Source organism: Devosia sp. BK (assembly GCF_032907385.1).
Lineage (GTDB): Bacteria > Pseudomonadota > Alphaproteobacteria > Rhizobiales > Devosiaceae > Devosia.
Map to the genome: position 1 here is coordinate 1 of NZ_JAIMBX010000007.1, position 57,671 is coordinate 57,671.

At 58.6% G+C, this 57,671-nt stretch carries 47 protein-coding genes and 1 pseudogene (1 of these 48 running past the window's edge); 37 read left to right on the top strand and 11 right to left on the bottom strand.

Annotated elements, in window-relative coordinates:
- The 4 genes from DevBK_RS20080 to tnpC form a co-directional block, all read left to right on the top strand.
- The coding region (locus DevBK_RS20080; RefSeq protein WP_317186821.1) for a transposase domain-containing protein at positions 1-165 on the top strand (165 nt) is incomplete at its 5' end.
- Between the two features lie 447 nt (positions 166-612).
- Positions 613-984 (top strand): transposase, encoded by a 372-nt coding sequence (locus DevBK_RS20085; RefSeq protein ID WP_317186775.1) that lies wholly within the window; start codon positions 613-615, stop codon positions 982-984.
- A gap of 17 nt (positions 985-1,001) precedes the next feature.
- Positions 1,002-1,325, top strand: coding sequence for an IS66 family insertion sequence element accessory protein TnpB (gene tnpB / locus DevBK_RS20090; RefSeq protein WP_317186776.1), 324 nt, complete (start codon positions 1,002-1,004; stop codon positions 1,323-1,325).
- A 72-nt stretch (positions 1,326-1,397) separates the two neighbouring features.
- Positions 1,398-2,984, top strand: a complete 1,587-nt coding sequence (tnpC, locus tag DevBK_RS20095) for an IS66 family transposase (protein WP_317186777.1) — start codon at positions 1,398-1,400, stop codon at positions 2,982-2,984.
- Positions 2,985-3,452: 468 nt separating this feature from the next.
- On the opposite strand, the gene vapC is transcribed toward tnpC, so the two are convergent.
- Entirely contained in the window at positions 3,453-3,851 is a 399-nt protein-coding gene (gene vapC / locus DevBK_RS20100) for a type II toxin-antitoxin system tRNA(fMet)-specific endonuclease VapC (RefSeq protein WP_317186778.1), read from the bottom strand.
- Positions 3,851-4,081 (bottom strand): type II toxin-antitoxin system VapB family antitoxin, encoded by a 231-nt coding sequence (gene vapB / locus DevBK_RS20105; protein ID WP_317186779.1) that lies wholly within the window; start codon positions 4,079-4,081, stop codon positions 3,851-3,853. Before vapB ends, vapC begins: the two co-directional genes overlap by 1 nt.
- Before the next feature lie 581 nt (positions 4,082-4,662).
- Between vapB and DevBK_RS20110 the strand changes: the two genes are divergently transcribed.
- From DevBK_RS20110 to DevBK_RS20160, 11 genes are all read left to right on the top strand, one after another.
- Positions 4,663-5,898, top strand: a complete 1,236-nt coding sequence (locus tag DevBK_RS20110; protein WP_317186780.1) for an ABC transporter substrate-binding protein — start codon at positions 4,663-4,665, stop codon at positions 5,896-5,898.
- Between the two features lie 218 nt (positions 5,899-6,116).
- Positions 6,117-7,148: a sugar ABC transporter permease gene (locus DevBK_RS20115; RefSeq protein ID WP_317186781.1), complete on the top strand. Its 1,032-nt coding sequence runs from the start codon at positions 6,117-6,119 to the stop codon at positions 7,146-7,148.
- 1 nt (position 7,149) lies between these two features.
- Positions 7,150-8,040 (top strand): carbohydrate ABC transporter permease, encoded by an 891-nt coding sequence (locus tag DevBK_RS20120; protein WP_317186782.1) that lies wholly within the window; start codon positions 7,150-7,152, stop codon positions 8,038-8,040.
- Between the two features lie 5 nt (positions 8,041-8,045).
- The gene (locus tag DevBK_RS20125) at positions 8,046-9,095 is read left to right on the top strand and encodes a sn-glycerol-3-phosphate ABC transporter ATP-binding protein UgpC (protein ID WP_317186783.1); all 1,050 of its coding nucleotides are present in this window, start codon (positions 8,046-8,048) and stop codon (positions 9,093-9,095) included.
- A 1-nt stretch (position 9,096) separates the two neighbouring features.
- Positions 9,097-10,614, top strand: coding sequence for an amidase (locus DevBK_RS20130; RefSeq protein ID WP_317186784.1), 1,518 nt, complete (start codon positions 9,097-9,099; stop codon positions 10,612-10,614).
- A gap of 113 nt (positions 10,615-10,727) precedes the next feature.
- Positions 10,728-12,053 (top strand): histidinol dehydrogenase, encoded by a 1,326-nt coding sequence (gene hisD, locus DevBK_RS20135; protein ID WP_317186785.1) that lies wholly within the window; start codon positions 10,728-10,730, stop codon positions 12,051-12,053.
- 50 nt (positions 12,054-12,103) lie between these two features.
- Positions 12,104-12,817 (top strand): SDR family NAD(P)-dependent oxidoreductase, encoded by a 714-nt coding sequence (locus DevBK_RS20140; RefSeq protein ID WP_317186786.1) that lies wholly within the window; start codon positions 12,104-12,106, stop codon positions 12,815-12,817.
- Complete coding sequence (locus tag DevBK_RS20145) at positions 12,802-13,872, top strand: LacI family DNA-binding transcriptional regulator (RefSeq protein ID WP_317186787.1); 1,071 nt, start codon at positions 12,802-12,804, stop codon at positions 13,870-13,872. Before DevBK_RS20140 ends, DevBK_RS20145 begins: the two co-directional genes overlap by 16 nt.
- Positions 13,873-13,968: 96 nt before the next feature.
- A complete protein-coding gene (locus tag DevBK_RS20150; RefSeq protein WP_317186788.1) occupies positions 13,969-15,015 on the top strand; it encodes a cupin domain-containing protein in 1,047 nt (348 codons plus the stop codon).
- A gap of 4 nt (positions 15,016-15,019) precedes the next feature.
- Positions 15,020-16,150, top strand: coding sequence for a cobalamin-independent methionine synthase II family protein (locus tag DevBK_RS20155; RefSeq protein ID WP_317186789.1), 1,131 nt, complete (start codon positions 15,020-15,022; stop codon positions 16,148-16,150).
- Between the two features lie 10 nt (positions 16,151-16,160).
- Complete coding sequence (locus tag DevBK_RS20160) at positions 16,161-16,862, top strand: RraA family protein (protein WP_317186790.1); 702 nt, start codon at positions 16,161-16,163, stop codon at positions 16,860-16,862.
- On the opposite strand, the gene DevBK_RS20165 is transcribed toward DevBK_RS20160, so the two are convergent.
- Entirely contained in the window at positions 16,855-17,766 is a 912-nt protein-coding gene (locus DevBK_RS20165) for an SDR family oxidoreductase (protein ID WP_317186791.1), read from the bottom strand. The two genes, DevBK_RS20160 and DevBK_RS20165, sit on opposite strands and share 8 nt — an antisense overlap.
- Before the next feature lie 100 nt (positions 17,767-17,866).
- On the opposite strand from DevBK_RS20165, the gene DevBK_RS20170 reads away from it, so the two are divergent.
- Positions 17,867-18,679: a helix-turn-helix transcriptional regulator gene (locus DevBK_RS20170; RefSeq protein ID WP_317186822.1), complete on the top strand. Its 813-nt coding sequence runs from the start codon at positions 17,867-17,869 to the stop codon at positions 18,677-18,679.
- 32 nt (positions 18,680-18,711) lie between these two features.
- On the opposite strand, the gene hisD (DevBK_RS20175) is transcribed toward DevBK_RS20170, so the two are convergent.
- Complete coding sequence (gene hisD, locus DevBK_RS20175; RefSeq protein ID WP_317186792.1) at positions 18,712-20,001, bottom strand: histidinol dehydrogenase; 1,290 nt, start codon at positions 19,999-20,001, stop codon at positions 18,712-18,714.
- A 172-nt stretch (positions 20,002-20,173) separates the two neighbouring features.
- On the opposite strand from hisD (DevBK_RS20175), the gene DevBK_RS20180 reads away from it, so the two are divergent.
- Positions 20,174-22,108 carry an alpha/beta fold hydrolase gene (locus DevBK_RS20180; RefSeq protein ID WP_317186793.1) on the top strand — a complete coding sequence of 645 codons (1,935 nt, stop codon included), beginning with the start codon at positions 20,174-20,176 and terminating at the stop codon, positions 22,106-22,108.
- 167 nt (positions 22,109-22,275) lie between these two features.
- Here the strand turns inward: DevBK_RS20180 and DevBK_RS20185 are convergent, their stop codons facing one another.
- Entirely contained in the window at positions 22,276-23,403 is a 1,128-nt protein-coding gene (locus tag DevBK_RS20185; protein WP_317186794.1) for a PLP-dependent cysteine synthase family protein, read from the bottom strand.
- 303 nt (positions 23,404-23,706) lie between these two features.
- Between DevBK_RS20185 and DevBK_RS20190 the strand changes: the two genes are divergently transcribed.
- Complete coding sequence (locus DevBK_RS20190; protein ID WP_317186795.1) at positions 23,707-26,211, top strand: PIG-L family deacetylase; 2,505 nt, start codon at positions 23,707-23,709, stop codon at positions 26,209-26,211.
- Positions 26,212-26,332: 121 nt separating this feature from the next.
- Here DevBK_RS20190 and DevBK_RS20195 read toward each other — a convergent pair whose 3' ends face one another.
- The 3 genes from DevBK_RS20195 to DevBK_RS20205 form a co-directional block, all read right to left on the bottom strand.
- On the bottom strand, positions 26,333-27,187 hold the full coding sequence (locus tag DevBK_RS20195) for a DMT family transporter (protein WP_317186796.1): 855 nt from the start codon (positions 27,185-27,187) through the stop codon (positions 26,333-26,335).
- A gap of 1 nt (position 27,188) precedes the next feature.
- Positions 27,189-29,528 carry a PIG-L family deacetylase gene (locus DevBK_RS20200; RefSeq protein ID WP_317186797.1) on the bottom strand — a complete coding sequence of 780 codons (2,340 nt, stop codon included), beginning with the start codon at positions 29,526-29,528 and terminating at the stop codon, positions 27,189-27,191.
- A gap of 88 nt (positions 29,529-29,616) precedes the next feature.
- Positions 29,617-30,840 carry an ROK family protein gene (locus DevBK_RS20205; RefSeq protein WP_317186798.1) on the bottom strand — a complete coding sequence of 408 codons (1,224 nt, stop codon included), beginning with the start codon at positions 30,838-30,840 and terminating at the stop codon, positions 29,617-29,619.
- Positions 30,841-31,033: 193 nt separating this feature from the next.
- Between DevBK_RS20205 and DevBK_RS20210 the strand changes: the two genes are divergently transcribed.
- From DevBK_RS20210 to DevBK_RS20235, 6 genes are all read left to right on the top strand, one after another.
- Positions 31,034-32,269, top strand: a complete 1,236-nt coding sequence (locus DevBK_RS20210; protein ID WP_317186799.1) for an extracellular solute-binding protein — start codon at positions 31,034-31,036, stop codon at positions 32,267-32,269.
- Positions 32,270-32,396: 127 nt separating this feature from the next.
- Positions 32,397-33,329 (top strand): sugar ABC transporter permease, encoded by a 933-nt coding sequence (locus DevBK_RS20215; protein ID WP_317186800.1) that lies wholly within the window; start codon positions 32,397-32,399, stop codon positions 33,327-33,329.
- Positions 33,326-34,177, top strand: coding sequence for a carbohydrate ABC transporter permease (locus tag DevBK_RS20220; protein WP_046142685.1), 852 nt, complete (start codon positions 33,326-33,328; stop codon positions 34,175-34,177). Before DevBK_RS20215 ends, DevBK_RS20220 begins: the two co-directional genes overlap by 4 nt.
- 3 nt (positions 34,178-34,180) lie before the next feature.
- A complete protein-coding gene (gene argH / locus DevBK_RS20225) occupies positions 34,181-35,689 on the top strand; it encodes an argininosuccinate lyase (protein WP_317186801.1) in 1,509 nt (502 codons plus the stop codon).
- Positions 35,689-36,756 carry a sn-glycerol-3-phosphate ABC transporter ATP-binding protein UgpC gene (locus DevBK_RS20230; RefSeq protein WP_317186802.1) on the top strand — a complete coding sequence of 356 codons (1,068 nt, stop codon included), beginning with the start codon at positions 35,689-35,691 and terminating at the stop codon, positions 36,754-36,756. Before argH ends, DevBK_RS20230 begins: the two co-directional genes overlap by 1 nt.
- Positions 36,753-37,652 carry a carbohydrate kinase family protein gene (locus tag DevBK_RS20235; RefSeq protein WP_317186803.1) on the top strand — a complete coding sequence of 300 codons (900 nt, stop codon included), beginning with the start codon at positions 36,753-36,755 and terminating at the stop codon, positions 37,650-37,652. The genes DevBK_RS20230 and DevBK_RS20235 overlap by 4 nt, the downstream gene beginning before the upstream one ends.
- An 86-nt stretch (positions 37,653-37,738) precedes the next feature.
- Here DevBK_RS20235 and DevBK_RS21035 read toward each other — a convergent pair whose 3' ends face one another.
- Positions 37,739-38,128 carry a DUF6634 family protein gene (locus DevBK_RS21035; protein ID WP_410494117.1) on the bottom strand — a complete coding sequence of 130 codons (390 nt, stop codon included), beginning with the start codon at positions 38,126-38,128 and terminating at the stop codon, positions 37,739-37,741.
- The gene (locus DevBK_RS20240; protein ID WP_317186804.1) at positions 38,125-40,008 is read right to left on the bottom strand and encodes an AAA family ATPase; all 1,884 of its coding nucleotides are present in this window, start codon (positions 40,006-40,008) and stop codon (positions 38,125-38,127) included. The genes DevBK_RS21035 and DevBK_RS20240 overlap by 4 nt, the downstream gene beginning before the upstream one ends.
- A 1,249-nt stretch (positions 40,009-41,257) precedes the next feature.
- Between DevBK_RS20240 and DevBK_RS20245 the strand changes: the two genes are divergently transcribed.
- Entirely contained in the window at positions 41,258-42,268 is a 1,011-nt protein-coding gene (locus DevBK_RS20245; RefSeq protein WP_317186805.1) for a sensor domain-containing diguanylate cyclase, read from the top strand.
- 537 nt (positions 42,269-42,805) lie between these two features.
- Here DevBK_RS20245 and DevBK_RS20250 read toward each other — a convergent pair.
- Positions 42,806-43,681 (bottom strand): annotated as a pseudogene (locus DevBK_RS20250) (ATP-grasp fold amidoligase family protein).
- A 284-nt stretch (positions 43,682-43,965) separates the two neighbouring features.
- Here DevBK_RS20250 and DevBK_RS20255 point away from each other — a divergent pair.
- The 12 genes from DevBK_RS20255 to DevBK_RS20310 all read left to right on the top strand — a co-directional run.
- Entirely contained in the window at positions 43,966-45,522 is a 1,557-nt protein-coding gene (locus tag DevBK_RS20255; RefSeq protein WP_317186806.1) for an ISL3 family transposase, read from the top strand.
- A 71-nt stretch (positions 45,523-45,593) separates the two neighbouring features.
- A complete protein-coding gene (locus DevBK_RS20260) occupies positions 45,594-46,076 on the top strand; it encodes a hypothetical protein (protein ID WP_317186807.1) in 483 nt (160 codons plus the stop codon).
- Positions 46,077-46,562: 486 nt separating this feature from the next.
- Entirely contained in the window at positions 46,563-47,906 is a 1,344-nt protein-coding gene (locus DevBK_RS20265) for a UDP-glucose/GDP-mannose dehydrogenase family protein (protein ID WP_317186808.1), read from the top strand.
- Positions 47,903-48,922: an NAD-dependent epimerase/dehydratase family protein gene (locus tag DevBK_RS20270; RefSeq protein ID WP_317186809.1), complete on the top strand. Its 1,020-nt coding sequence runs from the start codon at positions 47,903-47,905 to the stop codon at positions 48,920-48,922. The genes DevBK_RS20265 and DevBK_RS20270 overlap by 4 nt, the downstream gene beginning before the upstream one ends.
- A gap of 62 nt (positions 48,923-48,984) precedes the next feature.
- The gene (galE, locus tag DevBK_RS20275; RefSeq protein WP_317186810.1) at positions 48,985-49,977 is read left to right on the top strand and encodes a UDP-glucose 4-epimerase GalE; all 993 of its coding nucleotides are present in this window, start codon (positions 48,985-48,987) and stop codon (positions 49,975-49,977) included.
- Between the two features lie 240 nt (positions 49,978-50,217).
- A complete protein-coding gene (locus DevBK_RS20280) occupies positions 50,218-51,390 on the top strand; it encodes a glycosyltransferase family 4 protein (RefSeq protein WP_317186811.1) in 1,173 nt (390 codons plus the stop codon).
- Between the two features lie 163 nt (positions 51,391-51,553).
- Positions 51,554-52,543 carry a glycosyltransferase family 4 protein gene (locus DevBK_RS20285; protein ID WP_410494118.1) on the top strand — a complete coding sequence of 330 codons (990 nt, stop codon included), beginning with the start codon at positions 51,554-51,556 and terminating at the stop codon, positions 52,541-52,543.
- Positions 52,540-53,697 (top strand): glycosyltransferase, encoded by a 1,158-nt coding sequence (locus DevBK_RS20290; protein WP_317186812.1) that lies wholly within the window; start codon positions 52,540-52,542, stop codon positions 53,695-53,697. Before DevBK_RS20285 ends, DevBK_RS20290 begins: the two co-directional genes overlap by 4 nt.
- Positions 53,694-54,782 (top strand): glycosyltransferase family 2 protein, encoded by a 1,089-nt coding sequence (locus DevBK_RS20295; RefSeq protein WP_317186813.1) that lies wholly within the window; start codon positions 53,694-53,696, stop codon positions 54,780-54,782. The genes DevBK_RS20290 and DevBK_RS20295 overlap by 4 nt, the downstream gene beginning before the upstream one ends.
- A 98-nt stretch (positions 54,783-54,880) precedes the next feature.
- On the top strand, positions 54,881-56,245 hold the full coding sequence (locus DevBK_RS20300; RefSeq protein WP_410494119.1) for a lipopolysaccharide biosynthesis protein: 1,365 nt from the start codon (positions 54,881-54,883) through the stop codon (positions 56,243-56,245).
- On the top strand, positions 56,242-56,757 hold the full coding sequence (locus DevBK_RS20305; RefSeq protein ID WP_317186815.1) for a serine O-acetyltransferase: 516 nt from the start codon (positions 56,242-56,244) through the stop codon (positions 56,755-56,757). The genes DevBK_RS20300 and DevBK_RS20305 overlap by 4 nt, the downstream gene beginning before the upstream one ends.
- Positions 56,754-57,671 carry the 5' portion of a glycosyltransferase gene (locus tag DevBK_RS20310; protein WP_317186816.1) on the top strand. Its footprint extends 258 nt past the window's final position, so the window shows 918 of its 1,176 coding nt (coding positions 1-918); the start codon lies at positions 56,754-56,756; the stop codon falls past the right edge of the window. The genes DevBK_RS20305 and DevBK_RS20310 overlap by 4 nt, the downstream gene beginning before the upstream one ends.

Here is a 57,671-nt window from a genome sequence, read left to right on the forward strand (position 1 = left end):
GGTGCCGAAAACTGGGCAGTCATCGCCTCGCTGATCGAAACCTGCAAGCTCAATGGCGTCGATCCCTACGCTTGGCTCGCCACGACCCTCCGCGCCATCGTGAGCGACCACAAGCAGAGCCGCGTCAACGATCTGCTCCCGTGGAACTATGCCGCCGACGTGTGATGGGCACACCGCTTACCTTCTGTCGGATTCAGAGGCATGTCGTGATGGAAACTCTGGGTAGCTCATCGGCGAAACCCAATAGCCGTATAATGCAACTGCCTGACTCGCATCATCGCCGCGACGGAGGCATCCAACCCAGCCTAAAATCACTGGCGGAAAGGCAGAGGTCATGTTTTTGGGCAGAATAGCGCACCAATAGAGACAAGATCGTCTTTCGTTATATAATAAAATCTGTTATATTTCAAATTTTTAGATAATATAATTAAGTGGTAAAATAGTGATTTTTGCCTCCGAAGACAGTCTTCTCTGATACGTTCTTTGATCGATGAGAGATAAAGATCATATCGACGTCAGTTGCTAAGTATTGTAAGCGCGAAGTGCGGGCCGTCTGCCGTTTTGGTTGGTTGTCTTATATGAATGCAGGGATTGGCGGAGGTGTCAGTTTCTGTGTCTAGGGTTGAGCGTTCGGACAAAAGTTTTCATTTGATCGAGGCCGTGCCGGACCGGTTCGAGGGTGCGCCTGTTGTGCCGCACCGGCGTTGGTCGGACAGCTTCAAGTTGGAGGCGGTAGCACGGAGTTTGGAGCCCGGCGTCAACGTTTCGGCGCTGGCGCGGGAGATCGGCATCAGGCCGCAGCAACTTTTTGGGTGGCGGCGGGCGGCCAGGGCGGTGTCGGAAAGCTCGAGCGCACAGGTGACGGAGACATCGGGCGGGGCGGGAACGCTGGAGATCGTTATCGGCCGCGTGACCATCCGCGTTGGCGTGGATGTGGGCGAAGATCAGCTTCGCCGGGTGATCCGGGCGGTCCAGTCGGCATGATCCCGTCTGGAGTGAAGGTGTTCCTGGCGAGCCGGCCGGTGGACTTCCGGAAGGGACCGGACGGGCTGGTTGGTCTGGTGCGCGATGCCGGGTCAGATCCGTTCAATGGCTCGATCTACGTGTTCCGTTCGAAACGGGCGGATCGGGTGAAGCTGGTGTGGTGGGACGGAAGCGGCCTGTGCCTTTACGCCAAGCGGCTGGAGAAGGCGAAGTTCTGCTGGCCGCAGCTTGGGGAAGCGCGGGTGAAGTTGAGCCATGCGCAGTTGCTGGCGCTGGTGGACGGCATGGATTGGACGAAGGTCAGGATGGTACGCTCGAGTCGTCCCCAATCGGCTGGGTAAAAGCCTGCGGCGGAGTGACTCAAGGGGCGGAAAGACCAGGAAATCCCGGCAGATCTGTGCTCTGCTCCGGACATGGAAACGCCTGCTGAACGTGATCTTCCGGACGAGGTCGAAGCGCTGAAGGCGCTGCTGCTGGCCAAGCAGGCCGAGACCGAGCAGTTGCATGCCGAGATCGCGGAACGCAAGGCGATCAAGGCTGCCGATGACCTTAAGATCGCCAACCTGACCTCGATCATCACCATGCTGCAGCGGGCGCAGTACGGGACGCGCTCGGAAAAGCTGCGGATCGACCCGCTCAACGACGACCAATACGCCTTCGTGTTCGACGAGCTGGAAACGGGGCTGTCGGAACTGTCGGCGGGCATCGAGAAGCGCGACGGCAACCCGGCTGCGCGCCCGCCACGGCCGCGCAAGGGCTTTGGTCCGCATTTGGAGCGTGTCGAGGTGGTGATCGAGCCGGAGGTTCCGGCCGGCTGTGAGGGGTTGGAAAAGACCAGGATCGGTGAGGACGTCTCGGAGCGCCTGGACGTGACGCCGGCGAAGTTCCGGGTGATCGTGATGCGCCGCCCGAAATACGCCTACCGTCTTGCCGATGGCGAAGACCTGATCGTGCAGGCGCCGGTGGCGCCGCGCCTGATCGAGGCGGGGATCCCGACCGAGGCGCTGCTGGCCCATGTGGCGGTCAGCAAGTATGCCGACGGCCTGCCGCTCTACCGGCAGCAAGAGATCTATGCCCGTGACAAGGTGGAGCTGGACCGTTCGCTGCTGGCCCAGTGGATGGGCAAGCTCGGCTTCGAACTGGCTCCGCTGGCCGAACGCGTGCTCCACCACATCAAGCAGGGAGAGCGCATCTTCGCCGACGAAACGAGGTTGCCCACTCTGGCGCCCGGGTCAGGCAAGGTGAAAACGGCCTGGCTCTGGGCCTATGCCCGGGACGACCGGCCGTTTGGCGGATCCGGACCACCGATGGTCGCCTACAGGTTCGATGACAGCCGGGCCGGCGCGGTCGCGGCCGAACACCTCAGCGACTACCGCGGTATCCTGCAGGTGGATGGCTATGCCGGCTATGGCAAGCTGGAGGCGCACCAGGGCGCCAATGATGGCGTGCTTCTGGCCGGCTGCTGGGCGCATGCGCGCAGGAAGTTCTTCGAGCTCAAGGACGACGCCCCCTTCGCCGGCCGGGTGGTTGAAACCATGGCGCAGCTCTGGGCGATCGAGGGAGAGATCCGGGGGCAGTCCGCCACCACCCGCGCCGATATCCGGCGCCGGCGTTCGGCGCCGATCGTGGCCAGCCTGTTCGACGTGCTGGAAAAGGAGCTGCCCAGGCTCTCGGGCAAGTCCAGGCTCGCCGAGGCCATCCGTTATGCCAGGCACCGGCGCACCGTGTTCGAGCGCTTCCTGGACGATGGCCGCATCGACATCGACTCCAACATCGTCGAGCGAATGATCCGGCCCCAGGCCATCCTGCGCAAGAATGCACTCTTCGCCGGCAGCGACGGCGGTGGCCGCACCTGGGCCACCATCGCCACCTTGCTGATGACGGCACGTCTCAATGCCGTCGATCCCTTCACTTGGCTCACCCAGACCCTCGAGCGCCTCGCAACAGGTTGGCCGGACAGTCGCATCGACGAGCTCATGCCCTGGAACTACAAGCCCTGAACGGCCAAGGCTCCCCGCTTACTAAGTATTACCGAGCATTTGCGGTGGTCGGTGGAGCTTGCATCTGCGTGGCTCCAGCGCAAGATGTTGCCGAGTCCTGGGGCTTAACGGTAGATCCAAGAAACCAGACCCCTTGTTGATTGCGGTAGGAAACGGCAAGGCAATCTGCCGCCTTTCAAACGAGGCAGGGGGTTGCAATTCGATCTCGGTCGGATGCTGCTGAACCGAAACACAAGTCGGCACGTGGCCGTAAAGAGCCCTCGACCCGGCGAATGTCCGATAACGCCACTTATCGATCGCGCAACGGCTTCTCAAGCCTTGGAATTTGCGAGAGGGCTGCAAGGCCCGAAGCGATCCGCTTGCCGAACGCTCTGATGTCTTGAAGTCGTGGGCAAGCTTGATTTTTTTCGAATGATCTCTTGTACGGGATTTTCACCCAAGGGGCGCGTGGACGCCGTGGCAGATTGCTCACGTCCAATCTTCGATCCGCAGACCGGGCACACGCACGAATGCGTTAAGATTGTTCGTCACGAGAATGAGGCCTTTCGACCGGGCATGCCCGGAGATCATCTGGTCGTATGGGCCAATAGGTGTTCCTGCCCTTGCCAATTCCGCGCGCAATTGGCCAGTATGGGCCGCTGCATCCTCGTCGTAGCTCAGGACTTCGAGGCGAGCTGAGAAGCCCTCGATGACGGCAAGATTCTTTGCTGGCAACGAGGATTTTTCCGCCCCACAGATCAACTCCATAAGCGTAACCGCGCTGATGGATAGTCGCCCATGCTGACGCTCAAACGTCTCTCTGACGGTTTGTGGTTTGTTCTTTATGGTGAAAATGCAGATGTTGGTGTCGAGCATGTATTTGAGCATCAAAAGCCCTCGCGCTCCTGATCGAGTGGTTGTTCCCTTTTGGCCATGAAGTCTGCGGTGACATCATCGCCTTCGAACCAACTGCTCCAGGACTCTCCGGCCGGCGTGAGAATCCTGGTCCTGCCGATCGCCACCACATCAACGCGCTTCACATCTTCAGGCAAGGCTACAGCCTTGGGCAGGCGGACAGCCTGACTGCGATTGCTTTGGAATACCGAACCTTGGTCCATGGCTGTCCTCTTGGGATATACTTGATGTATATCTCAAAATGGTCGTTCTGATGGATATGTCAATGGGATATGCCATGGTGCTGCGTGGGTGTCTCGGAATTGCCTTGCCGAGAAAGCCATCGAGGAGCCACCGAGGCTGGTCAGCGCGATCGGGACGGAGCGGACGTCATGAAGGGCTGTGTCAAGGGAACGGATTGATAGCGGCTCTTAGCGATCGCGGCCTTTCCACCTCACATGGTGTTTCTTGAGGGCAAACTATAGGAAGTCCTTCGCACGGTTCCTGCGCCAGGCAGAAGGGCAGGGCGTGTTCGCCGAGCGATGACGGCTCTCGCATTGCCCAACGCTTGTTGCTCGTCTTCTATCTCTGAAACCAGAGTGGGGTGTTCGTTCGTCCAGCAAATGGCCAGGCGGAATCGATTTGCGATCTTGCTGAAGCGGCGGAAATATGCAAATTTCGGTTTGCATACGAATGCAAAACGGGGTGCAGACGTGTGTGTTGGCGGGAACGCCGACAGGGAGCGCGACTTCCAGGGACGTCGCGATAACGCAGCGGCACGCATGTGCCGAGCCAGGAGAACACAATGAAGCCCTTCTTTATGCTCGCCGTTTCGACGGTCGCTTTGGCCCTTGGAGCAGGTGCTGCTTATGCTGAATGCGGCATCGAGGCCGGTTCGGTCCGTATTCTGAGCAATGACTTCGAGGCGCTGCGCCTCGTCAATACCACGGCCGAAGAATGCGCCAGCGATAGCGTGACGGTCACGGCAAATGCGACGGCCGAGCACAAGAACCTGCAGGTGCCGGCGCTCTCGATCAATCCGGCCGAATATACGGTGGCAGTGGTCGCCAACAACTCCATCGTTCCGCTGATGAACGACGACCTCATCCGTCCGCTCGATGATCTCGTGGCTGAATATGGCGCCTCGCTGCAGCCGAACCAGCTGATCAAAATCGACGGCAAGACCATGGCCGTTGCCTTCATGGGCAATGCCCAGCACCTCTTTTATCGCAAGGATATCCTCGATAAGGCCGGCATTGCCGAGCCGAAGTCCTATGAGGACATCCTGGCTGCCGCCGAAAAGATCAAGGCTGATGGCCTGATGGAATATCCGCTGGCCGCTTCCGACAAGCCCGGTTGGGACCTCGCTGCAGAATTCGTCAATGCCTATCTCGGTACTGGTGGCGAATTCTTCGCGCCCGGTTCAGCCGAACTCGCGATCGACAACGAAAACGGGATGAAGGTGCTCGAGACCATGAAGGCGCTGACCGCCTATATGGATCCGGACTACCTGACCTTCGACGCCAATGGCATCCAGGCTGAATATAAGGCCGGCAAGGTTGCCATGATGGTGCAGTGGGGCTCGCTTGCGGGCGACATGCTCAAGGGCGAAGGCGCTGCCGAAGGCGTCGTCGAAAACACCGTGATGGCAGGCGCGCCAACCATCGGTGGCGGTACGGTTCCAGCCGTTGCGCTCTGGTGGGATGGTTTCACCATCGCCAAGAACATTTCGGATGAAGACGCTGCCGCCTCGTTCCAGGCCATGGTGCACGGCATTAGCCCCGAAATGGTTGCCGCCAACCCCGCAGTCGCGACCTGGCTCGTTTCCGGCTATGAACCCGGCCCGAACGCCGTTGGCGTGATCGCGACCGCCAATGCCGGTGCCCGTGCCTACCCGATGCAGCCCTATATGGGTCTTCTCCATACCGCGCTGTCTTCGGAACTGGCTGAATATATGGCCGGCAGTGAAGATGCAGCCCAGGCGCTTGCGGACGTCAAGGCTGCCTATGACACCGCTGCCAAGGAAGGCGGCTACCTCTAAAACTCCAGTTCGTTCGGCGCGGATTAGTCGCTCCGTCCATCAAACTGTGCTTCTCCCTCAATGGGGGAGGCGGGGCGGGCGGTGCGCTGCGGCGATCGCGGCCCACCCGCTCCACCCAATTTCCTCCCCACACGGGGGAGGCTGTCGACTGAAGCGTCGCGCCCGATCCGGTCCACGCTCAGTGCGTACTCCCCGCCCAAGCTTCGAGGAGGCATTGCATGCCGCACAAGACATTCTTTGCTTTCATTCTGCCCTCGCTGATCGCCATGGCGTTGTTCATCGCGCTGCCGATCGTTTCGGTCGTGGTGCAGAGCTTTCATGTCGAGCACGGGCGTGTCCTCGTTGAAGTGGAAAGCTGCCAGCCGTTTGGGGGCTGCACCACCGAGACGCGGGTCGATACCGCCGCCATGGCGGAGCTGAAGGCCGAACAGCCGATGGGCCAATTTAATGGCTTCGGGACATATCTCAATCGCGGCCATCTTGCGGTCAATGAAATCGGCGCCATCCTTGCCAATAATAGCGGCTTCGGCGACATCGTTGCCCGGGTCTACAACCTGCCTTTCTATAAGGCCCTGAGCTTTACGCTGGTCTTTTGCTTTGTCGTGACCCCGCTCGCCATGGCGCTTGGCTTTGCCATTGCGCTGGCGGTCAACACACTGCCCAAGGTGACCAAGGGGCCGGTGATCTTCTTTTCGCTCCTGCCCATGATTATCACGCCCCTGATCGGCTCGCTGATCCTTTATTGGATGATCCAGCCTAACGGGATCATCGGCGCGAGCCTCAGACACCTCTTTAACGATCCGACCCTGTCGCTGCGGCAGTCGCCCCAGCTCACCTGGTTCTCGCTGCTCTTTTACGGCGTCTGGACTAATGCGCCGTTCAGCTTTGTGGTCTTCTATGCCGGACTGCAGACCGTGCCGGCGGACACGCTGGAGTCGGCCATGATCGATGGCGCCTCTCGCTGGGAGCGCATTCGCTATATCGTCATTCCCCATCTCGCGCCGCTCGCTACTTTCGTTGCGCTCGTGCAGCTGATGGACAATTTCCGCGTCTTTGAGCCCATTGTCGGCTTTTCGGCCGAGGCCAATGCGACCTCGCTAAGCTGGATGATTTTCAATGATCTTGCCGGTGATGCGCAGCTTTTCGGTTCGGCAGGGGCCACTTCGGTGCTGACCATTATCGGCGTCGTGATCCTCCTCACCCCGGTGCTGATCCGCACCTGGCGCGAATTCAACCACAAGGTGGTCTGACATGTCCCAAGCTTCGCTGTCTCACAAGCGCCCGCTGGGCCTGAATATTCTGATCATCGGCTTCATCGTTGTCTGGGTGATCCTCGCCGCCTTTCCCTTCTTCTGGACGGTCTGGGGATCGTTCAAGGTCGAGCCAGACTTCTTTTCCCGCGAAAGCTGGTGGAACGCGATTTTTGGCACCTATACCCAGGGCCAGAACGATGGCAGCGCTTTTACCGGCTCTGGCTATTATGGCGCCTGGGTGACGCGCGAATTCTGGCGTGCCGTGGGCAATACGGCGATCGTTACCGTCTCGGTCACCGTGATTTCGCTAACTCTTGGCACCCTTGGTGGTTATGCCCTGGCGCGCTCGGGCCAGCGCTATGCCTTCTGGATCCTGATCCTGGCGCTCGTATTCCGCGCCATGCCGCATATTACCCTCGTCTCAGGCTATCTGCTGCCGTTCTTCCAACTCAATATCTGGGGCGTGTTGCCGACTTCGATCATCGTGCTCGTTGCCATCAACCAGCCCTTCACGCTCTGGATGTTGCACTCGTTCTTTCTCTCGATCCCCAAGGATCTCGATGAAAGCGCCATGGTCGATGGCTGCTCGCGCTTCGAGGCTTTTCGCCGGGTCATCATCCCCGTGATGTGGCCGGGCGTGGTGACGACGGGGCTTTTTAGCTTTCTCCTCGCCTATAATGACTTCGCGGTGACCTCGATGCTGCTCAGCTCCGACAACCAGACCATGGTGCCGAAAATTTCGAGCTTCCTCGGCTCGGTCCAGGAACAGGGTAATGTCATGTTCGCCGTGGCCGCTGTGGTTTCGGCCACCGTGCCGCTCTTTATTCTCGTGCTCTTCTTCCAACGCCAGATCGTCAGCGGCCTGACCGCCGGCGCAGTGAAAGGCTGATCCCGATGGCCCAGATCCGTCTCAAGAACGTCTCCAAGCGCTGGAACAGTTTTGTCGGTGTCGACAATTTCAACCTCGATATTGCCGACCAGGAATTCCTCGTTCTGCTCGGGCCTTCGGGCTGCGGCAAGACGACGACCATGCGCATGATCGCCGGGCTCGAAGACATTACCGAGGGCGAGATCTGGATCGGGGATCGCCTGGTCAACAAGCTAGAGCCCAAGGACCGGGACATCTCCATGGTGTTCCAGAGCTATGGCCTTTACCCGAACATGACGGTCTACGAGAACATCCGCTTCCCGCTCAAGGTTCGGAAGGTGCCGCAGGATCAGCACCACGAGCGCGTCATGGCCGCGAGCAAGATGGTCGAGCTCGACGACTTCCTGCAGCGCCGGCCTGCGGCGCTTTCGGGTGGCCAGCGCCAGCGTGTGGCCTTGGCTCGGGCCATCGTGCGCGAACCCAATGCCTTTTTGATGGACGAGCCGCTTTCCAATCTCGATGCGAAACTGCGTGTCTCGACCCGAGCCCAGATCAAGAACCTCCATCACACGCTCAAGCGCACGACGATCTATGTGACGCATGACCAGATCGAGGCTATGACCCTGGCGGACCGCGTCGTCGTGATGAACAAGGGTCTGGTGCAACAGGTTGGTTCGCCGATGGAGATCTATGATCGCCCGGCCAATACTTTTGTTGCCAGCTTCATCGGCTCGCCGGCCATGAACCTGATCAGCGGCAGTATCGAAAATGGCGTTTTTACCGCATCGGGCATACGGATCGAAGGTCTGACGTCGACCGCCAAGGGGCCGGTGACACTCGGCTTCCGGGCAGAGGACGCGACGCTCGCCGAGAGCAATGGACAGATCGAGGCGCCGATCTATACGGTCGAACTTCTCGGTGAAGCGACCATGCTCTCAATGCGCGTTGCGGGCGAGCTCGTGTCGATCAAGGTTGGCAAGGATTATCGCGCCGAGATTGGCGAGATGGCGCGCGTTGCCATTCCTGCCACGGCCTGTCATCTGTTTGATCACTCGACTGGTGCCCGGATCGCCTGAAATGTGCAGCGACGACCGGTCCGAACGGACCGCTTATTTCCGTGACCGTGCGGCCGCGGCTGGGCTCAGCCTGAGCGAGGGCGAGGCCGAAAGCCTCTTTAGCGTTGCCGCGTGGATGCGCGAAGGCCTTGTAGGATCGGCGCCGGAGGCACTCGATGATGCGGTCCTCGATCTCGATGTTGCCGAGCTTGGCGCTCGCCTACGGGATGGGCGCTTAACATCGGTCGCACTGGTCGAAGCGACCCTGAAGCGGATCTCCGAGCGGGACACGTCCTATTTGGCCTTTTATGCCATCGCTGCGGAACAGGCGCGCTTGAATGCCCAAAAGGCAGATGCTGAACTGGCGCAAGGACAGGATCGCGGACCGCTCCATGGCATTCCGGTGGGCATCAAGGACATGATCGATGTCGTCGGCCTTGCAACGACCGCCAATGCGCCTGGACGACGCGAAGCCATCGCAACCACGGATGCCGAAGTCGTGCAGCGCCTGCGCGAGGCTGGGGCCGTGGTGATCGGCAAGCTCGCAACGTATGAGTGGGGCACCGTAGGACCAGACAAACGCGGGCTCTTTCCACCAGCGCGCAATCCTTGGAGCCTCGAGCATATTACCGGCGGCTCGTCTTCGGGTTGCGCAGTAGCGGTCGCCGGCGGTCTTCTACGCACAACGATCGGCACGGATACGGGCGGCTCGGTGCGCGGACCGGCATTTTATTGCGGTGTGGTCGGCCTCAAGCCCACATTCGGGTCGGTGCCAAAGGATGGTGCGCTGACCATGTCGCCGAGCATGGACCACGTTGGGCCGATGAGCCGGACTGTCGCCGAGGCGGCGCTGACCTTTGACGTCGTTGCGGGCAAAAGCGGGGCTGAGATGGCAACGCGCCTCCTCGGTCAGTCGATTGCCGGGCTGAAAATCGGCTATGCCCGTGACTGGTTTGCCAATGATCCGCAGGTGATGCCATCCGTGCTCGCGGCAATGGATGCTGCCGTGTCCAAGCTCAGCGAGCTTGGTGCTCAGATCAACGAGATCGAGCTTCCGGACTACGCTTCAGTCGAAATAGCAGCGGCGGCAATCCTTCATAAGGAAAGCTTTGATTTTCATGCCGATGCGCTCCGGGAGCATCCTGAAGCCTATGGTCGTCGGGCTTTCCTCAGCCTTGCGGCAGGATTTGCCATCAGCGAGGGGGAACTGGCGGCAGCCCAGCAGATCGGACGAGAGTTCACGCTCGGGGTCAACCGGCTGCTCGAGGTGCACGATGTCATCATCACTGTCGGCGCATTGACCACAGCACTGGAAGCGGCGCCATTTGAAAAAGAAGCGGTATGGACCCCGATGCGGACCATCGGGTTCAACGTCTCTGGACACCCGGTTCTGGCCATGCCTATTGGTTTTGATGAAGGTCTGCCGATCGGTATGCAGATCGTGGGGCGCCATCACGACGAGGCCCGGCTGATCCAGGTCGGGCACGCTTTCGAACAGGCCACCGACTTCAGTCTGCAGCGACCGCCAAAGCCCTGCTGAATGCCGCGAAAGGCACGGCGTCCGCGCAATTGCACGGCATCGGTCCGCAGTCACCCCTTGTAGTTTTGCATACGTATGCATTATACTTGGCCGAGAGATAAAAGGAGCGTCCCATGCCAGTCTGGCTCAAGCGCGGTAAGGATGTCGAGGAGCGGGCGGAAGCCGATCGCCAGGTGCGAGCAACCGTCGAAGGCATCTTAGGCGATATCGAAAAGCGCGGCGATGCGGCCGTGCGCGAGCTCTCCCAAAAGTTCGACAAATGGGAGCGCGCGGACTTCCGGCTGAGCCAGCGGGAAATCGATGACTGCAAGGCGCAGTTGACCGATCAGGATCTGCACGACATCGAATTTGCCCAAACCCAAGTCCGCAACTTTGCACAAAAGCAGAAGGACACGATGCTCGACCTCGAAGTCGAGACCATGCCAGGCGTAACTCTTGGTCATAAGCACGTGCCGATTTCGGCTGTGGGATGTTATGTACCGGGCGGCAAATATCCGTTGCTCGCCTCGGCTCATATGTCGGTGCTGACCGCCAAGGTTGCCGGTTGCCCACGCGTCATCACCTGTGCGCCACCGTTCAACGGCAAGCCGGCGCCGGCGATCGTTGCGGCTCAGGCCATGGCCGGTGCGGACGAGATTTACGTCCTTGGCGGCATCCAGGCCATTGGCGCCATGGCGATCGGCACCGAAACCATCTCGCCGGTCGACATGCTTGTCGGCCCCGGCAATGCCTTTGTCGCAGAAGCCAAACGCCAGCTTTATGGCCGTGTGGGTATCGATCTCTTCGCCGGCCCAACGGAAACGCTGGTGATCGCCGACGAGACCGTTGATGGTGAACTCTGCGCCACCGATCTTCTGGGTCAGGCCGAACATGGCCCGACGAGCCCGGCGATCCTCCTGACCAATTCGGAAAAGCTGGCGCGCGATACCATGGCCGAGATCGAGCGGCTGCTGACGATCCTGCCGACCGCCGACATCGCAAAAAAATCCTGGGCCGATTTCGGCGAGGTGATCGTCTGCGAAAGCTACGAGGAAATGCTGGCTGAGGCCGATCGCATTGCGTCGGAACACGTGCAGGTCATGACCGATCGCGACATGTGGTTCCGCGACAACCTTTCCAACTATGGTGCATTGTTTCTCGGACCCCGCACCAATGTTGCCTATGGCGACAAGGTCATTGGCACCAATCACACTCTCCCCACGATGAAGGCGGCGCGCTATACCGGTGGCCTCTGGGTGGGCAAGTTCATGAAAACCTGTACGTGGCAGACAGTGACATCAGACGAGGCTTCGGCCACGATTGGCGCCTATGGCTCGCGTCTTTCGATGCTCGAGGGCTTTGTCGGCCATGCTGAACAGGCCAATATCCGCGTGCGGCGCTATGGCGGACGCAATGTGCCTTATGGCACAGCCGCTGCCCCCCTTAAGGCCGCTGAATAATGGCCCTGCCGCGGACGCCTTCCTTTCGGCTTGATGGCAAACGAGCGCTCGTGACCGGGGGCACGCGGGGCATTGGGCTCGGGGCGTCCGTGGCTTTGGCCGAGGCCGGCGCCTTTGTAACGGTGGCAGCGCGCACTGCCAGCGACGTCGAGAGTGTCGTCAACGCGATGGCAGATAGAGGGCTTGCGGCCGAAGGCGTTGCCATCGACATCACCGACTTTGAGGCGGTGCGTGCTTTCGTTGAAGAGAGCGAACCCTACCAAATTCTCGTCAATTCAGCCGGCACGGCGCGGCATAGCGCCATTTCCGCGATTACCGAACCTGACTACCAGGCGGTGATGCAACTCAATCTCGGGGCTACGATCTTTGTGTCGCAGGCCGTCGCGGGAAAACTGCAGGAGGCGGGGCAGGGCGGTTCGATCATCAATGTGTCCTCGCAGATGGGCCATGTCGGCGGGCCCAATCGCGCGGTTTATGCGGCCAGCAAACATGCTGTTGAAGGTCTGACGAAGGCCATGGCTATTGAGCTCGGTGCCAGCAATATTCGGGTCAATACGGTGTGCCCGACATTTATCGAAACCGAGCTGACGGCCAAGAATTTGAGCGATCCTGATTTTCGCTCCTGGGTTCTGTCCAAGATCAAGCTCGCACGATTAGGCCGGGTGGAGGATATCATGGGGCCAATCGTCTTTCTGGCCTCTGAAGCGGCGGGGCTGATCACCGGCACCGCGCTCTTGGTGGACGGTGGATGGACAGCGGAGTAAAAAAGTCGGGGGTGACCTCGTCGCAGGTGGCGCGCCGCGCGGGCGTGTCTCAATCGGCTGTTTCCCGCACTTTTACGCCCGGCGCATCAATCTCGCCAAAAACCCGTGCCAAGGTCATGGCCGCCGCCAAGGAACTTGGCTATCGGCCCAATGCTATCGCCCGCTCGCTGATCACCAATCGTTCGCGCATCATCGCGGTGGTGATGGCCTATCTCGAAAATCTCTTCTACCCCGACGTGCTCGAAGAACTGGGGCGCTTACTCGTCAAAGAGAACTATCGCCTGCTGCTCTTTACCGGCTTCATGGACCGCGATAGCGACCCGGTTTTCGATCAACTGATGCAATATCGTGTCGATGGCATCGTTCTGGCCTCCACCTCGCTCTCATCCGATCTGTCAGAAGAATGCGCCGCCGCGGGCATTCCCGTCGTGCTGTTCAACCGCACGACCGAGCGCGATGCGGTTTCGAGCGTGACGACGCGCAATCGCGAAGGCGGCCGGCGCGTGGCCGAGTTTCTCCTTGCCGGAGGCCATAAAAGGTTCGGCTATATTTCCGGGCTCGAAAGCTCCTCCACCAATCGCGATCGGTTTGCCGGTTATAAGGAAGCGCTGGCCGAGGCCGGGCATACCGAGATCGTCTACGAGGTCGCCAATTACGATCGCGCCGAGGCCGAGGAAGCGGCACGAAAAATGCTGTCGCGCCCCGACAGGCCCGATGCCTTGTTTGTGGCCAATGACCACATGGCAGTTGCCGTTATGGATGTGGCGCGGCACGAGCTGGGCCTCTCGATCCCGCAAGACCTTTCTATCGTCGGCTATGACGATGTCGGCCCGGCGCGCTGGACATCCTATGGCATTACCTCGATGAGCCAGCCACTCAAGCGCATGGTCGAGGCGACCGTCAGTATCCTGATGGAGCAGATCTCGAGCGGGGAAATCGAGGCCGAGCACCGCGTTCTCAATGGCGAGCTGATTGTCCGCTCCTCAGCGCGCTTACCTAAGACCGGCGTCGTCGAGGTCGAGGGAAGACGAATTTTCAAACCCGCAAAGAGCTGAAGCGATGCCGTCTTCGACATGCTTCCGCCCGCTTCGGAAGTCATATTGCATACGAATGCAAAACTGTTATCCTGCCACTGGAAAGAGGATGTCACCATGACCGAGAACAAGACCTGGACCCAGGCCGAAATGGAAAAGCGCCTCGTGCGCTACGCCGACCTCAAGGGCCTGCGCAATGCCTTTATCGATGCGCGGACGCCCGGTTCGGACCGCAAGGAAAACTTCACCATCATCGGGCCAGGCGTGTCGGAAAATCCCGCGCAGGTCGTGCATATCCCGGAAGCCCATGGCTTCAATTTCGGTGCCGCTCGCCAGCCCTTTGGCTGCACCAATTCGCAGCACTCGCACCTGACCGCCGAGACTTTCCTCGTCCACACCGGCAAATGGCGTTTCGTGTTCGGCGCGAATAAGGACGAAGGCTATCTCGACGTCGAGCCCGGTGACGTGGCGACGGTGCCGACCCACATGTTCCGTGGCTTTGAAAAGCGCGACGAGGGGACTGGCTTCCTTGCCGTGGTTCTTGGCCATGATGACCCGGGCAAGGTTGTCTGGGCGCCGAGCGTTTTCAAAATGGCCGAGGATTTTGGTCTCAAACTGCTCAAGGGCGGCAAGCTCGTCGATACGACGCTGGGCGAGAAGGTGCCGGAAGGCGCTGAACTTGAACTGCCGCCAGACGAGGCCAAGATGAAGGAACTGGCGACCCCGCCAATGTCGGAATTGGCCAAATATGCCATCAAGGCTGCCGACATCAAGGGTGACCCCAATTCGCCGCTCGCCGGCGAAGGCGTTGAAGAAGCAGGCGTCATTGGCGACGTTGATGGGCAGGACGGCATCAAGGCCGGCCCGATCGTTGGCCATTGGCAGCATGATTTCACCGTACGTCGCCTCAAGCTTGAAACCGGCGCAACTGTTCCGGCCCATTCCCGCTCCGAGCAGGAAGTGCTCTTCGTGCAGTCCGGCACGCTGGAATTTACCTGGGATGGCGGCTCGCTCATTCTTGGTGCCGGCGATACGCTGACCGTGCCTGTTGGGCTCGTCCACGGTTTCCGCAATCCGGCTTCGGCCGATGCGATCACCTTCATCATTCGCGGTGCAGCCTCCCCGGCCGCCCCGCAATTCGTAACCGCACAAGCCGCGGAGTAAGACTATGGCACACAAGATCCTCACCACTCATGTTGGCTCGCTGCCGCGCAGCAAACAGGTGAGCGATCTTGTTTTCGCCAAGGAAGCCGGCGTCCCGATCGAGGAGGCCGGCTTCAACGAGATCATTTCTGCAGCGGTCAAGGATATCGTTGCAAGCCAGAAGGCGGCGGGGATCGACTTGCCGTCCGATGGCGAAATGAGCAAGATTTCCTACGCCACCTATATCAAGGATCGGCTGACGGGCTTTGATGGCGACTCGTCCCGGCGTCCACCGGCCGACCTTGAGCTGTTTCCCAACTTTCTCAAGCGCCAGGCCTCTTCGGGCGGGACACCAACCTATCGTCGGCCCAAATGCGTCAGCGAGATCACGGTCAAAAGCCTTGAGCCGCTCAAAGAAGACGTCGAGGCCTTCAAGGCTGCGCTCCGCGCCAATGGTTATGCCAAGGGGTTCATGAACTCGGCGACGCCAGGCGTCATCGCACTCTTCCAGCCCAACGAATTCTATAAGACCCAGGACGAGTATCTCGAAGCAGTCGCTGAGGGCATGCGTGTCGAATATGAGGGCATTGTCGAAGCCGGTTTCATCCTGCAACTCGACGCGCCCGATCTCGGGCTTGGCCGGCACATGATGTATAAGGATCTCGATGACGCAGGCTTCGTGACCGCGGCTGAAAAGCATATCGAGGTGATGAACCACGCCCTGCGCAATGTGCCTGGAGACAAAGTGCGCATGCATGTATGCTGGGGCAATTACGAAGGCCCGCATATCTGCGACATCGCGCTTAAGAAAATTCTGCCCAGCCTTTTGAAGGCCAAGCCGCGGGGCCTGCTGTTTGAAGGCGCCAATCCCCGTCATGCCCATGAATGGGTGGACTGGAAAAATGTCGATTTGCCCGATGATTATGTGCTGATCCCGGGTGTCATCGACTCCACTTCGAACTTTGTCGAGCATCCCGAGCTGATCGCGCAGCGGCTCAAGAACTTCATCGACATTGTCGGCGCCGAGCGGGTTATCGCCGGGACCGATTGCGGCTTTTCGACCTTTGCCGGGTTCGGTGCGGTCGATCCGGATATCGTTTGGGCAAAGTTAAAGGCGTTGAGCGAAGGCGCCGAGATCGCCAGCAAGGCGGCGTGAGGAGATACGGATGGCAAAGATATCACCCGAAGCATTGGTGGCGCTCAAAAAGGCTGACACGCCAACCGTGTGCAATGCGCTTGAGCATGTGATGGGCGGCCGCACGGCCGAAGGCTTCACCAAGCATCCCGTGGTTTGCGCCGATCCCAGCCTGCCGCCGGTCGTCGGCTTTGCCCGCACGGCAAAGATCCGCGCGTCTTCGCCCGCCCAAAAGCCAGCGGCGGAGGTTCGCGCGCTGCGTATGCAATATTACGAATATGTCTCGGGCGGCGAAGGTCCGACCGTTGCGGTGATCGAGGATACCGATTGGCCGCACGTGATCGGCGGGTTCTGGGGCGAGATGCAAGTGGCCCAGCATAAGGGCCTGGGTGTTGCAGGGACTGTTACCAATGGTGTCCTACGCGATCTCGGCATGCTTGACGAGGGCTACCAGGTCATTGCCGGCGCCGTCGGCCCGAGCCATGCCTTTGTGCATGTGACGGAACTCGATTGCCCCGTCACCGTGTTTGGCATGAATGTGCGGCCCGATGACCTGATCCATGCCGATCGTCATGGCGCGGTTGTCATTCCCGCCGAGCATATTGAGCGCATGGTCTGGGCCATCGACGTTGTCATGCGCAAGGAAGTGCCGATCCTGTCTGCGGCGCGGGCGCCTGGCTTTACGGTCGAAAAGCTCCGCGCAGCCTGGCTTGAAGCGGACAAGATCAGCTAAGGCCGCGCTGGCCGGCATCGAAATAGGTGCCGGTCTCAAGGTCTTCGATGAGCCCCGGACCAGCCGGGGTCCAGCCCAGACGCTTCTGCGTCTCGATGCTGCTGGCCGACATGCCGAGCTGAGCGAACATGCCCATCCAACCAAAATGCGCGCTCGCTTGCGCGGCGGAAATGGACTGCACCGGCACGCCGAGGCGTTGACCGATCGTTGTTGCGATGTCGCGGAACGGGATGCCCCGATCGGCCGCAGCATGAAAGCGGCTCACGCCGCGTCCCATGGCCTTCAGAGCTTTCAAATAGACCTCGGCAGCATCTTCGACATGAACGGCTGACCAGAGATTGTCGCCCTTTTCGATATAGGCCGAGACGCCAGTGCGCCGGGCAATATCGATCAGGATCGGCACGAAGCCGTGGTCGCCATTGCCATGCACCGATGGCGCGAGGCGCACGATGCCGACCCGAACCCCGTTTTCGGCAAAAGCTGATGCGGTCTTTTCCGACACCCGGCCATTCCCGGCAGCGTGCGTGCTCGCTTCTTCCTCAATGACGGCGCGGCCGGGTGCGAGGCCGGCCAGACCCGAGGTGACGATCAGCGCTCGATCGCTCCCGGCAAGTGCCTGGCCCATGGCCTCGATGGCCGCCCGGTCGATGTCGGCGGCAAGCGCCATCTGGCTGAAATCGTGGCTATAACCAAGATGCATGACCGCGTCGGCGGCAGAGGCTGCAGCCCCGAGGATTTTGGTGTCGGCGAGATCGCCGCGCTCGACGCTGGCGCCGGCTTTGTCGAGCGCTGCAGCCGATTTCTCGGAGCGGGCGAGGCCGGTCACCGCGTGGCCTGCCGCCAACAAATGACGAATAACGGCGGAGCCGACAAAGCCCGAGCCACCAGTCACAAAAATTCGCATGGCTTTTCTTTCCTGTTGCGTGGTGGCAGGAGAATTAGGAGCGCGATAGCAGGCGGAAAAGCCGGGACCTCATACCGGTATGGCGACTAACAGGCTGGCGATGGATCAGAGCAACGAACTTGGGAGTTTCTTGCGCGAACGACGGGCCCGGCTCGATCCAGCTGCCTTTGGCATGCCGCTCGAACGGGAGCGAACCCCTGGCCCGAGGCGCGAGGAAGTGGCCCAGCTCGCCCATGTCAGCCCCACTTGGTACACCTGGCTTGAACAGGGCCGCGGCGGCGCGCCATCAGCCGATGTGCTCGATCGGCTGGCGCGGGCACTTGGGCTGAGCGCAGTCGAGCGCGAGCATCTCTATCTTTTGGCCCAGCATCGCCCGCCCAGGGTCGCACTGGTGGCGCCATCGCGGGTCACGCCGCAGCTGCGGCGGGTGCTCGATGCATTCGGCAATAACCCGGCGCTGATCAAATCGCCAGAATGGACGATCCTCGCCTGGAACCGCGCTGCACACGGCGTGCTCGGAAATTTCGCCGAGCCGACGGGCGAAGAGCGTAACCTCTTGCGCAATCTCTTCCTGCGCGGCCAGCATGGGCACCTGAGCAATTGGGAGGACCTTGCACGGATGATCGTTGGGAGCGTGCGGCGCGACCTGATGCGCACCGGCATGTCCCCTGAGGTCGAGGCCTTTATTGCCGAAGTGAGCGCGGGCAGTGCCCTATTCCGATCGATGTGGGAATCGGGGGAGGTGGCGCTGCATAATGAAGGCAGCAAACAGATTGCCCATCCGGTTATGGGCGTGCTGAACCTTGAATTTTCCACCTTCGCCGTCGATGGCGCACCCGATCTCGGGCTTGTGGTGTTCAACCCGGTGGGACCGGAGGACCGCCAAAAGCTGCGGACATATCTGGCAGAATGAAAAAGGCCGGCGTTTCCGCCGGCCCCATCGTTTTAGATTGCCTTGGCTTGCATGCGGTCAAGGCGGAGCTGGGCGGCGCGGCGGTGGCCTTCAAGGCCCTCGCTGGCCGACTGGCGCGCTGCCGGTGGGGCGACCTGCTTGACGCCTTCTTCGTCGAGCCACTGATGGGTCGCGATCTTGACATAGGCGCCAACCCAGAGGCCGCCAGTATAGCGGCCGGCACCCATGGTCGGGAGGGTGTGGTTGGTGCCCGAGTTCTTGTCGGAATAAACGACGCTGGCGAGCTCGCCGATGAAAAGGGAACCGTAATTCCTCAGCTTCTTGGCAAAGGCCTTGGCGTCAATGGTGTGGACCTGCAGGTGCTCGGCAGCAATCAGATCGGAGTAGGCGATCATCGCCGCTTCGTCTTCACAAACAGTGATTTCGCCGTAGTTGATCCATGCCTCGCGTGCGGTGTTGGCCGTCGAAAGAGTTTCGAGCTGGGCTTCAACTTCCTTGAGCGTTGCTTCGGCCAAGGCGCGGTCGGTGGTGATTAGGCCAACGCGGGTGCGGATGTCATGTTCGGCTTGGGCGAGGAGATCGGTGGCGATCATTTCAGCATCGCCCGAAGCGTCAGCGACAACGAAAATCTCCGAGGGGCCAGCGAGCTGGTCGATGCCCACGGGCCCAAAAACCTGACGCTTGGCTTCATTGACGAAAGCATTGCCGGGCCCGACGATCTTGTTGACGGCCGGCACGCTCTCGGTGCCATAAGCGAGGGCGGCAATGGCCTGGGCCCCGCCGATCTTGAAGATGCGATCGGCGCCAGACAGGGCGCAGCCGGCGATCATGGCCTTGTGGGCATTGGGCGGCAGGCAGGCGATGACTTCGTCGACACCGGCAACCTTGGCCGGGACAATCGTCATGATCGGGGCGGAAAGCAGGGGATAGCGACCACCGGGAACGTAGCAGCCGACGCGTTCGATCGGGATGACACGGTGGCCCATATGGACGCCCGGCAGGGTCTCGACTTCGAGCGGCAGGATGGTTGCGAGCTGCGCCTGGGCAAACTTGCGAACATTTTCGATAGCGAACTCGGTGTCCTTGCGGGTCTGGAGATCAAGTTCGTCGAGCGCTGCCTGGCGTTCTTCAGCGCTCACCTCGAAAACGTCGAGGTCGGACTTGTCGAACTTGGCCGAATATTCCCGAACTGCCTTGTCGCCATTGGCGCGGACATTGGCGATGATTTCGGAGACGAGGGTCTCGACCGGGGCGTTGTCGCCGATCGAAGAACGCTCTGGCGCCTTGACATAGGTGACGCCGGGGAAGGGGGAATTGCTCATAGCATCAGGTCTCCGAAACGACAGCAACAGGGAGCGATCCGTTACCATTCGGTGAACGTTGAGCGCCGCCCAAGAGGTGAGATTGATCTTGCATACGTATTCAAAATTTGCCAGAGTTTTTTGCGAAAAGAGCGTCCACCTTTGAGTGGGGGCGCGTCTCCGATCGGTCAAGATGAACACCCACGTCAATCCAAAGCTTGAGCATCAAGAGCCGGGCGCCGAGAGGCTACCGCTGGTGCTCCTGCCCGGAACAGCGTGCGATGGGCGGCTGTTTGCCCCGCTTCTGGCAAGCCTTGATCATCCTCAAGTCGAGATCAAGCCGCTAACGGGCGCCGGATCGGCACAGGCGATGGCCGCCAAACTGCTTAAAAAGCTGCCCGAGCGATTTTCGCTGCTCGGCGTATCGCTGGGCGGGATCGTTGCGCTGGAAATGATGGCACAGGCGCCCGGGCGCATCGAGCGGCTTGCGCTTATCGACACGACAGCGCGGCCCGACCCGGAAGCGAACTGGGCCGTCCGTCGCAAGGCTGTCGAGAACGCGCGAAACCGGGGCATGGCATCTTATATTCAAGACAGCTGGGCCAAGCTCGTCTCGCCCGCCCAAGCTGAGAATGCCACACTGCGCCAAGTCCTGATTGACATGGCCGAGGACGCCGGGGCCGATGTCCTGGCAGAGCAATCCGAGATTGCCATCGCGCGTGCCGACAGTCGGCCGCGGCTTGCCGCCATCGCGGTCCCGACCTTGGTGCTCGCTGGCGCCGACGAACAGGTCTGCCCGCTTGAAGCGCATGAAGAGCTGGCACGCGGCATCGCCGGCGCGCGCTATTTTACCATTCCACAAGCAGGCCATTTCAGCCCGCTTGAAAATCCGGCAGCCGTCGTGCGTCATGTGCGTGACTGGCTGGCCTGGACAAACCAAAACATCTCGAACGAGCCGTCACAGACCCAAGGAGCGGAAATGAGCGACGCAACGAGCAATCCCAAGACCAAGGGCGCTTCGCCCGTCGCCGTTGAAAACGTGCTGCAAGTGGAACGCCGCGATTATCCCGATCTCGCCCCGACCGATCGGCCGCGCTCGCAATCGCTCGAGGGCTTCGATGATATCTATACCGATATCGTCGACTACATCATCCGCTGCACCCACAAGATCTGGGACGAGCGCGATATCGGGCTGATCTACACCCACTATACGCACAACTGCGTGCTCTATGGCACGACCGGCACGATCTACAATCGCGAAGACGTGGTGCGTGACACAATCCAGCGTCTCGTTTCCTTCCCCGAACGCCGCGGCATGGGTACCCAGGTCATCTGGAACGGCAACGATCAGGATGGTTTTTATACGAGCCATCTCGTGACCGGTTCAGGCCGGCATACCCAATATGGCCATCTCGGCCAGCCAACCGGCAAGCCATTCGTCAGCCGCACGATCGCGGACTGCATGATCCACCAGAACAAGATCTATCGCGAATGGGTTGTGGCCGACACCATGGCCATCATCCAGCAGCTTGGGCTCGACCCCAATCACTTTGCCATGCGCACGGCCAAAGCCAAGTTCGACGCTGGCCTGATTTCGCTCGATATCGGGGAAAACCGTCGCTTCCTCGGCCAGACCCCGCCGACCGAAAAGGCAGACACCTCGCTGGCGCATAATGATGTCGAAGCCCAGACCATCGAAATGCTGCACGACGTCTTCACCAAGCGCATGTTCGGCCGCATTGCGCGTGATTATGCGCCCAATGCCCAATATCACGGGCCGCTGATGAAGGAGCTCTATGGCCATGCCGCCATCATTCATCAGCACCTGGGACTGATCGGCTCGCTGCCCGACGCCTCGTTCGAAATACAGCACGTTGCCTCGAACCCCTGCGAAGAAGGCGGCACCAAGGTGGCGGTGCGCTGGCTGATGGAAGGCCATCACCTCGGCTATGGCATTCTCGGCACTCTGGGCGACCCGACCGGCAAGCGCGTGCAGGTGATGGGCATGAGCCACTATCATTGGAAGAACGGCAAGATCGTTGACGAATGGAACGTCTATGACGAGTTGAGCCTACTCGTGCAGGTCAAGCTCGGCCAGCTCGCGGCGGAAGCCGGTGTCGCTGACTGATCTTTCTCTCCTTTGTCGCTGCCGGCCTTACGGTCGGCAGCGGACGGCGCAGCGATTGGGCTTTACTGCTCCTGATCGCGCATAATTCGAACGACGTGATCCGGATTTGACGTGGATCGGCGTGTGTCACGTCTATTACTGACTTCAGCCCGCTATTCTCGCGGTTGCTATGCCGTGACGCGACGCTGCGCTTGAGTGCAGTGGCCCTTGATCAAGGCCGGATCGAAAACGCCTGTCGCCATGACCTTTTCGATGCGATCCATATCTTGGGTGATATCGATGTCTTGCTGGCTCAACCAGTCGTCCGAAAAATAGGTTTGGGCGTATCGTTCGCCGCTGTCGCAGATAAGCGAGACGACGGAACCCGCTTCGTTGCGGCTGACCATTCCCGCCGCAGCCCACAAGAGACCGATGAAATTCGTCCCGGTCGAGCCGCCGACGCGGCGGCTGAGACGCTTGGAGAGCAGACGGGCGGCAGCGATCGAGGCAGTGTCGGGAATTTTCAGCATCGCATCGACAACATTGGGCAAGAATGAAGCTTCCATGCGCGGGCGACCGATGCCTTCGATGCGGCTGCCGCGCTTGCAGCAACAGGCGCTGCCAGTCTCGGTCCAGCCTTCGTAGAAGGCAGAAAATTCGGGGTCAGGGACGCAGAGCTCGGTCGGAAGACTCTTATAGAGAATGTAGCGGCCGATCGTTGCCGATGTGCCGCCCGTACCCGGGCTCATGACAACCCAGCGCGGGATTGGGTGACGCTCCATCGCCATCTGACGGAAAATCGACTCTGCGATATTATTATTGCCGCGCCAGTCGGTCGCGCGCTCGGCAAAAGTGAACTGATCGAGATAGTGGCCGCCGGTGCGGGCCGCCAAATTTCTGGCTTCATCGTAGATGGCCGAGGGCTCGTCAACAAAAACGCATTGCCCGCCATATTGCTCGATGGCTTCGATCTTGGTGCAGGATGTTGTTCGTGGCAGGACAGCATAGAATTTGAGACCGAGCAGGCGTGCATAATAGGCCTCGCTGACGGCGGTGGAGCCTGAAGACGCTTCGACGAGCGCTGTATCAGGACCGATCACTCCATTGCAGAGGCCATAGAGGATAAGCGAACGGGCGAGGCGATGTTTGAGGCTGCCGGTCGGATGACAGGACTCGTCCTTGAAATAGAAATCCACATCCGGGAAGCCGGGCAGCGCCATCGGGATGAGGTGGGAGTCGGCGGAACGCTGGGCATCTGCATCCAGCAGGCGGATAGCCCTGCTCGGCCAAGATTCTGAGTTTTCTTCAGGGACCATCTTCTGAGCACATCTTGCTATCTACAGCGCCTCATAGGGTACGATGTTCTGTGTAGTGGGTCAATTTTAGATTTTGGCCGTTGGCTAAATGGCGCCTTGATCTTGGTCGGTCTTATCGCCTCGCAAAGAGCTGAATTGGGTGAAAAGTTCTCTGGAACACAGGCTTCACCAATTTCGTGAAACAAATCGACATTAACACACTTGAGTTAAGTTAATCCGACTCACATAGTCCTGTCTTGAAGCTGTCATGTCGGCCGGCCGGAGGGGTGGCGACGCTGGCAGCGTAAGGAGAGGAACTCGTTCATGCCACGTTTGACCCGTCGAACTTTCATCGCCTCGGTGCCGCCGCTCTTGGCCGCCACACAAATTCCAGCCTGGGCTGCTCCTGCTTCGGATCTTGAGCTGATTGCTGCACAAAAGGGCGAGCCAGCGATCGTCAAACTCTATCGCCAGCTCGAACGTCTGACCTCCACCGTGACCTTGATGACGACCGGCGCGCATCCCGACGACGAGCCAAGCGGCATGTTGGCGGCCTTGCGCCATGTCTATGGTATCCGCCCAGTGCTTTATTGCATCACGCGCGGGGAAGGCGGGCAGAACGCCATCGGGCCGGAACGCGGCTCGGTCCTGGGCGTGCTGCGCACGCGCGAGATCACCGAAGCCTCACGCGCGCTCGATGCGTCTTTAGCTTTTGGCAGCCAGGGCCACCACGACAACATGCATGATTTCGGGTTTTCAAAGGACCCCAACCAAACGATCGACCGCTGGGGCCGCGACCGCGTGATCGAGCGCATGACTTGGGCGGTGCGCCACTATAAGCCCGACGTGATCATGAACTGCTTCCTCGATGTTGGCGGGCAGCACGGCCACCATCGTGCGGCCAATGTCGCGACCTTTATTGTGGCCGATATTTCGGGCAACGCCGAAGAATTTCCGGACCAGATCGCAGCCGGCCTGAAGACCTGGACCGTCCCCAAGATCTACCAGCCGGCATGGGGTGGTGGTGGCGGTGTCTATGACGACGAAACGCCGCCCCCGCCGACGACGCTCGTGGTGCGTGCGCCCGAACGCGATCCAATTTCCGGCGCCACGTTCCCGCAGATGGGCGAATGGTCGCGGTCCTGTCACCTGACGCAAGGGATGGGGACTTGGCGGCCCGATCCGCAGACCGAATGGCCTATCAACCTTTCCTGGGCTGCCAATGGCGAAGCCGGCAGAAAAGAGACTGACATTCGCGACGGTCTCATCGCTACGGTCGGTCATATTGCTGAACTCGATGGCATGCCGGCCGCTTCGGCTGACGCGCTGCGCAATGCGCAGGGGCTGATCGATGAAGCGCTGGCCGATTACGGCGATCCAGTCGAAGTGGTGAAGCGCCTTGTCGAGATCGGTAAGGCCGTTTCAGAAGCCCGTTCGACACTGCCTGCAGAACTTGAAGACCAAGTTGCGCACCGGCTCGATCGCAAGATCAGGGAAGTCGATCTGGCGCTCGCGACGGCCGCTGGCATGCGCGTGCGTGCCTATACCGATGGTGCCGATCTCCACCCGGGCGAAGACATCATCGTCAAGGCGATGGTCGATGCGCCGGATACCATTGCGGTCGATTCCGTCGAGGTGGTTGCCCGCAACGGCATTACCGGCGAAACGGCTAAGGATGGCGTCAAGGTGAGCGTTGCGGACGATGCCGCGCTGACCAATCCCCTGACCGAGCAATTTGACCCGCTCGGTGGTAATGGCGATGCCTTCGTGCGCCTGACGGCAACAATTGCCGGCCATAGGGCCGTGCTCGATGTCGATCTTGAGGATGCATTGCGGGTTCTGCCGGAAGCCTCGCTTGAGCTCAAGCCGGATGCGGTAGTGTTCAATACCGAAAGCGAAATCTCGCCGGTGGCTTTCACCGCCGTGGTTTCGGGCGGCACGACGGCAGACCTCGACTTCCAATTGCCCGAAGGTTGGGTCATGGCGGCCAATGGGGAGACGGGTTCGGAAGCTGGCACGTTCGAACTGACGCCGCCGGCCGAGCTCGGCACCGAGCGCATCACCATTGCGCCCAAGCTCCTCGGCAAGGAGGCCTATGCCATCAATGTCTTCACCTATCCCCATATCGGGCGATCGGTGGTGCCAACCGAAGTGGCGGTGCCGGTGCAATCGGTTGGTGCGGTCATTCCGGAAGGCAAGATTGGCTATATCGGCGGGGGCAATGATAATGTCGCCACCTGGCTCGAGCGCCTCGGCGTTGATCTTAAGGAACTGAGCCCGGCAGACATGGAAGCGGGCGCCTATCGCGATCTCGACACCTTGGTCGTCGGCATTTTCTCCTTCGGTCGCCGGCCGGATCTCGTCGCAGCGCTGCCGGGTATCCATGAGTGGGTGAAGAAGGGCGGTCATCTTGTGACGCTCTACCATCGTCCGTCGGATGGCTGGGATCCAGAGACCGTGCCGCTGGCATTCCTCAAGATCGGTTCGCCTTCGATCCGCTATCGCGTGACCGACGCCAAGTCGACGGTCGACGTGCTCGAGCCAGACCATCCGCTTCTCAACTATCCCAATGCCATTACTGAGGAAGACTGGGACAATTGGGACAAGGAGCGCGGGCTTTATTTCGCTTCGGAATGGGACGAGGCCTATGTGCCCCTGCTCGCTATGGCTGATGCGGGCGAGGAACCGCTCAAAGGTTCGCTGCTTTCCGCGGAAATTGGAGAAGGGCGTCACACCCATACCAGCCTCGTGCTGCATCACCAGCTCGACAAGCTGACCCCCGGCGCCTTCCGCATCATGGCTAATCTGATCCAGCCGGCCAAGCGCTGAAACACCTTCGGCTCGCGTAAGCTCCCAGCGCGAGCCGCTGCCGTGCCTCCTAACGCGGCGAAACCCTCGGCCATCCCAGGCCGGGGGGCTTTTTTTGGGCTCAGGGCTCAGGGCTCAGGGCTCAGGGCTTTGGGCGGTCGAGGCGGGTCGTCAGGACCAGGGCGCCGATGATGATGGCGGTGCCGATGAGCGTTGTTGGCGCCGGCACTTCGCCAAAGGCGAGGAAACCGGCAAAGCTGGCGAGGACGATGGAGAGATAACCGATGGGGGCAAGCAGATTGGCCGGGGTCGACTGATAGGCGCGGAGGAAACAATATTGGCCGATCTGGGCGAGGACGCCGATGGCAAGGAGCAGGGGCCAGTCGGCTAATGCGACCGGCTGCCACGAGAAGGCGGCGGGAATGAACGTGAAGATGGTGAGGCCGACGGTATAGAAAACCATCAGGACGGTGGTGTTTTCCTTGGCGAGGGCGCGGGTCTGAACGGTAGCGAGGGAGCCGAAAAGGACTGAACCGAGAGCGGCCAAGAGCCCGAAGTTCCATGTGACTTCCCCTGGGGCGACCATGACGAGGACGCCGAGAAAGCCGATGGCGGCGCCGATCCAGCGCCAGGGGCCGGATCGCTCGCCGAGGAGAAAAGTCGCGAGCGCCAGGACGACCAGCGGGCGCATGAAGCCGATGGCATTGGCAAGGGCCAAGGGCAGGGCCGTGAGTGCGGCGAAGTTGGCACTGAGGGCCAGCGTGTTGCAGAGTACGCGGAAGGCGTGGCGGCCCCATTGCCTGGTTTGCCGCAAAGCCCGGCGGTGGCGCCAGGCGAGCGGGAGGACGCTGACAAGGCCAATGAGCGAGCGGATAAAGACCATCTGCACGGCGGGATAGCTCGCGCCGCCCAACTTCACGAGCACGGTCATGATGGTCACGAGGACCATGTCGCTCGCGAGCCAGATGTAACCCGCTCGCGATTGATTGGTCTGCATGTCAGGCCGACTGGAGAAGATTGGCCATCAGCCGGAAAGCGCCGGGGACGAGCTTTTCCAACTGGTGGTGGAGTACAAGGCTCGTATGGGTATGACGACCCCTACCGATCTCGGCCGAAAGCAATGAGCCGGTAAGGGGTTCTTCACCGGCGTCGCTCATGGCGAGGAGAGGGACGTATGCGCTGTCCCAGGCCGAAGCGAAGTAGAGGCCGCGTTCCTTGTCCCAGCCGGCGAAATCATCTGCGGTGATGCGATTGGGGCCGGTGAGGAGCTTGTGCTCGGGGTAGAGGAATTTCACCTCGGCGGCGGGGTTGGTGGTGCGCCAGCGCAGTGAGGGGCTGCCGATGGTGATCGGGCGCGGCGGTGTCTCGTCGGCCGTCCAGCCATCGCTGGGGCGGTGATAGAGCGTGACGAGATGGCCGCCGGCCTCGACCCAGCGATGGAGTTTTTGGGTTGCAGCCCTAAGGTCCGGACGGAGGCCGAAGGCAAAAATGCCGATGACGATGGTATCATAGGCCGAGATGTCGTCGGCGAGGGCTTCGGTGTCGAGTTCGGTAACGTTGGCGCCCATGCGGTTAAGCCAGAGGCCAACGCGGTCGGAGCCGCCGCCGATGTAACCGATTTTAGTGTCGGGGACCGTCAGGTTCAGCGCCAGGATGTCAAGTGACAGCGGGCGGGCGAAGTGGGTGCGGCCGATATGCGGATAGGCGATGGGGGTGACGCCAAAGGCAGGGGTGCCATCGACGAGCAGAGGCAGGCTGTGGCGGGCGGCGGTTAGGAGAATATCGGAGGTGACACGGAAACCCTTGTCGTGGCGCTCTATCGTTAGGCTGGGGGCGCTGGGGATGGTGACGCGACCGAAGTCGATATCGGTTTTGAGGGCGACGGTTTTCGCTACCGGGGCCGATAGCGGAAGAATAAGAGCCTCGGGGGTGATCGCGACCGTGTAGGCGGCGGCGAGCTGCAAGTCTTCTTCGGTGTCGCGGAAAAAGCGAATGACCTCGCCATTCACTTCGGCCTCGATCCGAACCGAGACATTGCCGTTGCCATTAAGGTTCTGCCAATCGGGGCGGAAGGCATTCTCGATTTTGGCATCGGCGCGGGCTTTGAGCTCGACGGTCGCACTGTCACCAGACAGACTGACCGCATCGGTAGGCAAGAAGGCGCCAGAGGTGATGGGCGTCACGCGGATATTTGCGGCCTCGCCGGGTTCAGCTTCGATGGTGAGATCGACTTCTTCGCCGGGGGCGATGCTGGCTGAAGAGACCGAGGCATAGATTTCGATGCCCGCGGCGATGGCGGTGGCGGCGTCGAGTTCTTCGAGCTTTCGCTCAAGACGATGAGCGTGCTCGGGGGCGATGTCCTCCTGCGCGCCGCGGATGGCGCGGCGGGCAATGCTGAGAGCGGGCAGGATGGCGGTGCTATCGGGGAACGCAGCTATGGCCTGGGCGAGGGCAGCGTCGGCGGCGGCGAGGTAAGGCGATGGGCCGAGATCGCTGAGCGATTTGGGCAACTCATCTAAAAGCTCACCACGTGCATCGGTACCGACCTGGTGGAGCGGCCATGTTGTTTCGCCGGGGTGCCGCCAGTGGCCCATGTTCTGGCTGGCGTGGAAGGCCCGGGAGACTTCGCCGAGTCGCCAGAAGGGCATGCCGGTGGCGAAATCGCTGCCCGTGGCCGTGACGAAAAGATTGGCCCTGGGCGGGGGGACTTCGTCGTCATAGGTGTCGCCGCCGCCGGACCAGGCGGGGAGACAGAACTTTGTGACGGTCCAAGGCGCGAGGTTTTCTGTTTCGTAAGCGGGATCGGCCGCAAGGGCGAGAGCGCGCTCGGCAGCCTCGGTCATCGCGCGGTGGTGACCGTGCTGGCCGAGAACGTCGAGGAAGGTGGGGATGACAATATCGGGGCGGAACTGGCGATAGACGCGGACGAGGCGATCGATAATGCGCTCTTCCCCCCAGCGCGCGAGGGTATCCTTGCCGGATTTGGAGAAGCCGAAATCGTGCACGGGGTCGTCGGGACCATGGCCGAGCCAGGCGATGTCGGCATCAAGGGCTCGGGCAGCTTCTTCCATTTCGCGTGAACGCAACACGCCGAGTGCACCGCCGCGTTCGGGCCCCAGCGTATTTTGGCCGCCCTCGCCGCGGGTGGAGCAGGCGACGATGATGCGCATACCCATTTCGTGTCGCATGGCGGCGAGCATTTCGTTGTGCTCGTCATCGGGATGGGCGCCGGTATTCATCACCGTCACGCTGGACTTGAGACGGGACAGGGCGCGGGCGAGGGCAACGAGACGGGGCTGGGCTGCGCGACGGCGCAGGCGTTCAGGAGCGGTAAGCATTGTTCGTCCAGATTTCATAATAGGCGTTTTGGAACGGCACACTGTCATCGCACACGTCCCACTCAGAGAGAGGCACGGGTGACAAAAGTCAGCCGACGGGATTGGACACGCTGAGATGGGGAGAGACTGTGTCGAGGAGCGGCAGCGCGGCGGCGCCGAGCGCTGCCGTCAACTGGCCCGTCTGGCCGCGGATGACGCGGGGTTGTAAGCGCTGTCGTCTCGTTGCGACAGAGACGGGCAAGGGGTCGAGCGCGGCGATGACCGCTTCAAGCACTGAATCGGGCAGGCCGCCGCCAAAAATGACCGTTTCGGGATCGAAAATGTTTTCGAGCATGGCGACGGTGGGCGCAAGGTAATCGGCGGCCATGTCGATCCATTCGGCAAGGGTCGGATCGGCCTTATCGTGCAACGTCTGTATGTCATCGACGGTGGCCGCATAGATGCCGGCCATGGCGAGCCGTTCACGCAGGGCAAAGACCGAGACGAAGCGCTCGAGTGCGCCGGCTGGGCCATAGTGAACCTTGCCCTTGCGGGGAACGAGACCGACATGACCGATTTCGCCGGCATTGCCGAAGGCGCCGCGCAAGGGGCGGCCTTCCTGGATGACGCCGAGGCCGAGGCCGACGCCGAAATAAAGGTAGCAGAAGCTGCCGAGCTGGCGGCCGGCGCCATAAAGACGTTCGCCGACCACAGCTGCCGTGGCGTCGTTTTCGACAAAGACCTGCTGGCCCGTGGCTTTGGCAAAAAGAGCAGTCGCATCAACTCCCGTCCAGCCGGGAAGGGTAGCGGGGCCAACCGAACTCATCCCCTCGACCTCGAAGGGACCTGGCATGACGACGCCGATGCCGAGAAGTTTGCTGCGGTCAGCGCCAAGTGAGGCTTCGAGGCGCTGGACTTCCGCTGTCACTTGGTCAGGGACGGTATCGGGGCCCGTGGTTTCAAGCGGCAGGATGGATTTGGCGCGCACGCCGCCTGAAAGATCGAGAAGCGCGGTCACCATATGGTCGGCGGCGATTTCGACCCCAGCGGTCATCGGGCCGTTGGGATTGACGGCGAACTGGATGGGGGGCTGTCCACGACCGGATCGGAGCCGACCAAGTTCAACGAGAAGCCCTTCTTCGAGCAACTCGTCGACAATATTGGCCACGGCCTGGGGTGTGAGCTGGGCGCGTCGAGCGATCTCGGTGCGGCCGAGATGTTCGTGGAATCGAATAACCTCCAGCACCACGCGGCGATTGTGCGCGCGGTTGCGCTCGGGATTGGACCCGATAGCGACGCGTTGACGAAGCTCTTTCTTGCTGCGGCCGTTCAAATTTCCGCCTCCCCCACTGCCTCGCTAGCATGGCGGGGCGGTGCAAGACTAGCTAGGCAACACAATAACTCAAGTAGATTATTTTATTGACAAGGGACGGTCACATATTGGACGTTGCTGGCCTGTCGGGCGGCGTGTGCCGTCCTAAGGGATGAGAGGCGTCGGAGGGTCGACGCTCCAATGGAGGGACTTTATGCGTAAGGCATATGTAGCCGGGCTCGCTGCCGGCATCAGCTTCATCGCAATGGGCGCAGCCCAGGCCGTGGAAATCGAATATTGGCAGTACGTCTTCGATAGCCGCGTCCAGGCGATGGACCAGCTGATCGAAAAATTCGAAGCTGCCAATCCAGACATCACCGTCAAGCAGACCACTTTCCCCTATGCCGACTACCAGACGCGCGTCGTTGCCGCCAAGGTTGCCGGCCAGGGGCCGGACGTGGTGCAGCTCTTTTACGGCTGGACTGACCAGTTCGTGAATGGCGGCCTGATCCAGCCGCTCGACCCGGCCGTGTTCCCGCACGAGGGAATCGAAGCGGACTTCTTCCCCATTGTTTCGGCAATGAAGCGTGGCGACGATTATTATGGCCTGCCGACCGCCGTGCGCTCGCTGGCACTCTTTTACAACAAGGCCTTGCTTGACGAAGCCGGTGTCGAGCCGCCGCAGACGCTCGACGACCTTCTCGCGGTTGCCGAAGCCACCACCAAGCGCGATGGCAGCGGCAATATCACGACGGCCGGCATCACCATGGACATGGCCGGCCAGGATCACCACTGGTGGCGTGAAGTTCTTGTGCGCCAGAACGGTGGCGTCCCCTATGATGCCGAAGGCAACGTTGCCTATAACGACGCGGCCGGCGCTGCGGCCCTGAAGTTCTATACCGACCTTCAGACCGAAAAGAAGGTTGGTCTCGTCGGCTTCATGGATGAAGGCCAGGCTGCGTTCCGCGCAGGTCTTGCCGCGATGACCATCGATGGCACGTTCCGTCTCGGCGCCTTTGCCGACAACCCCTTCGAATGGGGTGTGGTGGAGCTGCCCGCTGACGCCAATGGCATGCGCTCGAACTATTCGAGCTATTTTGCCAACGGTATCGGGGCGACCTCGACCGGAGAAGAGCTCGCAGCCGCGCAGAAGTTCCTCCAGTATATCTCCTCGCCCGAAGCGATGGAAATCTGGCTCGAAACGGTTGGTGAACTTCCGGCACGTCGTGACGTGGCGCTGACCGAAGCAAACCTTGCCGATCCGATCCGCGGGCCGTTCCTCAAGGGTCTTGAATACGCTCAGACCACCCAGTTCTACGACGAAGCCGCACAGCGCCAGACCGCGATCGACATGGTCAATCGCGTGCTGCTCGAAGGCCAGTCGATCGAAGACTCGCTTGCCCAGGCCGCTACGGCCGAACAGGCGATTATCGATCAGGGTCGTCAGTAAGGGGTAGGCTCTTTTTAGAGCGCGAACTTCGCCACGACATCGACTGTCACCCCGGCCTTCGCCGGGGTGATGACCGATGATATTTTGGCGCTAAGGCAACCCCTCGCATCTTCTCGCAGGAGCGAACATGGCGTCGGCGAACGCGATTTCACAAACAGGCCCGGTTCGCTTCTGGGACCGTCTCAATATCAGCACCAAGCGGGTCATCTGGGCCTGGGCGTTTCTCGCCGTGCCGATCATCTTTTATGCGGGCATCCGCTTTTATCCGACATTCCAGGCCTTTTGGCTGTCGCTGACCAATTGGGATCTGCTGCGGCCAGCGCAGTTTATCGGCTTTGCGAACTATCAGAAAATGTTCGCCGATCCGGTTTTCTGGAAAGTCTTCCAGAACACGTTTCTTTATCTCATCATCGGCACGCCGCTGAGCCTCGTCATCTCCTTCGTGATCGCCTATTACCTCGATCGCGTGAAGCTGATGCACGGATTTATCCGTGCCCTTTATTTCCTGCCTTTCCTGACGACGGCTGCAGCCATGGGTTGGGTCTGGCGCTGGTTCTACCAGCCGGTGCCGATCGGGGTGATCAATGGATTTTTGTCCTCGGTTGGCATTCCGCAGCAGCCATTTTTGCGCTCGGTCGACCAGGCGCTCTTCTCGATCCTGATCCCGGCGATCTGGGCCGGGCTCGGATTCCAGATCATCATCTTCATGGCCGGGCTACGCGCCATTCCCAGCACCTTTTATGAGGCGGCCAAAATCGACGGGCTGGGGGATTGGGCAATCCTTCGAAAGATCACCATTCCGCTCCTAAAACCCACCACCGTTTTCCTTGTCGTATTCTCCTCGATCGGTTTCCTGCGCATCTTCGACCAGGTCTATAATATGACCTCGAATGATCCGGGCGGGCCGCTCAATTCGACCAAGCCGCTGGTGCTGATGATCTACCAGACCGCCTTCTCATCCTATCAGATGGGCTATGCGGCCGCGCAAACCGTGGTGCTGTTCACCATCCTGCTCATCGTATCCCTGCTCCAGCTCTATGTGCTGAGGGAAAAGAAATGACCGTGACCTCAACCGAGCTCAAGGCGAATAGCCGCGACATCCGCCCCGGCCGCATCATTGCCTGGACCCTGCTGCTGATCGGCGGGTTGATCATGATCACGCCGCTTCTCTTCATGTTTTCGACTTCGCTCAAAACCTCAGGACAGGTCTACGACCTGAGGCTGATCCCGGCGGCGCCGACCTTTGACAATTATATCAAGGTACTGGGCGATGGCCGCTTCATGCAGTGGTTCCTCAACTCGACCATCATTGCCGTTACGGTGACGATCTCGAACGTATTCTTCGACAGCCTCGTCGGCTACACGCTGGCCAAATTCGAATTCCGCGGTCGCTATTTTATTTTCCTCGCCATCCTGTCGACGCTGATGATCCCCACCGAAATGCTGGTGATCCCGTGGTACCTGATGTCGAGCCAGCTCGGTTGGCTCAATTCCTATTGGGGCATCATGTTCCCTGGCATGATGACGGCCTTCGGCACATTCCTCATGAAGCAGTTTTTTGAAGGTGTGCCCAACGATTTCCTAGAAGCCGCGCGTGTCGATGGGCTCAATGAATTCACCATCTGGTGGAAGATTGCCATGCCCATGGTGGTGCCGGCGATATCGGCGCTCGCCATCTTCACCTTCCTCGGCAACTGGACGGCTTTCTTCTGGCCGCTGATCGTCACGACCTCCAAGGAACTCTATACGCTGCCCGTCGGCATCTCGAGTTTTTCGGCCGAGGCGTCCATCCAGTGGGAGCTGATCATGACCGGCGCCGCGATCGGCACGATCCCGACGCTCCTCGTCTTCCTTCTTCTCCAGCGCTACATCGTTCGTGGCGTCATGCTGGCCGGCCTCAAGGGTTAAGACATGACCGATCCCCGTTCTTCTGATCAGTCGGTTTTCCCCGATCCGGTCTATAAGGAAACCGTTCTGGCGCCGCTCTTTGATGGTGCCAAGGACCACCATGTCGAGGGGTTCCGCTCCATCGACCGCGCGCATCTCGTCATGCTGGCCGACACCGGCATTCTGAGTGCCGTTCAGTCCCGGGACATTGCCGTGGCGCTCGAGAGCATCGATGCCGAGATCGATCCCACAACGCTTGTCTATACCGGTGAGGTGGAGGACTTCTTCTTCCTCATCGAGAAGGAGCTGAAAAAGCGCGTCGGGCCAGATCTTGGTGGACGGCTTCATACCGCGCGATCCCGCAACGATATCGACCACACCCTCTTCAAGCTCGGGCTGCGCGAGCGGCTCAATGTCCTCATCGGCAAAGCGCTGAACTTGCATGCGACGCTGATCGAAGCGGCAGAACGCGAAAGGGAGACGTTGATCGTCGCCTATACCCATGGGCAGCCAGCGCAGCCGACGACCTTTGGGCATTATCTCTCCGCCATCGTCGAGTTCGTCGGGCGCGATATCGAAAGGCTCTTTGAGGCCTATCGGATCGTCGAGCTGTCGCCCATGGGCGCGGCCGCGATCACAACGACTGGTTTTCCGACCGATCGCGCGCTTGTCGCCGAACTCCTTGGCTTTGCGGCCCCACTGCAGAATTCTTATTCCTGCATTGCCGGGGTGGATTACATCACCTCCACGTATTCGGCCATTCAGTTGCTGTTCCTGCATCTGGGGCGGCCGATCCAGGACTTTCAGGTCTGGACCAGCTTTGAGGTGGGGCAGATCTATGTGCCCAATAGCCTCGTGCAGATTTCCTCGATCATGCCACAAAAGCGCAATCCAGTGCCGATCGAGCATTTGCGGCATCTGGCGAGCCAGACGGCCGGCCGGGCACAGGCCATGCTTACGGTGATGCACAATACCCCATTCACCGACATGAACGACAGCGAAGGCGAAACGCAGGCAATGGGCTATCAAGCCTTTTCTTCGGCCTATCGCGTGCTCGATCTCCTCGCGGCACTGGTCAAGCAAATCCGCATCGATCCCAAACGCGTGCGGGACAATATTGCGCGCTCCTGCATCACCATTACCGAACTGGCCGATTCCCTCGTTCGGCGCGAAGGGCTGTCCTTCCGCGAGGGGCACGAGATCGCGGCTTCCGTTGCCAAAGCCGTTGTCGCCATGGGCGGCGATCTCGTCAGCGATGGTTTTGGGCCATTCACTGCTGCGTTCGAGAAGGCGACCGGGCGCTCTTCGTCGCTGGATGAAACGAATTTTGCCGAGATCGTCTCGCCCGAATATTTCGTTGCCGTGCGCACGCGCTTTGGTGGGCCAGCGCCGGAACCGCTTAACGCGGCCATTGCCGGCTATCGGCAGGACGCCCAGCGTCTCTCGGACATTTTTGACAAAATCCTGCGCCGCCAGGCTGATGCCGCGCGCATGCTCAAAGAGCGCTTCGGCGCATTGAAGGGAACCGCCTGATGGCCAAGATCGAACTGCAGAAACTGGTCAAGGAATACGGCAAGACCCGCGCCGTCCATGGCATTGACCTCATCATCGAGGATGGCGAATTCGTCGTTTTCGTTGGCCCATCAGGCTGCGGCAAGTCGACAACTCTGCGCATGATTGCCGGGCTCGAGGATATTTCGGGCGGTAATCTCTTGATTGGCGGAGAAGTGGTGAACCAGCGCGAGCCCAAGCAGCGCAATATCGCCATGGTCTTTCAGAACTACGCCATCTATCCGCACATGACCGTGGGCCAGAATATCGGCTTTGGCCTTTATACCTCAAAACTCTCCAAGGCCGAAAAGCAGAAGCGGATCGAAGAGACCGGCAAAATCCTGGGGCTCGAAAAGCTGCTCGATCGCCGTCCCGCGGCGCTTTCGGGTGGGCAGCGTCAGCGCGTTGCCATCGGCCGCGCCATGGTGCGTGATCCAGCCGCGTTCCTCTTTGACGAGCCATTGTCCAATCTCGATGCGCAACTGCGGTCGCAGATGCGCCTTGAGATCAAGAACCTTCATCGCCGGCTTGGCACAACAATCGTCTATGTGACCCACGATCAGGTCGAAGCCATGACCATGGCTGACAAGATCGTCGTCATGCGCGATGGCAATATTCTCCAGGTTGGAACCCCGACCGACCTTTATGAAAACCCGGTCGATGTTTTCACCGCGCGCTTTATCGGCAGTCCGTCGATGAATATGGTCGAGGGCACGATTGCTGGCGGCGCCCTGAGCATCGAGGGGGCAGGGGGTTCAGGACTTGGCCTTCCCACCCATGACGGCAAGGTGCTGGTTGGCGTGCGTCCCCATGATCTTGTGGTCGGCGAGTTCGGCGGGGCGGGGCTTTCGGCGTCCGGCACGGTCGAAGCGGTCGAGCCGCTTGGCTCGGAAACCCTGGTGCATCTCACTCTTGGCAAGGCGCAGGTGATCGCCACGGCACCGGGCCGGGTCGTGCCGCAGATCGGCAGCACGGTCTCGGTTCACGCCGGCACTGGATCGCTCTACCTCTTCGATGCCGTCACCGAAAAGGCTTTGGGCCGCGCATGACATCGTCTTCGCCCCGCACCGGGGCTGTCCTCAATCTTGGCCGCATTTATTGCGACATGGTGTTTCGCGGTCTCGACGGCATGCCGGCCTTGGGGCGGGAGCTCTTTGCCCGCGACTTCGCCCTGACCCCAGGGGGTGGTGCGCTGATCACCGCGGCCCACCTTTCAGCGCTCGGGCGTCATTCCATGCTGCTTGCGCGGTTCGGCACCGATGCACTGTCCCTGGCGCTCTCGGAGCAGATCGAACAACTCGGGATCGACCTGACGTTTCTGGATCGGCACGAGAGTGCGGGGCCGCAGCTGACCGTCGTGATGGTTCATGATGGGGATCGCGCCTTTCTCTCGCGCCGGGCCGGCCATGCTCGACCCGCCGGCTTTGAGGCGGCCTTGGCTCATTCCGGGGTGAGCCATCTCCACATTGCCGAATATGCAACGCTTCACGAAATGCCCGATGCGATCGATAGCGCGAAGAAAGAAGGGCTGACCGTGTCGCTCGATCCGAGCTGGGATGCGGACCTGATCCACGATCCCCTGTTCTTCGAGCGGGCCGCGGGGGTCGATCTCTTCCTCCCCAATATGGAGGAAGCTGAAGCTTTGACCGGGGAAGCAGACCCCGAAGCCGCACTTGCGATTCTCGGGCGCCACTTTCCCCTTGTGGTCCTGAAGCGCGGTGCGGAAGGCGGTATTCTCGCCTCAGGTTCCGAAACGATCGCGCTGCCCAGCCCAAAGGTTTCCGTCGTCGATACGACAGGAGCAGGGGACGCGTTCAACGCCGGCTTCCTCCACGCCTGGCTCAATGGCTCCGAGCTTCGAACGGCGCTCGCCGCTGCGGTCGAAGCCGGAACATTCTCTGTGCAGGCCGCTGGCGGGACGGGCAGTCTTCGGCGCGCTGTTTGAGGATTTTGCGCGGCGTCTGAAAGCCTGAGGCTTGCCTCGAGGTTACGCCCCTCGTTGACTAGAAGCACCGGCAGTTTACCGCCAGCTCAACGTTCCCTCTCGCGTTGACTCGCGTGCAAAACGTAGAAACGCGACACAGTCCTTGCCCAGGTTCCCCTTTGCGTCTCAAGGGCAACAAGGGGGGAAGTCGTAACGACCCGATGGTCTGGCAGAAGAGGGTGACCGGTGACGGTTCCGAGAAGCCGGACCAGGCCAAAATCCTGCGGCTCACCAACGGACCAGTGGTCAAGTCGAGGCGCTCGCTCCAGAATGCGGGGTTCAGGGCGCCAGCCGCTCCGGAGGCGAGCGAGGTCGCCAAGGAGTTGTCGCCAGCGAGGTAGGCTCGAGATATCGAGATCCTCGGCTTCAACGCGTGCCGCGAGATCAAGCAGAACCACGCCGTCATCGAGAATGAAGTCTAGGGCTGGAAGGATCATGCTTTGCTTTCCGTCAAAAAGGCAGCGATCTCGGCCTTTGCGAGGGTTCGGCGTTCAAGCAGGACTTCTGCAAGCCGTTCGATCGTCTGGTGGTGCTGCGCGACGAGGTCGTCGGCCCGGCCCATCTGGTCTCGGAGGATTGTCTCCACCGTGTCCTGGAGCACAAGGTTGGTGGTAAGCTCCTTTGTCACCACGTCGGGCGGCAAGGCGATAAGGGTCTCAGACAGGCCGGTGCTGAGATAAAGAAGGGCGATGGCGTGGCTCGCCTGGATGAGGTCGGTGGCCGAGCCATCGTCGACCCGTTTGCCAAAATAGGCATCGGCGGCACGGCCGGCCAGGGCGATACAGCAGTCATCGAGGCGCTCGTCGTAAGTGGCGCCCGCAAGGCGCGGGATGAGCGTCGTAAAACCGCTGACCGAACCGGCGCGATCAAGGCGCAGGGCCATGGCATCGACCTCGCGTCGAAAGACATGGGCGATCACGGCATGGGCCGCCTCATGCAGGGCCGCTTTTTTGAGGACGGCAATACGCACTGTGTTCCCAGCCATCCCATACGGATCGAGATCGGCAGGTTCCAGTGGGCGGCCGGCGAGAAGGGCCCTGTTTCGCGCAGCGGCAATGCGGTCGGCCAGTTGGGCTTGACTTTCTCCAAGCCAGAGGCGAGCCAGATCACGCAGCGACGCGTCGGGCAGGTCACGGCCCAGATGGACGCGCAGCACCGCTACTACGTCGTCTATAGTTTGCGGGGGTCTGACCTCAATGAGGCGGCCAATGCGGCCGGGACGGCGGATCGCGGCGTCGACGTCCTCCGGTCGGTTAGTGCAACCGACCAGCAGCACCGGCGCGCCGGATGCGTTGAGGTCATCAATGGCAAGCAGCATCGAGGTGATAACCGTGCTCCAATAAGCCCCATTGGAGTCGGTCCCACCGGTGCGGGTACTCATGGCATCGATCTCCTCGATGATGCCAATTGCCGGTCCATTATGGGAGCGAAGGGCGTCAAAGAAGCCAACGATCTGACGCACGACACTGTCGAGATAGCCGGTGCCAGATGCAAAGAGGGCGCCCACGCTCAGGCGATGAAGTGGAACGGCGGCGCGTTCGGCAAGCTGGTCGACCAAGGTGGATTTCCCGCATCCTGGTTGTCCGGCGAGCAAGGTGTGACGCAAAAGGCCTTTGGGAACGCGACCGGTTTTGAGCCCATCGAAGAGGGCCAGAGTTTCGGTCAGCCAGACCGCCGCCGAACCGAAAACTGGCCATTGGTCACTCTCCTTTGTCTTCTCACCGGCCTCTGCCGTTTCGTCGGTGTGTGCAGACCAGCGGCGCAGTCGGTCGCGGCAGGCTTCCGCGGTATCGCCGGATCGTATCGAGCTGGCAATAAGGGGGAGAGACAGACCGCGCCAATCAGCGTCTTCGATGATGATTTCTTTTCCCGTCACGGTGCCCACGGCGCGGGCGATGGCGGCAGAAGTGAGCCCCTTTACGGTTACAACGCACTCGACGGCTCTTCTTGCGAGGTCGGGTACATGTTCGGAGCTCGCCGCGACCCAGACGCTGGCGCCATCCTCAATGCGCACGAGCACGTCGAGATCGCGCGCCACCTCGGATTTTTCCCGGCTCGGGGTCCCATGAACGGCGCCGCCCCGGGCATCGATAGCGACGGTCATTGGAGCAAGCCAGGAGCTATCGGGCACAAAGATGATGGTGGGGTCAGCATCCTTGGTCCAGGGATCGGGCAGAAGCACACCTTGGGAAAGGGCGTGTTCATCTAGCGCGGCGGTGACGAGTATGACGATGCTACTTACGACGGCAGGCATGACATGGGCTGTCATGCCAGCATTGACGGTACTGTTCCGGATCATGTCGGACAAAGAACTCATGATAGGTACTCGAATTGGATGGGATTGAAGATTCCGCCCCCTTCTCTCCGGCGCAGCACCCCAGTGGCCACCAGGGGACACCAGGTTGCGGCGCGAGCCGGCAGGGCATAGGTGAAGGGAAAAGAGGGGCGTACCGTGCCATTAGCCAATCGCAGCCGATACCTGGGCACCGCACCGCATTCTATGCGAGACGGGGCAGTCAAAACATCAGGCGACAGCTTTAGGCAAAGGGCACGGCAGGCGCGGGGCGACCGGCCAGCGTGCAGACGCAGACGTCCCGGCCCCAGTTTGGGACCGACCGCTCTAGTTGCGCCGACGCATTCCGCCAAATAGCGGCCCATCAAGGCTTAAAAAGCCGGCCGGGTCGAAGGGGGATGCTTGCCGACGCGCGCACGCGTCTACTACAAGGCTCGTAGCCATTGTAACTCCTGTTAGGGCAGGATTGCGGTGGTCAGGCCGTCGCTGGTGGTTCGAAGCACTGGCGGCGGCCGTCATCGATTCGGCTGAATCGACATGGTGATAGTGCACCTGGCAGATGAAAACCTGCAAGTGTCTGGTGCTTTAGGGTTAACGCCTCCCTGGCGGCAGTGTGAGCTGGCCCAATAGCTGTCTCGGAATTGCTCTCTGACTTGGAGTGCGTCCGAAATGAGGTCTTAGACTTGCCGCGCGAGATGTTGGGTAACGTCAGTTATCAGACATCGCTTTTGTGCTCCTCTAAGCGGTACATGGATCCCTGCCTTCACACGGCAGGGGTCACAGGTTCAATCCCTGTCGCACCCACCATCTTAGTCCATGAAATTGTTGATGAAAAATCTGCGGCGTAAAGCTTGCAGACTTTGACCAGCGGTTCGAATGAACCGATGGTGATTTTCTATGGCCAAAAACTGGATATGGCTGGCTCGTTATGCGCTTGCCGCGTGCATAAACGCGCTGCTCGAATAAACCGGCGTAGAAACAATGTCTTAAGAGCCAATCGCGTAAATACCCGCATCTTCGAGAGATCGCAATTGGTTCAGCCCTCGTCCATTACCGCCGCCGCGGACACGGCACGACCGGAGCTGTTCCTGAGCCGCCTGCGCCAGCTGGCCGATTGTGGTGGGGTTGGCCTCGTCGGGGAGGGCGGTTGGCTCGCCCAGGTGGCACGCGGCCTCCCTCGGATTTTTCCAGATCCTTTCTCCACGGCTTTGCGCAGGTCTTTCCTCAGGGCACGCCGTCTCGCTCAGAGCTGCTTCTTACGGCGCCCATTCCCGTGATCGACGAATCCCGACCACTCTGGATCGTGCTGTGGGACATAAGGCGGCGCAATGAGGTCGCACAGCAGATCCTGCTCCTGCGGGTCGCCGAGCTGGTGGGCCAATCTGCAATGGCCGGCAGGCGGGCCGCAGAACGCCGTCGACAAAATCTCCTGGAGCGGGCATCGGCGACGGCACGAATTGGCATCTGGTCATGTTCACTGCCCGACCAACGCATCACCTGGACCAACGGCGTCTACGATCTTTTCGAATTGCCGCGTGGTTCCCTTGTCGATCGCGATACGTCCCTAAAGATGTACGTCCCGGAATCCGCCGCGCAGATGCAGGCGTTGCGAACAGAAGCCATCGCCACTTGTGGCGATTTCAATTTCGATGCTGAAATCATCACGGCCAAGGGCAATCCGCGCTGGATGCGCATCACGGCGACCGTCGACGGCGTTGACGGAAAGGCCCGGCGCATCTTCGGGATGAAACAGAACATCACCGAAGAAAAACACATGGCCGACCGCATGCGTGCTTTGGCTGAGACCGATGTGCTGACGGGCCTCGCCAATCGCAGCCGCTTCAACGCCTGGCTTGAGGATCTCCACGGACAAAGAAACGGCGTTCCCGTCGGCGCGCTCATCCTCATCGACCTCGACAATTTCAAGGCCATCAACGACACACTTGGCCACGCCCAGGGCGACACATGTCTCATCAAAGCCGGCGAGCGCCTGCGTGAATGTGCTCCTCCCGGAGCCCTTGTAGCCCGTATCGGCGGCGATGAATTCGCCATCCTCACCGATGGGCGCGAGCACACCGACATGGACAGTCTTTCCAGGACGATTATCGGTGCATTTAGGCAGTCCATTCAGTTGGGAACGCACGAGCACAGTATCGGCGCTTCGCTCGGGATCGCCATGCGTGGCGGGCAAGATGCAGACACGCTCTATCACGACGCCGATGCGGCACTTTACGCGGCCAAGTCGGCCGGCCGCGGCACATGGCGTGTCGCTAACGCGGCCTGAGCTCTCCTTATCAAAAGACTGGTGGCCGCCCGTCTCCTAAAATCAAGCACTGATGCAGCTTTCCGGAAATAATGCGGGCTAAAGCTTGCAGGGACGCGATGAGTGATGCGCGTATCGGTACATTCTAGAAATTGGGCAATCTCATTCATCGGCATGTCGCTCTCGACCATCCATACTACGGCGCGACCGTGAAGGTCGTGTGGCGTCTCTTGATCAGGCCGTCGCGCTCAAAATACGCAGAAGCGGTCTCCCGCAGGCTGAGCAAGCACCCCAGCCTCGCGTTGAACCGCTCGATGAATCGCTTATGGACTTGCCCGACGACGCCTGAGAGGAAACCCTTGGGCAGTTCATCCGCGCGGAATGCAATGGGGAACGGTGCTCAAGGTGTCCAACTCACCCCTTGTACGGGAGGGGGGCTTCGGTTTACGCGCCTTATCCAACGCCAAGCGGCTAGTCAGAGCCGCCCCGCACACTCTAACATCAGAAGGCTGCCATAGATTTCTGCGATCATCATAGCCTTCGAACTGTTAGCAGAAGCTAGGCCGGACTAGCGGCAGGCATGAGCCACTGTGAGCCAAATATTCCGTCCCAGGCAGGCGGGTCAAAATGCACGTTCCCGGCATCGGGGTAGAATGTAACTTCGCCGAAGAATGGCTGTGATCCGGTATCGTAGAGATCAACCCGTGCGTAACTGAACTGTTTTCCAATGGTGGAAGCAATCGAAAGCATTTCACTTAGGTTCGCGGGAGCAGGTACGGGTGGGGCTGCTTCGTACGTTATGTGGAACGGCATTTCTGTCCACTCAGGTGTATAGAAGCTTCGTTTGTGGCCCTTGAACCGATCGACGTCAGCCTGAATCGCAAAGACCGTACCACCAAAGGTATGGAATTTGTAATCCACCGGGATGTTGCCATCCCAATCTGTGATGATGGGCTCGACAAAAGCTTTGGGCGGAACCCCTTGGTATGCCCACTCGCGAGTTTTCTTGCCTAGGCTCTGTTTTAGATATTCCGACAATTGACGCCGGATTGGTGAAAAGTCAGCTGGCTTCTCCCACACGAAGATATTGGTGCTCCAGCCGTTCTAAGTTTTAACAATATATGGGGCATCAATATTTTCGAGAGGAAGCTCTTCGGCAGAAGATGCGGAAGCTAACGTTGGAATAACGATGCGATCGCCAAACTTATCGGATATCAAGTCCTTAACTTGCAGTTTGTCGACGTACTTCTGCATTAATGGCAGGCGTTCGTGCAGTTTCCTCCAAGCAATTTTTTCGTTGAAGGTTGCAGGATTGGATAGATTGGGCCATCGTTTGAACGTTCGGAAGTAGGCTAGCCTCACAGCCAGCGGATCTGGCAGAATTGGATCCACCACTTGTAACGTTGCGTTTAAAACTGGCGTAACGAGAAACATATATCCCTCCTGATGATGGAGGGACTACTGCATGCAGCAGTACATATGCGTAAGTGGCCGGCTGCAGTATTGTTTAATGGGTGACATACTTTGTCAGCGGGTCAAAGCTGGCTATCGCCGCAGCCCTCTGGTTAGCCGTCGTCGCTACAGTTGGCGCTCCGCAGTGTTGATTGCCACTGAGAAGTGACCCGTTAGGCGGGGATATTTCCATCGAGATTTGGCTCTGACTCACATTTGCTGCTGTTGCGGCCGAGGTTCGCGCTGGTTCTTAGGAGGATCAGCAGATGCAGCATGGTTTTCAGCGCGCGAGCCTCGCGCCGATTGGCTTTGCGGTGGATGCGGTGCAGGTGGTGGCGGACAGGGTACAAATCCTGCTGCGATCTCGCCGACCGTGGGGAATCTGTCCTAGCTGCGGGAGCCGTAGCCGGCGTGTGCAAAGCCGCTATAGGCGCAGGCCAGCAGATTTGCCGCTCGGTGGACGACGGGTTGAGCTTTCGATCCTCGCGCGTCGTTTCTGGTGTGATGGTGTTCTTTGCGGCCGTCGCATCTTTTGCGAGCGGTTCGATGACAGCGTCTTGGGCCGGTATAGCCGGCGCACGCAGCGGCTCGAGACCATCGTGCACCATCTCGGTCTGGCTTTAGGCGGCAGGCCCGCAGCCAGTTTCGCCGATCGTCTCATGATACCGGTCAGCAAAGACACTTTGCTGCGCGTCGTGCGGCGGCGGGTCACGGACCATGATGACACGCTGACAGTGATTGGAATCGACGACTTCGCTTTTCGGCGCGGGCAAACCTACGGGACGATTGTGTGCGACCTCGAGCGTCGCAGGCCGGTCGTCCTGCTGCCAGATCGCGCGTTGAATACCTCCCGCGCGTGGTTGTCCGAGCATCCAACCATATCAGTCGTCACCCGAGATCGCGGGGGTGGCTATGGCGAGGCGATTGCCAGGGGCTTGCCGAATGCCGAACAGGTCGCCGACCGCTGGCACCTTATGGAAAACTCAAGCCGCGCCTTCCTCGACGCCGTCGGTAAATCCATGCGTCAGATCAGACAGGCGGTAGGCTGCAATATCGTCGACCCCAAGCTGCTGACCTATGCCGAAAAGCTGCAATACGAAGGATATTTGCGCCGGCAGGAGACCAACGAGGCCATCAAAGAGCTGTCGAAGAAGGGAACCTCGATCCGACAGATCGTCCGCCAAACAGGCCATAGCCGGAAGGTCGTGCGCGACGTCCTGCGTGGCCAAAGGTTCGACGTGTTCCGCACGAGACCAAGTTCCCTGGATAGCTGGCCCCCTTGGCCGAACACGCGTTGGGACGAAGGCGTCCGGAATGCTCTGGCGCTCTGGCGCGAGATGCAGGCGCAGGGCTTTCCAGGACAAAGCGGTGTCGTCTCACAATGGGCGCAACGCCGGCGGCTTGCTGAAAAGGCAAATCAAAGCGGGTTGGCGCGAACGCCATCGGCGCGCGTGATCGCCAGGCTGTTGACCACAGCGCGGGACGATCTCGCGAAGTCTGAAGCGATCTTGGTCGCTGCGATCGAAGTGAATGTACCCGAGCTGGTGGTCGCCCGCACCACTATCGGCGAGTTCCAGTCCATGATCCGATCCAAAACAGCAGCCAAGCTGGAAGACTGGTTGCAGGCGGCAAAACTCAGCCTGGTGACCTCATTTGCCAATGGTGTCGAAAGGGACTTGGCGGCTGTCAGAAACGCCATCATCTCTCCATGGTCCAACGGGCAGACCGAAGGACAGATCACGCGCCTGAAGCTCGTGAAACGGCAAATGTATGGGCGCGCAAAGCTCGATTTGCTGCAGGCGAGATTGATCGGGGCCCGATAGCCAAGCCTCAGCAAAAGTGCGCCAGAGCCACTTCTCAATGGAAATATCCCCGCCTAACGGGTCACTTCTCAGTGGCAATCAACACCGCTGCGCTTTATAGCAATTCGACCGTAGAGTTGTCGCTTGGAGAGGTATCTACTCCTGCGGATACAAATACGTCCAAACAAATTTCAGCCTCGGCTCCGGCTCTTAGTCTATATCCTGAATCTAATTTACCCGATTATGTAGATCATCCCGATGGATGCGTCCCTTTGAAAATTGATTCAATTACATATGAGAATAAGCAGATTCGAGTAAGTGAAGCGGATATTGATCAGTTGCGGCCAATTTTGGGAACCTCGAATTGCTCGGTCACTATTACTGAATACAGGAGCACTTCAGCTCCAGATTATGCAAATAAATGGACATCGCAAGCTCGAGAAAATGCAGTTCTAAATTACTTAATTCAAAGCGGAACAAAATTTCGTGATCAATCTGTGCTAGGGTTTGGCGGGACAGATCAATTTGGGCCTGACCAGGCTTCTAATCGTCGCGTGGTCGTAGAAGTTAAATAACGTATGTTCCTATTTAGGGGGGGTGAAATAATAGATCTGCGCAGGAATGTTACATAAAGTTCTTGGCGCCTACCTGTTGCCTTGGGTAATTTCTATTTGGCGTCAATCTTGCGGATCAAGTAGACATCGGCGTCGTGGAGGCGACGGTGTCTATCTGGCGATCATATTTCAAACTCAGGCAATGCCTGATTTTTTCACCACGGACCTGACTGGTCGAATATGCAGAGTGTACCGCAGTATTCTCAATTGTTAAGCTTTGCCTTCATCATGTTTATGACTCAGATCCTCGAAGGAGTCTGAAGCTCGTCAAGCATTCGCGGAGCATGTCGGCCATGCAAAAAAAGCGATTAGCGTCAAAACACGTTATATTTCAGGGGAACTCGCTTCCAACCTGCGCTAACCATTTACCGAAATGTATCAAACCGCGGGTTCTCGACGTCCGTCATTCTATGTAATAAAGCGCCCAAGCATACTTGAGGCACTTCTATGCATATTGCGATGATTGGTAGTGGTTACGTCGGTTTGGTCAGCGGCGCCTGCTTCGCGGATTTTGGTCATGACGTCACCTGCGTCGATCTCAATGAGCAGAAGATAGAAGCGCTCAAAAAAGGCGAAATTCCAATCTTTGAACCTGGTCTTGATGCTCTAGTAGCAGACAACGCAAAAGCAGGGCGTTTGACCTTCACCACGGACCTAGCCCCAGCAGTTGCAAAGGCTGATGTGGTTTTCATCGGCGTGGGAACTCCCTCGCGCCGCGGCGATGGACACGCCGACCTGTCGTACGTGTATGCGGCAGCCGCAGAAATTGCGCGCGCAGTTGAAGGTTTCACGGTTGTTGTCACAAAGTCGACGGTGCCTGTCGGTACTGGTGATGAAGTGGAGCGGATTATCCGCGAAACAAATCCCCTTGCAGACGTCATCGTTGTATCCAATCCCGAATTCCTCCGCGAAGGAGCGGCGATCGACGACTTCAAACGTCCCGACCGTATTGTCGTCGGCATCGAAGATGAGCGCGCTCGCGAAGTCATGACAGAGATTTACCGTCCACTTTACCTAAACCAGGCTCCGCTGATGTTCACCGGTCGCCGTACCGCCGAGCTAATTAAATACGCTGGCAACGCGTTTCTGGCCATGAAAATCACGTTCATCAATGAGATGGCGGATTTGTGTGAGCGAACCGGCGCGAACGTTCAGGATGTTGCTCGAGGTATAGGGCTTGATGGTCGCATAGGCGGCAAGTTTCTTAACGCTGGACCGGGTTATGGTGGATCCTGCTTTCCGAAGGATACTCTGGCTCTCGTGAAAACGGGTCAAGACTACGATTCTCCATTGCGCCTAGTTGAGGCAACCGTCGAGGTAAATAATCGGCGGAAGCGCGCCATGGGGCGCAAAGTTATTGCCGCTGCGGGTGGAAATGTTCGCGGCAAGACCATCGGAATTCTTGGCCTGACCTTCAAACCAAACACCGATGACATGCGCGATGCACCCTCCATTGCGATTATCCAAGCACTCCAGGACGCTGGTGCAACCATTCGCGCTTACGATCCAGAGGGCATTGAGATGGCAAAGTTGGTGGTTCAAAACATCGACTACGCAGCTGATGCGTATGATGCGGCCAACGGTGCTGATGTTCTAGTGCTAGTAACTGAATGGAACGAGTTCCGCTCTCTCGATCTTGTTCGCGTTAAAGCGCAGATGAATACGCCCGTCTTCGTCGACCTTCGCAATGTTTATCGACAGAAGGAGGTCGAGGCTGCAGGCTTCAGCTACCACAGCGTAGGACGCCCGGTGGCTGACGAGCACGCAGACACTCCGGCTGTCTCTGAATGAAAATCTTAGTAACTGGTGCCGCCGGGTTCATCGGCTTCCATTTGAGCCAGCGTCTCTTAGAAAAGGGTCATCAGGTCCTTGGTTATGATGGGATGACTAAGTATTACGACGTTTCTCTTAAGGAGAAACGTCTAGCGATTCTGAAGCGGTGGAGTAAGTTCAGGTTCGTCGCGGCAATGCTCGAAGAGAAGTCCGCGTTGGATGAAGCGGTAGATGGGTTTGAACCCGAAGTGATTATCCACCTCGCGGCTCAGGCCGGAGTGCGCTACAGTCTTGAAGCGCCGGAAGCGTATATTTCTTCTAACTTACTTGGGAGCTTCAATGTCCTTGAGCTCGCCAAGAAAATTAGGCCAAGGCATCTCTTGATCGCCTCGACCTCCTCAGTCTACGGCGGTAATGAGAAGATGCCGTTTGTAGAAGCAGACCGCACCGACTTTCCGGTCTCGCTCTATGCTGCCACTAAAAAGGCATGCGAAGAGATGAGCCATTCCTACGCTCACCTTTTCAATATTCCTACCACATGCTTCCGCTTTTTCACCGTGTATGGCGCGTGGGGACGGCCCGATATGGCACTCTACAAATTTGTGGATGCAATCGAGCAAGGCCATGCCATTGAGGTGTACGGGATGGGTCAAATGCAACGCGATTCAACCGCGGTTGGCGATCTTGTTGAGGCGATTTCTCGGTTGATTGACGCTGTTCCGGATTCCTCAAAACCAGCTCATGGCGTTCAAGATTCACTCTCGCCAGTCGCGCCATGGCGGGTGGTAAATATTGCTGGTGGAACTCCAACTCCACTATTGAAATTCATCGCGGCAATAGAATCGGCTTTAGGTAAAGTTGCGATCAAGAATATGTTGCCTATGCAGGCGGGTGATGTTGTCTCGACCTTCGCTGATGCGGGCCTGCTCAAAGCGTTAACTGGGTATGCTCCAAGCACACCTATTGAGACGTGTGTGGATGAATTTGTGGTTTGGTATAGGAAGTATAAATCTGAGATTGCGTTCGAGTCGTAATTTTTACCTTCGAATAGATCGCCTTTTCTTAAGCAAATCCCTCGATAAGTTGGAGATGTATGATGGCAGTTTTGGTTACCGGCGGGGCCGGCTATATCGGCAGCCACATGGTGCTCAATCTGGCCGATGCCGGCGAAGACGTCATCGTGCTCGACAATCTCGTCACCGGCTTTGATTGGGCCATCGATGGCCGCGCGCGCTTCGTTCAGGGCAATGCCGGCGATGTCGATTTCGTCGTCGGCTTGATCGAAAAATACGGCATCACCGAGATCATCCATTTCGCCGGCTCGATCGTCGTGCCGGAATCGGTGACCAATCCGCTCAAATACTACGCCAACAACACCGCGACCTCCCGCAACCTCATCGAGGCTGCGGTCAAGGGCGGCGTCAAACACTTCATCTTCTCTTCGACCGCTGCCGTTTATGGCATGACCGGCCTCGCTCCCGTCGTCGAAGACACCCCGCTCAATCCCATGTCGCCCTATGGCCGCTCCAAGCTCATGACCGAGTGGATGCTGGCGGACGTCGCAGCGGCTCATCCGCTTACCTTCGGCGTCCTGCGCTACTTCAACGTTGCCGGCGCGGATCCACAGAAACGTTCCGGCCAGTCGACGCCTCTCGCCACCCATCTGATCAAGGTCGCCTGCCAGACCGCGCTCGGCCAGCGCGAAAAGATGGACATTTTCGGCACCGACTACGAGACACCCGACGGCACTTGCGTCCGCGACTATATCCACGTCACCGACCTGATTTCCGCTCACGCCCTTCTCCTCGGCCATCTGCGCCAGGGCGGGGAAAGCACGACGCTCAACTGCGCCTACGGCCGCGGCTTTTCCGTGCGTGAAGTGGTCGAAACGGTCCGCAAAGTCTCGGGCGTCAATTTCCGGGCCGATGAAGGCGCGCGCCGTCTCGGCGATCCGGCTTCGATCACCGCGACAGGCGAAAAGGTCCGCTCGCTCCTCGGCTGGGTGCCGCAGCATGACGATCTCAACGAAATCGTCGAAACCGCCTATGCCTGGGAACGTCACCTGATGACCCGCAATCGCAAAACTTGATTGCGCGTAAAAGGTCTCTCGGGTAACTGCCAAATCTGTCGCACTGATAATAGTAAACTATTTTATAATTTTATGTTCATGAAACTAATGCACTAAAATATTGTAAAAATTTCTATTTTGTTGAAGCCGGTGTAATTTCAGTTATTGTTGTAAATTATTTTGTGTCGTCTATTGTTTTGTTTTGTAGATAGAATTTTACGGGGTAGACTAGGTTCCAGACATCAGTGGGCGGTCAAATGCATGTCGCTACAAAACGCTATTTTTGCCGGCTTTTGTGTGGCCAAAGCGCTGTGGCAAGTGGAGGGGCAATTGGTGCCTAAGCGAAATATCGGACGACGCCACATTATGATGGCTGGGTTGCGTAGCATTGATGCTCAAGGTGGTATAGAAACCCACGTAAGAGAGCTGGCGACAAGACTTGCTGAGCGAGATGTTCTTGTGGAAGTGGTCGAGCGCAAGCCGTACGCTGATGTGTCCAAATATCAGAGGCGCGAAGTGGATGGGGTAGTTCGCTCTCCGCTTTGGTCTCTCCGTAGCCAGAGTTTTGAAGCGGTGTCGGGTACTTTCGCTGCGGTATTGTGGAGCGCTTGGCGACGTCCCATGGTTTTACATATTCATGGTATCGGCCCGGCGCTTCTTACTCCGCTGGCAAAATTGTTAGGTCTACGAGTGGTGGTGACCCATCACGGACGGGACTACAATCGAGAGAAGTGGGGAACTATCGCTAAAATCGCGCTGAAAGCGGGTGAGTGGTCTGCCCTCACATTTGCAGACGAAGTGATAGCAGTTTCATCACGACTTAGCCAGGAGCTCTCTAAGACAAGCTCGCGCAACGTCCATGGCATTCCTAATGGCGTTTCCAAAACGGCGAATAGCGGTACATCGACCGGAGGTTTCGACTTTCCGTACATACTGTCGGTGGGGCGGATCGTTCCGGAGAAGCGACATCTTGATCTCATGCGAGCTTTCTTGGCAATCGATCGCGGCGACGTCCATCTTGTAATCGCTGGGGGTGCTGACCATGAGACTGCGTACTCCTCTGAGGTGCAGCGCTTGGCATCGAGCTCGCCCCACGTGCATCTGTTGGGTGCTATTCCATGGGTTCAGGTCCAGAAACTCTATACGGACGCTCGGTTGTTTGTCATCCCGTCGACCCATGAGGGGCTGCCGATTGCTCTACTTGAAGCCATGGCTTCTGGGTGTGATGTCATCGCAAGTGATATATCGCCCCATTTAGAAGTGGGCTTACCCGCTCGTGCATATTTCACTGTCGGTGACGTCAACGGACTTTGCGAAAAGCTAACGGAAGCGCTTGATCGCCCCTCTAACAGAGTTGATTGGGGAGCGGAACTCGAGCGGTTTGACTGGAACACCATAGTTGATCAAACCATGCAGGTTTACGGTGTCTCGTAGTAAGTTGGAAATTGGCATCCTTATGCCGGAGATGTTGCCAGTACCGCCTACACTCGGTGGAGCCGTTGAGCATTGGGTTCATAGGCTTTCCGATTACTGGAAGCCTGACAACGCTAATCTATCGATAATATCTAGGCCATCCGACGCGCCGGGTTTAGCTGGTGTGAGCTATATCGGAGTGCCGTGGCGACGCTACGAGCAATCAGCGAATGACCTCAAGCAGGCTTCTTCACAAGGTAGTCTGCCGCGCCTTATATCTAAAACCATCGTGTCGTTATCTTACAACATTCGGACACGGCCGCTGGCCCGCTCGTTTGACGTGTTGATTATCCAGAACGACCCAATTGCGCTTTTGATGCTCAATAAACGGCCAGAGCAAGCTGTTATCTTGCATATGCACAACGATCACCTCACTTCGCGGGGGCCTTCCCGATACTATGATAAAGCGCTCGATAAGGCAGATAAGGTAATCTTCGTTTCAGACTACGTAAAACGAAGAGCTGCGAGTGCCTTTGCTCACCACGCGCACCGCTTCACCACTGTGTTGAACGGGACCGATCTAGTTGAGGCGCCGTCAATCGCACCTGCCAATCGTCCTTTTATCCTCTTTGCCGGGAGACTTGTGGACGAGAAGGGGCCACACATTTTGTTAGAGGCCTTCTCTAGGATTGCCTCAGAATTTCCGATGCACGATCTGGTGTTGGCCGGCTCGTCCTTCTTCGGCAATGCGCCGACAACGGCATATGAGCGGAGGCTAAGGTCTCTTGTACATAATTTATCTGATCGCGTGAAGTTCACCGGTTTCTTGGGCCGTCGTGAACTCAATGAGCTCTATGCCACTACGGACGCTGTCATTGTCCCTTCTATCTGGCAGGACCCTTGTCCGTTGACTGTGCTCGAGGGTATGGCTGCGGGTCGGACAGTGATCGCAACTAGGGTTGGAGGCATTCCCGAATTGATAACGCATGGCGAAAACGGTCGCTTGGCCATGCCTGACGCGACCAGCCTAGCCGAAGAAATACGAACTACCCTTTCCCAGCCAAGTCTGCGTGAGGCTATGGGGCGCAACGCCAGAGAAGAAATTAGACGACGCTTCCAGTGGTCACGAGTTGTGGCGGACTTCGACGCGGTAGTGAATGAGGTTCGCAGGTGATCGTTGTCGTTTATCCGCAGCTGTCTGGAGTGGGCGGTATCGCCCGCTATATAGAGTCCTGGCTGGCCAACATCTCAGACGGCAACGAAAAAATGTTGGTAATCCATGGTGGCAGCGAAGTACGGCTCAAGGCCCGCGCCGATGTTGTTGAACTTAAGTATATTCCGATGCCAGAGGGGCGTCTAGGATTAGCCATCTGGACATTGCGGGTCCGTAAACTACTGCGGTCGCTGCAGAATCAAGGACTTGTTAGTGCTATAAATTTCCACGCTCCACCGCTTATTCCCGCATTCTCTATACCCGGCGGAATCCCGCTAACCGTGACAGCCCATACCACCTACTACGGGATGTCTGGGCGGCTACTTGGACTGCCGCTCTTTCCGTCGTCTTGGTCTCGCCTGTCGGTGAAAATAAAAATGGCGATGGAGCGATGGCTATTCCAGCGGGCGTCTAAAATAATCACGCTCACTGAGCAAGGGCGTTCGGAAGTTCTTCACTACGGATATAGAGGAACGATTAAAGTCATCCCCAACGGCGTGGACCTCTCCCAATTTTCTAGAGATTTGGATGATATCACCAAAGACATTGATGTCGTTTTTCCAGGACGTATCGAGCCGCGTAAGGGGAGTCTCGTTTTACCTCTGATTATCGAGCGACTGATAGCGATTCACCCATCTATTAGGATTGCCGTAGTTGGGTACGGTGAAGGACAGGCCGGAGTGGAAGCTGTGGCACAGAGATATCCGGACAATGTAATCTTCACAGGTCAAGTGCCATTTGCCGAAATGGTAGGCTGGCTAAAACGTTCGAAAATATACGCAGCGCCGTCGTTCTATGAGGGATTGCCGGGGACTTGTGTTGAAGCTATGGCCATGTCATTGCCGGTTGTTGTGTGGGACATGCAGTTCTATGACGGACTCGTCGAAAACGCACAAAACGGCATACGTGTAAAGCCAGGCGACGTTGGTGAATTTGCTGCCGTCGCCATTGATCTATTGCGGTCCGGCCGCATCGAAGCGATGGGAGAGGCTGCTCATCATCGCGCAACTACCGCGTATAGTTGGTTCATGTTGGCCGACCAGATCACGAGCGCGATTACGGACAACGAAAAGGACTTGCAGGTGGTTGTGACTTCTAAGCGGCTTGCCGAATGACCCATACGCTTGTGTCAATCGGTCGGCCGGTCCCCGACGCCAAAGGTGAGGTGCGGGTTTTTGGAATGTTGCGCAATGAACGCCAAAGACTTCCACACTTCGTTCAGCACTATCGTCAGCTGGGCGTCGACCGGCTCATAATCGTAGATAACAATTCGTCAGATGGCAGCAGAGAATGGCTCTTGGAACAGCCGGATTGCCACGTCTACTGGACCTCTGCCCCCTACTCGGAAGCTCGGTCGGGTGTCGACTGGATAAACACCCTAGTGCAGCTCCATGGGCTAGATGGGTGGTGCTTGTTCGCTGATGCTGACGAGCTATTCGTGTATCCGCAGTTTGAGGCGATCAATATCCATCGGTATGTCGACAAGCTAGATGAACGTGGCGACCACGGTGTAGTGGCTTACATGCTTGACATGTATCCTCATGGGGCGCTCTCCAGTGCGCAACTTGATGACAAATCATCGATTTTCGATGTTGCTAACCGCATGGACAGTGAATACGCTTATCAGGTAAAGCCTGCCCGCGTAGGGAAAAAGCCCCGTTTCCCGGGTATACGCGTGCTTGGTGGCCCTAGACAACGCTTTGCACGACCTCTGAACGTTGAAGTATCGCGCGGCTGGGGTCACGCATTTATACATTCTAAGCTTGAGAAGCTGGCGGGAATGACCGGCGTAACCGCTCTAGGCCTCGATAGAGCTCTGTGGCAGATGCCCACCGTTCTCGAGAAGGTTCCCCTGGTACGGCCCGACAAAGGATTTTCCTTCCACAGAGGTGCGCACTCCACCACACCATTGAAACTTGCGGACGAAATGGCAGTACTGCTCCATTACAAATTTCTCGCAGATTTTCATGAGAGGGTTGAGCGGGTTATCTCGGAAGGCCAGTACTATCGAGGGGGCGCTCACTATAAGTGGTATCGGGACGCTATAAGCCGTTCAAATAACGATAGCCTAGAGTATAGTGGATCAGTCAAATTTGAAGGTAGCGAGACGCTAATCCGGCTCGGCATGTTCCCCAGGCTGTCAACTATTGCCGGTACCGGATTGGTTATGTCTAATCCCCACATAGCAAGTGTAGTATGACGAGTCCTGAAGTCACCGGGGGAAGGTTAGAGACGCGAACTCTGGTGTCTGCATCGGCATGGTCGCTAGTCCGTGTCTGGGGATCTCGAGCTACCACCTTGGTGGTGTTCTTTGTACTGGCTCGTATACTTTCCCCGGCCGACATCGGCGCACTGAGCATGATAGCTGCAATCATTGTGCTGGTGCAGGTTGCCACTGAGTCAACGCTTGCTGAATACATTGTCCAAGAGCAAAACAATCGGGCCGACCAAATAAACTCTATATTTTGGGGGCAGGTCGGCATTTCGACTTTTGCTGCTCTAATAGTGGCGGGGACCGCGCCATGGTGGGCAATAAGCGTTATCGGTCACGATCAAAGCGTCGCAATGACGCAAGTTCTTTCGGTCGCAGTCATCATCTCGGCGATTGGGCGGGTACCCGATGCTTTGCTTCGCTCAGAGCTTAAATATAAGCAGATTGCCGTTCGTTCGCTGATTAGCACGGTGGCTGGAGCCGCGGTAGGGTTGTCAGCGGCCCTGCTCGGTTTCGGCATTTGGAGTCTGGTAGCCAAGCAACTGACTGAGTCAGCAGTTGATTGCGCAGCGAGTTTTTTGGTGAGCCGGTGGCGCCCCGGTGCTCCGTCCATTGCCAATCTTGGCGAGCCACTAAAGTATGGCATCGGGTTGGCAGGCGTTTACGCAGTGTCCGTGCTGAATTCGCAACTTGATTTCTTCGTAATTGGCGCTGTGCTAGGCCCGGTTGCCTTGGGCCTTTATGCTGTGTCGTACCGCATTTCTCAGACGGTTAACGACATGTTTGCTGGCGTAGTCAGCCGAACGTCGGTGCCGATTATCTCAAAAGGAAAGGGCAATCCAGCGGAACTCCGCAGCTTACATCTGCGGATGTTGACGCTGGTAACCATTGCGGCGATCCCAATCTATGTTGTTTTGTTTGTTGTGAGCCGACCTGCACTGATCTTTCTTGCAGGAGAGCAATGGGCGTCGGGCGCGGTAACTATGCAGATATTATGTATAGCGGGGCCCATCGCGGTGGCGGGTTCTCTCAATGCCGGCGTCCTAATTGCTATGAAAAAAACTGGTACGCAGTTCCGCATAACTGGAGCGAGTCTTCTACTGAGTGCGGTACTTTTTTTCGTGAGTGCTCATTGGGGCCTTGAGGCTGTAGCCGGAGCATCGGTTCTAAGAATGATAGCCACGAGTGGTATAGGAACCTATGCGGCAGCGAAGGTGACAACCGTGAGTGTTCTCGACATCGTTGGTGCGGTGATTCCGTCAGTGATTGTCGGTCTTGTCGGTGGGGTCTGTGCGTCGATAGTTATGAGTTTGACAACAACCGAACCTCCCTGGCTTCAGTTGTTCGCCTCGGGAATAGTTGCCTGTCTCGCCATGGGTGTCGTGATGCTGGCGATATATCGCAAGCGGATCAGAGTGGCCTTAGCAAGCCTAAAAGCCAAAACACTATGATTTTGTACAAGCTCATCCGAGAGGATCTTCGTACGCACCGAGAAGGCCTTTTTAGCCAAGGCTTTTGGGCCTTATTCGTGTACCGGTTATCGCATCCGCGCACCAAGGTTCGAACCCCATTCATCAGGGTGCCGTACTACATCATCAATCGGTTGATGCAGAAATTCATCGAGATCAGTTGCGGCATTTGTCTTCCAGAAACATCCGTCGTTGGGCGCCGACTGAATATCGAGCATTTTGGGTCCATAATTGTTCACGGCCGCGCTGTAATTGGCGATGACGTCATTCTTAGACAGGGTGTAACAATTGGAAACCGCTCGCAGGGCTACCCAGAGGAGGCGCCGGTCATCGGGAATCGTGTCGTGATTGGCGCTGGCGCCAAGGTCCTCGGCAACGTTTGTGTCGGCGACGGGGCTGTTATCGGTGCAAATGCCGTGGTGGTGAAGGACGTGCCACCAGGGGCCCTGGCAGTAGGAGTGCCTGCGCGGATTATCGAAAGGGGCGTTAGTTGACCCGCATCTTATTCTTTCATCCGGATGGACATCCGACTTTCCGCCCAGACGTGGCCATCCTGTTCGGCAAGTACATGACTGATAATGGCGTTTTCTGCGATGTAGTAAGCCACGCCACAGGTCAATCCGCGGTCCCGACTGAATGGCAGAATAGCGCCCTATACCTTGCACGGGGTGGAAAATTGAGCCGTCTGCTATTCACCATCCAAAAGTTGGTTTCGCTCAGATTTCGCGACTACGACGCCGTGCTGGTTCGTGACATGCCAATTATAGCGTGGCTAATATTTATAAAGGCTTTATTTGCTCGCACTCCGTTTCTTTATTGGCGCTCGTTCCCGATAGCTTTGATGGATCTAACGATTCTCAAAAAAAGCTGGGGTGACATATCTTGGCTCCGGCGTGCTTGGCTGGCTCTGAAGGGGGGGGGCGGTGCTCTACTTGAGCGCATGCTCATTGCCAACTCGTTTCCGGCACATACTTTCGTTCAAAGTAAAGCAATGGCACTAGAGGTCCAGGGGTGGGGAGCAAACCCACGTAATGTTACTGCAGTTCCTATGTGCATTGATCCGGAAAGATTTCCGTCGTCAATCAGGAATATTGAGTCGACAATACCAAGAGTTATCTATGTCGGTGCATGCGATCGTCCACGTGGCGTCGATGTCATGATCAGCATGCTTGAGGAGTTAGCGCGGAGAAACATTCACATAGAATTGGCTATTGTAGGGGACGCGCAAGAGCCTGCTGATAGGGAATGGCTTCGTGAAACCATTAAGAGAAGTCCCGCGTCAGAGAAGATAATTTTTACTGGTTGGGTGAGCACATCGGAAGTAAGTCGTCACTTGGACATGGCAAGTATAGCAATTTGCCTGACTCCGGTAGATTCTATATTCAGCGTCGGAAGCCCCACAAAGCTT

Excerpts from the sequence above, each read along its gene's own strand:
- tnpC (WP_317186777.1), top strand. The coding sequence starts at position 1,398 with ATGGAAACGCCTGCTGAACGTGATCTTCCGGACGAGGTCGAAGCGCTG.
- vapC (WP_317186778.1), bottom strand. The coding sequence starts at position 3,851 with ATGCTCAAATACATGCTCGACACCAACATCTGCATTTTCACCATAAAG.
- vapB (WP_317186779.1), bottom strand. The coding sequence starts at position 4,081 with ATGGACCAAGGTTCGGTATTCCAAAGCAATCGCAGTCAGGCTGTCCGC.
- DevBK_RS20110 (WP_317186780.1), top strand. The coding sequence starts at position 4,663 with ATGAAGCCCTTCTTTATGCTCGCCGTTTCGACGGTCGCTTTGGCCCTT.
- DevBK_RS20115 (WP_317186781.1), top strand. The coding sequence starts at position 6,117 with ATGCCGCACAAGACATTCTTTGCTTTCATTCTGCCCTCGCTGATCGCC.
- DevBK_RS20120 (WP_317186782.1), top strand. The coding sequence starts at position 7,150 with ATGTCCCAAGCTTCGCTGTCTCACAAGCGCCCGCTGGGCCTGAATATT.
- DevBK_RS20125 (WP_317186783.1), top strand. The coding sequence starts at position 8,046 with ATGGCCCAGATCCGTCTCAAGAACGTCTCCAAGCGCTGGAACAGTTTT.
- DevBK_RS20130 (WP_317186784.1), top strand. The coding sequence starts at position 9,097 with ATGTGCAGCGACGACCGGTCCGAACGGACCGCTTATTTCCGTGACCGT.
- hisD (WP_317186785.1), top strand. The coding sequence starts at position 10,728 with ATGCCAGTCTGGCTCAAGCGCGGTAAGGATGTCGAGGAGCGGGCGGAA.
- DevBK_RS20145 (WP_317186787.1), top strand. The coding sequence starts at position 12,802 with ATGGACAGCGGAGTAAAAAAGTCGGGGGTGACCTCGTCGCAGGTGGCG.
- DevBK_RS20150 (WP_317186788.1), top strand. The coding sequence starts at position 13,969 with ATGACCGAGAACAAGACCTGGACCCAGGCCGAAATGGAAAAGCGCCTC.
- DevBK_RS20155 (WP_317186789.1), top strand. The coding sequence starts at position 15,020 with ATGGCACACAAGATCCTCACCACTCATGTTGGCTCGCTGCCGCGCAGC.
- DevBK_RS20160 (WP_317186790.1), top strand. The coding sequence starts at position 16,161 with ATGGCAAAGATATCACCCGAAGCATTGGTGGCGCTCAAAAAGGCTGAC.
- DevBK_RS20165 (WP_317186791.1), bottom strand. The coding sequence starts at position 17,766 with ATGCGAATTTTTGTGACTGGTGGCTCGGGCTTTGTCGGCTCCGCCGTT.
- DevBK_RS20170 (WP_317186822.1), top strand. The coding sequence starts at position 17,867 with ATGGATCAGAGCAACGAACTTGGGAGTTTCTTGCGCGAACGACGGGCC.
- hisD (WP_317186792.1), bottom strand. The coding sequence starts at position 20,001 with ATGAGCAATTCCCCCTTCCCCGGCGTCACCTATGTCAAGGCGCCAGAG.
- DevBK_RS20180 (WP_317186793.1), top strand. The coding sequence starts at position 20,174 with ATGAACACCCACGTCAATCCAAAGCTTGAGCATCAAGAGCCGGGCGCC.
- DevBK_RS20185 (WP_317186794.1), bottom strand. The coding sequence starts at position 23,403 with ATGGTCCCTGAAGAAAACTCAGAATCTTGGCCGAGCAGGGCTATCCGC.
- DevBK_RS20190 (WP_317186795.1), top strand. The coding sequence starts at position 23,707 with ATGCCACGTTTGACCCGTCGAACTTTCATCGCCTCGGTGCCGCCGCTC.
- DevBK_RS20195 (WP_317186796.1), bottom strand. The coding sequence starts at position 27,187 with ATGCAGACCAATCAATCGCGAGCGGGTTACATCTGGCTCGCGAGCGAC.
- DevBK_RS20200 (WP_317186797.1), bottom strand. The coding sequence starts at position 29,528 with ATGCTTACCGCTCCTGAACGCCTGCGCCGTCGCGCAGCCCAGCCCCGT.
- DevBK_RS20210 (WP_317186799.1), top strand. The coding sequence starts at position 31,034 with ATGCGTAAGGCATATGTAGCCGGGCTCGCTGCCGGCATCAGCTTCATC.
- DevBK_RS20215 (WP_317186800.1), top strand. The coding sequence starts at position 32,397 with ATGGCGTCGGCGAACGCGATTTCACAAACAGGCCCGGTTCGCTTCTGG.
- DevBK_RS20220 (WP_046142685.1), top strand. The coding sequence starts at position 33,326 with ATGACCGTGACCTCAACCGAGCTCAAGGCGAATAGCCGCGACATCCGC.
- argH (WP_317186801.1), top strand. The coding sequence starts at position 34,181 with ATGACCGATCCCCGTTCTTCTGATCAGTCGGTTTTCCCCGATCCGGTC.
- DevBK_RS20230 (WP_317186802.1), top strand. The coding sequence starts at position 35,689 with ATGGCCAAGATCGAACTGCAGAAACTGGTCAAGGAATACGGCAAGACC.
- DevBK_RS20235 (WP_317186803.1), top strand. The coding sequence starts at position 36,753 with ATGACATCGTCTTCGCCCCGCACCGGGGCTGTCCTCAATCTTGGCCGC.
- DevBK_RS21035 (WP_410494117.1), bottom strand. The coding sequence starts at position 38,128 with ATGATCCTTCCAGCCCTAGACTTCATTCTCGATGACGGCGTGGTTCTG.
- DevBK_RS20240 (WP_317186804.1), bottom strand. The coding sequence starts at position 40,008 with ATGAGTTCTTTGTCCGACATGATCCGGAACAGTACCGTCAATGCTGGC.
- DevBK_RS20255 (WP_317186806.1), top strand. The coding sequence starts at position 43,966 with ATGCAGCATGGTTTTCAGCGCGCGAGCCTCGCGCCGATTGGCTTTGCG.
- DevBK_RS20265 (WP_317186808.1), top strand. The coding sequence starts at position 46,563 with ATGCATATTGCGATGATTGGTAGTGGTTACGTCGGTTTGGTCAGCGGC.
- DevBK_RS20270 (WP_317186809.1), top strand. The coding sequence starts at position 47,903 with ATGAAAATCTTAGTAACTGGTGCCGCCGGGTTCATCGGCTTCCATTTG.
- galE (WP_317186810.1), top strand. The coding sequence starts at position 48,985 with ATGGCAGTTTTGGTTACCGGCGGGGCCGGCTATATCGGCAGCCACATG.
- DevBK_RS20280 (WP_317186811.1), top strand. The coding sequence starts at position 50,218 with ATGTCGCTACAAAACGCTATTTTTGCCGGCTTTTGTGTGGCCAAAGCG.
- DevBK_RS20295 (WP_317186813.1), top strand. The coding sequence starts at position 53,694 with ATGACCCATACGCTTGTGTCAATCGGTCGGCCGGTCCCCGACGCCAAA.
- DevBK_RS20305 (WP_317186815.1), top strand. The coding sequence starts at position 56,242 with ATGATTTTGTACAAGCTCATCCGAGAGGATCTTCGTACGCACCGAGAA.